Below are 51,380 nucleotides of genomic sequence, written 5' to 3' on the forward strand. Positions count from 1 at the left end.
AATGCTTCTCATGCCAGAGCACGAAGTCCAGTTTGTAGAACCAGTAATGGGAAAATTCCACGCCGTAGTCGCCGGGCAGCACTGCCTCGAATTGAAGCTCGGTAGCGGTACGCCAGGGCTCGTCCATGAATCCCCGCGTGCGCACTACCAAAGGATCGCTCGTCACCTCCCCGAGGAGTTGGTTATCCAAATGGCACAGGAAGTCGTAGTAGCGCTCAACCTCTCCCACGCCGCCACGTAACGTTTGCGCGTGCTTGTGGATGAAATAGAGGAAAGGTGTCACCCAATAATGGGTGGTGATCTCCTGGGAGTGGTAGAGCATGCTCTGCAGTAACGACATGCCTTGTTTCAGATCGTTGTCACGGCTGCGACTGATGTAACGTTTATCATCATTGGCAGAGATCGAGGTGTGGCAAATTTGATGAATTTCGTCATCGCCCTGGTCGACCCATTTGATGACGTATTCATCCCAAAGCACCCGCATACGCCAGAGCAGGTCAATGAACCCTTGCGCCCTTGCGGTACGCTGCGCTGGCTCCGCCGACAGCAGTAAGTGGGCCTCGAACAAGGTAAGTAGGTTCCGATCCAGCACGCGGGGCACATCCGGCTGCCCTTGCTCTTTCAACCAGATACGCAGCACATGCAGAAGGAACAGTGGGAAGCCAATAATACTACGCGCCCATGGCGCTTCGCCTTCATCCACCGCGATGGCCGCTGAACCATTGTCAAACCTGGTAACTGCGCCGTTGACGATTTTCTCCAAAGTCAGTCGTTCAGCGGATTCCGCTTGTGCAGCCTCGGCTCTTCGCGACAGCAGCCCGTGCACAGCTGCCGCGTGCAGCAACTGCCCCTTGCTATAGAGACCACCCAGACGGTGAGCCTCCAGCTGAGTTTCCTGGCAAAGGTTACGTTCGACAAAACCACTCATGTCGGCACAGGCATTCCACAAAGCCGCGTAACGCGAACGGCTTTCTGCAGGGATGTCGCGCAATAGCCTGGCCTTGAGAATTTCGTGATGTTGGAGCTGGATGCCGCGGTTGTTGATGACTTCGAACAACTTGTTCAAGTCCATCCCCTCAGGCACCTGTGTGAGCACGAGCGAGACGTTGCGATAAACGAAGCCAGCCAGCGCCTTGAGATATTCATCATCCACAGGTCCGCCATCCGCACGCTTATAGGTCTGTTTGAAGGAAACCATCAATTGCTGAGCTTCTCTCATGCTTTGGGTATCGAGGATCTCAGGGCTCGCTCCCCCCTTGCCCGGCATCATGCTGGCAAGGAAGGCGTTCACTTGCTCGCGAATCGAGAAGTGCAAACGCGGAATCACACCGTCTTTCAGCACCACCCTGCTGAAATCCCCCATCACCTGGTTCCATATGGCGATCGTGCTGAGCATCCACAGCGTAGTAAAGCGCTGCTGCCCGTCGATCAGGTCGAAGCGGCGCAAGCCCTTAAGGCGGTCTTGCTCAGAGGTTTTTTCGACCAGCAGGGCACCACCCAGAAAGAACTGCTCATCGCGCCGATCGAAGGCATTGGCCATATCGGTCAGTAACGTCTTTATCTGATCGTCACCCCAAACGTACAAGCGCTGATAGATGGGCACGTTGAAGCACCAGGCCGCGTCGTCTTGATTAACCAGCTGTTCCAAGGTGAAGAGACGGGAATCAATACGCATGGCGATCTTCCTGGCAAGCCTTCAAGTACGTTTCGAGCCATTGCGATTTACTCGCAAGGCTCAAGCATTCGGAATCCAACTGCCCTTGATAGAACTCCAGGACTGCCCTCTTGTATCGTCCCTGCACACCCTGCCCTGTTGCTACCGTTTCGTGGGCATACGAAGACGCCACCGCTTGTTGTCGGTGCTGAAGAAAGTCCAGCACCTGCTTCGGGTGGTAACTCTGGGCAATCACATCCAACAGGTTCAGCTCCGCCAGCCTGAAGAAATTGGCCGCGGTTTCCTGCTTGACCTGTTTTTTCTCCAAGCGAATCGCACCCAGCAAAAACTCCAGGCGCAGGGCAAAGGCGGTCAGTTGTTCAACTTCGAACTGATCGACATACATCAGGCTGCACAGCATGAAGATCTCGCGCAGGTACTCTTGGTTATTGCGCAGCAGCTGTTTGTAGATCGTGCGGAACGTGCTCACCTGCAGGCATGGCGCAGGATCATTCATCAGCCGTTGCAGCAACGCTGCGTACTTGTCTGCGTAAAGAAAGAACCCAACACCTTCATGGATGGGCTGACGCAACGCCATGGGCAGGCTTGCAGGATTTTGACCGACTCGCAGCTGGCTGCCCTGCAGCACGTAATCGCCATCTCCCGCCAGAGTCATGCAGGACGCTAGCCGATTGTGCCGAGTCGCATAGAGCGGCACGCTGTCAATGCGGCTACGGCTGTCGGCGACGTGGGGCCAAGTGTCGCGCTGGAATTCTGCCAGGAGCGGTTCGTGCCTCCCCGCAGGCGTGTGCGATCCGCGCCAACGCCGCGCACGCCAGAGAAAACGATTGAATAAGTTAGGGGCAAAGTCCTGACCAGGGCTTAGCACCGCCGGGTGGCGTTGTAGACACTCCCAACGCTCCGCACAGTGCCGCTGCAGTGCTGCCTTGAGTTCGGTCTTCCCTTGCGCATAGTCGATCGCACGCAGGTGGTAGGCCTTGAGCAGGTCAGTGGCCTCCAAGCGCACCCCGCGGTTGTTCTGGGTGTCGAAAAAGGTGAAAGCGAGATCGGTGCTGTCCACTTCGATCACTGTCAGCCGTAGCCTTTCGATGATCTGCGGCGTAATCGCCTCCATTTGCTTCAATGCCTGCAACCCTTCAGCAATATGTCGCGCGGATTGGCCCGAATAGCTGAGTGCCTGCCCCACTGGCAACTTGCCGGTAGAGCGGTGGTACAACAGCGACAGCGCGGTGATGCGCTGCTGACCATCGATGATGAACCGCTTCGACTGGTTTGCGTCGCGATGCAGTAGTACCCCGCCCATGTAGTAAGGCAAGCTGGTATCCGACTGTTCTGCATATGCTGCTAGGTCACTGACCAATTGCGTCAGCTTATCTGGCCCCCAGACGAAACCACGCTGATAGCTGTCCAATGCCAATGGCCAATCGCTTGCATTGAGCAATTCGGCGAAAGGCAGAGTACTGACCCGCACAAGCGAATTCGGCTTGGCGGTCAGGAATTCCCAGCTCAATTTTCGTCCCAACGTCTACGCAGCGTCCTGATCAGTGCGTTCCCCCGCAACGCGCGACCGTCTGGCCCACAGAGCGCGACAGAACCTTCCGGCAACCCAAAGACTTCTTCGATCCTTGCCCGGATGGTGCTCACTTTTGCATCCGAGCGCGCGGCCCGATAGCGAGCCGCCTTCCGGTTGCCGATAACGACCGTCGAGTCTTCTTCCTGGTCATCCGAAGCCTCCAGGTCCTCAGCATCCCAGGCCTCTTCCGTTTCATCCTCCTCGATAGGCTCGGCATCGTCGTCGACCTCTTCAGCCTCGTCAGCTTCAGCGGTCAGGTCAGCCAGTGTCTGGGCGTGGGAGTACCAAGTGCTGGCATCCTCTTGTTCCCACACCAGGCCATCCTGAACATGGAAAGTGCGCAAGGCAGCGGAAGACGGAACGTAATCGCTGAAACGCGACTTCACGGCTGGCAACCGTTCAAAGCCGGCCCCCAAGGCACGCAGCACTTTTTCTGGACCTGCAACCAGCAAAAACTCAGACCAGCACGGCTCGCGGAAATTGACGCTGACAGTACCGTACATATAGAGAGTCGCCCGGAATGATGCGTCCTGCTCGGCTAATTGGGTGAGTACCTGCATCACCGTGCGGTAGATGCTGAAACCTGCGTCCTCGATGGACTGCGAATCGACCTCGACGGTGGGTAGCGGCGATTTACTGTTGACGAACGCGAGCTCCGTCACCGATTTCTTGATCATTGCCTTCATTCCTTGAGCGGGACCTTGGGTGGGCTTCACGACCTAATTTGCCATGATTGCAAACGTTGGGATGAGCGCACACAGCTGCGATAGCCATCCCGCGCGGAAGCCGCATGGTTGAGAAAGCATAATGCCACTATTACATGATAAGACTCTACAAGCCTCCGTCGAACCTGGCTTCAGGCTTGGGGTCACCACCTAGAACAGCAGCGTCAACCGGGATCAACTGCGTGACTGCGCCAACCTGCTAGGAAAGCTGGTACCGTTAATTATTCTGCTCATCCTGAAACACCCAGAAAACTTGTGGGGAGCGTTATCCGGGTGTTGTTCAACTAGATGACTGCGATTGAAGCAAAGGTCGGCTTACAGGCAACACAACTGCTTGCCCACAGACCAGAAATACCCTTAACAGTATTTCAATTGGCATTAAATCTTCGAATACAATCCGATTTTCAGTGATTCAATCGATATGTTACTGGCTTGATTCAGCTACCCCGAGGCTGCCGTAGGTACGGTACGGAGTCCGCAACGAACATTCACTAGGTGGTTAAAATGGTGTCCAATTAAATTAAGTGAACACCATTCCTTTCGGCGGAATGGTCGGGAAGAAGAGTCGATAGGCGCATAGCCTTGATTAGCGAGAGACTCGACAAATCACCACTTTCCCCGCGCCGCTCACCTCAATCGCGCCATAGCGTCTGCAAGCACTTGATCAGCGCTATTGGACTCACGCTCAATGTTGACCGGAGCCGCTTCCGAAGCTCGTAACTCATTACGCGCCCTCTGTGCATTCAGCACGCGACCAACACACTGAAGCGTGTCCTGATAGCCCTGCTCGATCCACGATGGAATTTTCTCGCCATCAAAACCTAACAAGTCGCGAGCCCCCGCCAAAGGCCCATTCGCACGTGCCAAACTCTTGCTCGGGCGAATCTCCAAAATGGTGGCATCAGGGAATCGCTGCCTGCTCCAGACTGATCCATCACTCAGATGCGTGACGATGACCAGGTTGCAACCCGCCTCCAACAAGGGAGTAATCGGCGTATTGCCTTGCATGGTTTGCCAACCACCCTGCCCTCCGTCTGACCAGCTTCGCCCATCATGGCGACGTGATTTGAAAAGCAACGGAAGCGCCGCCGAGGCCAGCAAGATGCGTTTCTGTTCCTCCTCATCTGCAATCGACTGGACATGGAAAAACTTTGAATGTGGCGTGTCACCAAAGCCAAGTTCAGCACAGAGAGCACGCGCTATATCCTCGAGCCCTCCCAAGCTCTCGTACAGAGAAACGTACAATGGCAGGCCGCGCTGCAGATCTTTGCTGACCAAGAACTCATCCATTAGTTGCTGCAACGGCTTGTCGTCTAGAAAACCGTCTTCCCAGCCATTCAGCCACTCGGGGAATTCGACATCAAAGCGCTGGGCTAGCCTCTTGGCGCCATGAGCTGCAGCAAGAATGGCAGGCGCGCCGTTCATGCGTAATCCTGCAGCTACCAGCAATGACACATAGCCTGGCATTTTCAAACTCAAAGGGGAGCTTTTACTCAAACGCCCCCACAATTCTTCCAGACGCTCAATGGCAACATCCAGCGAAGGCGCTGACGCGAGAATGCCCCCATTGAGTGCTCCGATACTTGCACCTGAAACAGCATCAATGCGTGTACCCAGCTCGCGCAACGCTTTCAGCACACCAACTTGGTATGCACCTTTCGCTCCTCCACCCGACAGCACCAAGCCCACTTTCAAGGATGCACTCATGCTGAAGTCTCCAAGAACAATTCATTGACCAACCCTTCAGTCATACGCCGGGCAGAACCCAGCAGAGGCACTTGGAGTGGTAACTCGTCAGGCACCTGCGAAATTGCATAGGACATTGGCGAACGATCAGGACACGACCAATCACCCAGATAAGCAAGCGTCTCTTCGCTTACATTCCACGGTACGCCAGGCGAAGGCCTCGCCAGCCAGCGATTTCGGGTAGCGATGCGCTCCCCTTGCCCCACCTGAGCGTCTCGACTCAGCTGTATGATCGCCCGGTTGGCTAGGTCCTCCAGCAGTTGCTGACGCTCAGTACCAGAAATGGTTAGGCAATGATCGCCGAATGCCCCCCAGCGCAACTCTTCCAGCACCGCATAACAGCGGCCAGTAAGACTAAGACCAGCGAACCGACCCGCGCCCCACTTGCCCATAACACTCTCGAGGTGTAACTGGGCACGTTGCGTACAATCGATTCTCGCAACATTTAGCTCTAAAGCACTGCATCGATCGCCAAGGTGCTGCGAAAGTCGCTCCAACGCATAGCGGGTATCGGCTGAATAGTTAGCGACCGTAGCTAAATCCTGCTTCATTCCACTCACCCGCATCTGCACTTGATAGATCGCGCGGTTACTCTTGGCCAACGATTGAGTCAAGTCGACCAGCCACTCCAGTGCCCCTTCGACGCCATCGGTGAGGCTTGCATTGATTTCCGCCTGGTTCTGGGCTGTTTTGCCAGTAAACCCATCGTAAAGGCGGTCGAACATCCCGGTCCGAGTCGACATATGCCTCTGGCGCTCGCGCACCACATCGATACCGTTGGCGAAGTCCACCACGAATTTTTCCGGCAGGCAGGTAAACAGACGGCTCATTTCGCCAATCAACTCATCGTTTTGCGCTTCGCTCATGCTGGCACCCCAGCCGGGCTCACATCTCGCAGCAGCTCCTCGCTGTCGCGCTTGATGGGCATGACCTCGCGTTTGTAACTAGAAAGCAAACCAGCCAATGCAATTTGCTCGTCCTGGCTGCGTTCCTGATCGCGAATACTCTGTTGCAAGTCGCTTCGAATGCTTTCGATGCTGCCTTTTAGTTGCTCGAAGAAGGTGTGAAGCCCTTCATTGAGCGGCTGAGCGATGGTGTCCGCAGCGGAGGCTTCCAGGTCTTTGAACAGCTGTTCGATCGATGCGTCGATGGCTTTGCGGACCTTGTTGATATCGACTGCGTAATAGCCCTGCTTGACCGTGTACTCTTCCCAGCCCCAGTCAGAGGTACCGAACCAGCTACAAATGGTGCCCCATGCACCTTTGCTGCGGCGAGAGCGCGTGACGTTACGGTGCTTGCTATCCACCGAATCACGCAGAATCTCGCCAGCGGTGTACTTGAGAGTCAGCGGGGTCGTGTCCGGGATTTTCACATCGATGGCAAAACCGCTGCGATTGAGCCGCTCATTCAGGCCTGCGATAAGTTTGTTGGCTTCGGCTTCGATATCAACTGCGAAAGTGATGCGGAAATCCTTGAGGATTTCACCCATACGCCTTACCAGTTCGACTTCACCATCGCTAATGATGCTGTGCACCCCATCTTCGATTTTTTTCAGCAGCGCTTCTGCCTCAGACTGCTTATCGAAATTGATTACTGGGCTTTCTTCGTCGAATTCAAAATCGAAACCGTTGCGCGCGCGACGAGCCTGTTCGCCACCCAACCAAGTGCTAAAGGCTCCCTTGAGGAGCCCTGCCATGGTCGGTGCGAGCTGCTCTTGCATTCTGGCGACGGCTTGTTGCTGCTCTTGCCGCTTTCCCGCTTTGAATCCTTCGCCGACCTCATGCTTGATAGCCTCCGCCAATTCGGTGAAGGTCATGCTCATCTCGCACTTGATTTCCGCCAGCGCGTTCTGCGAAGACTCCTCGCTGTCCTGTTCCAGGCGATCAATCATTGCAATGTCATGGCGCAGCGACCCAATCTGCTCCTGAAGTTCTTCGGCGCTCTTGGCCAGCGCGGTATCACGCACTTCCAGGAAGCGTGCAAGGCGGGTCGCCGTGTCAACCAGTTTCGACGCAGCAGAGGACAACGCCATGACGGCTGCCTGCCGGTGGGCCTTGAAGATCACTTTCTCCAGCGGCTCGGCGAAATTTGATTTTTTCCAAAGGTGACTGGCACCGCGCTGGACAAGTTCGGTGTCTTGCAAGGCGTCTTCCCATTCCATGCCCAGCACCAACTGGCCGAAGTCTTCGACCCAGGCATTTTGGCCTCTCTTGGCCTCAGGAAGCTTGCCGTGGTTGGCAATTTCCTGTTGAGCACGGCTGGCCAAATATCCCCAGCGCGAAGAGACTGGATAGACATCTGCTGCATCGAGCCTGCGATTCATCAACGACTCGGCCACGAAGGTACGTGTTTGGTCAGCACTGTCGCCGTTGCGGTCCCTTTGGTCGAACTTGTTCACCAATGCAAACAGTCGCCCTTCGGCAATATCGGCAATCTCATCCAGCTCCTTTCGCACCTGCTCATCGGCGTCAGACTTGAGCTGTGTGAAGTCCATGACAGCCAGCACAGCCGAAGCCTTCTTCAACTGTTCCTTGAGCATTTTGCGAAGATGCTGCTGGCCCGCCTCATTGGGGCCGGGTGTATCAAGCAATGCCAATTTACCCTGACCCGCCGCCTGGCCGAGATGAGAAAATTCGATGCGGATGACAGGGTAATCGTCGATACTGGAGTAGCTGCCAAAGGGGAAGTCCACCCCCAGAAACGCCGCAAGCCGTACCAAATCGTTCAGGCTTTTGAGGAACCAGAAGATATTTTCCGACCCCTCATATAGCGCTTTGAAACTTCCCCGCTGATCAATCAGCTTCAGCAGGTCAAGCATGTCATCGGTACGCTCCAGATTCTGCAGCGCCGCGTCACCTCGGTCAGATGAGATTACTTTGCCAAGCTGCACAATGAGGTCGTTGATCGGCTTGCAGTTTTTCAGCTCCAACACTGGCTCGACTTGGCCAGGGGTGTGCTCGATCAAAGTCGGCAACGCAGTCATTGGCCGGTTGCGGTTAGGCAGCACTTCATGTCCAACGATGGCATTGATTGTGGTCGATTTACCGGCCTTCATGGTGCCGACCACGGCCAGGACCATCTTCAATTCGCCGACTTTGACCAGCTCGCCTTCGAGGTAACCAATCTCTTGAATGACATTCGCTTTGCTGAAGGTCTGATGCTCATCACCCTGATCATCAGACAGCACACCTTCGCCTTCCTGCACGTGATGCAGCAAGCCTAGCTCCAAGCTTAGAAGCCTACGAGCTTCATCACGTAGCAGATCTATCGATTGTTCCTGCATCAAAAACTCCTTGCGCGAGGCACCATTGGCCTCTAGTCATCCGTAAAACGCCTACCGCAGACAAGCGGCCTATCTTCGTCACGCCGATAATATCAAAATGACAGCAACCTACTGTGAACTCAAATCACGATTGCCAGTGGGCAAACAAAGAGCGGCATAACCCTGACCACGCCACCCCAGACATGGCGACAGCCCGCTATGCAAACGCCCTGAACGGCACGCTACTCAATCCATTGCCGCTGATCACTCCGCAACCGGCACCAACGCCTCCAGCAACTCACACTTGCGCCGCAACTGCACCACATGCTCTCGCTCCGCCCGCAACGCTGACCGCAGCTCACTATTCTCCATCTCCCAAATCTGCAACCAGCGCAGATCCCTCTGGCAGTGCTCCACCGTCTTCCCAAGCTCGCCGAGCTTTAACCCCTGCTGAATCAGCACCAGCAGGATGATCCCCATCGCCACCAATGCACCCGTCGCAACCACTTCCGGCATAGCCATACTCATATCCTTTGCTGCCTTCGAAGTATTCCAAAGACAAGCGAAAGATATGTAATGTTAAACTACACGTCTAGAATGTAGACTTATACAGGTAAAGTAATCGCGCACATGGAGAGGGTATGAAACGCAAGCAATCCATCGAGCGGGTACGCTGGGACCTGGCACTTCGCTATCGCTTGATCGAGACCGTTGCCTGGTGGGAAGGCCGGCTGACCACGGGCCACCTGATGCAGAGCTTTGGCATCAGCCGCCAGCAGGCGTCTAAGGACATCAATACGTACATCACCGAACATGCGCCCAAAAACTTGACATATGACAAGCAGCTCAAGGGCTATGTGCCGAGCAAGCATTTCAAGCCGCTGTTCATCGACAACAGCGCCAGCGCCTACCTGCACCTGCTCTACCAGAACAATGAGCGCGCCCCGCACATCGACGGGCTGGCTCTGGCGTATGCGCACACCCGGGTACTGGAAGTGCCTGACCGCCCCATTCGGCCAGAGGTACTGCGCCCTTTGCTCAAGGCCTGCCGTGAAGGCCTGCGCCTGGAAACCGAATACGTGTCCTTCAACACCCCCAATGTCGAGGTGCGCCTGATCGCCCCCCACACACTGGTCTACACCGGTATGCGCTGGCACGTGCGAGCCTATTGCGAAAAGAACGGCCAATACCGCGACTTCGTCCTTAGCCGCCTGCGTGGGCAGCCAGACTTGCTCGACGTTTCACCGAACACGCGCGAGCAGGATAAAGACTGGAATGTCGAGGTGCCGGTCATCTTCGCGCCTGATGGGCGGTTGAACGAGGCGCAGAAGGCAATCATCGAAACCGACTACGGCATGACGCAGGGGCAATTGGTGGTGCCAAGCCGCAGGGCATTGGTGAAGTATGTGTTGCAGCGGTACCAGATTGACCACCGCAACATGGCGATACTTCCCGAGGCCCAGCAACTGGTGGTGAACAACCTCCAGGAACTGCAGCCGTGGTTGATGAAATACTGACGCTTGGATCTTAGCAGCGTCAACCGAGATCAACTGCGTGACTGCGCCAACCTGCTCGGCAAGCTAGTTCCGGTCATCATTCTGCTGATGCTGGATAACCCGGACACATTGTGGGGTGATGCGTGTTATCTCGTAGTCGTTTAGCTCAGTGACCGCGCTTGGACCAAGGGTCGCCCTACAGCGGGCGACCGAGCTGGTCATCGGCAGGCCAGGAACACTTCTCGCAGTATTCCAATCGGTATTCCAGCTTAAAATACAAACCGGAATTCACCCAATTAATCAACATGTTACTGACCTAATTCAGATTACCCCGGCCCACCACTTCATCATCTAAAGACGTCCCCGGACGTCTTTTTTTGTGCCTGAAATCCAGTAAATACGGGGGTTTCAGGGCTATTGGGCTTCACAGCGCTTCAGGCAGATCCATTTTGAAATGTATTCCAAGGCCTAATCCAAGCCCCCCTGACTGATAGATTTCGGAGTACATATTGACCGGCGGCGACGGCCTTCAGTTACGAGTCCGAACCAACCGTTCGAGGCCCATCGACCCTCAACGACAGAGCCCGCCCAATGCGGGCTTCGTCGCATCTGGTGATTGGTATATTTCCTTCAACAAACACGTCGAGCCCACCGCCCTGCACGATGAATTTTTCTTCACCGCACTCCGTCCCGCGAACCGATAAAATCCCCCCGCTCATTCAAGAAACTACGGTTCGCCCGCGCTCCTAGCGGGCTTTTTTTCGCCTCGGCTTCTCCATATCTTGCCGCTCCCCACCATATGCGCGACTCTGCCAGCAGATCCCTCGCCAAGGAGCGCTCGATGCCGCTGTTATCCCTGCCCTGCCCGCGCCTGACAATGGCGATCCTCTCCCCCGACCAAGCCGAGCTCGAAAGCGCTTTTTACCAGCGCAACCTCCGCCACCTGGCGCCGTGGTCGCCCATCCGCACCACCGATTACTTCTCCACCGCCAACATCCGCCGTCGTCTCGAGATCCAGGCCAGCGCCTTCGAGGCCGAGTTGGTGATGCATTTCGCGCTGCTGTCGCCGGACGGTCAGCAGATGATCGGTGCGTGCAATTTCAGCGGGATTATTCGTGGGGCGTTTCAGGCGTGTTATTTGGGTTATCACATTGATGAGGCGCATCAGGGGCAGGGTTTGATGCAGGAGGGGCTGGAGGCGGGGATTGGTTATATGTTCGATGTGCAGAATCTGCATCGGATCATGGCCAATTACATTCCCGGCAATGAGCGCAGTGCGCGTTTGCTTGAGCGCTTGGGTTTTGAGCGCGAGGGCTATGCGAAGGCGTATCTGAACATTGCCGGGCGTTGGCAGGATCATGTGCTGACGGCGCTGGTCAATCCGGGGTTCGAGGCGCCGGATCAGCGCTGGTCGCGGCGCCTGGGTTGAGTTGCGCTAAATCTGTCAGACAAAAATCCTTTCAGCTCTCGGGTTTGCGGCCGATACAGACCTGCTAACACCCCTGCTGGCTCAAAAGAACAACAATCTTCCAGCTTAACTGACGACCAAGAAACCCAACGTTTCTGGAGGATTTGCATGAATAGCTGGTTCGGTAACATCAGCGTGAACATGAAACTCGGCTTGGGCTTCGGCCTGGTGCTGGCCCTGACCTGCGTTCTGGCGCTGACCGGCTGGACCAGTCTCGGCGGCCTGATCGACCGCAGCAACTGGATGAGCGACATCACCCAGCTCAACGCCGGCCTGACCAAATTGCGCGTGGTGCGCCTGCAATACATGCTGACCAACGGCGACGAAACCGCCGCGCAGAATGTGCAGACAACCCTGGAAAGTTTCGCCGCTCAGCAGCAGGCGTTGATCAGCAAATTCAAGAGTCCAGAGAACGTCAAACTGCTCAAGCAGCAGGCCGCGACCATCGCTGAATACCAGACCTCGCTGAACAAAATGCGCAACGCCTATCGCACCGGCAACAGCGCGCGCGACACCATGAGCGCCAACGCCCAGACCGCTTACAACCTGATCGAATCGATCAGCCAGCGCGTGCAGCAGATGGAGTTGAGCGATCAGCGTTTCGAGCAGTTCCAGGCTGTCACTGCGGCCAAGGAAGCGTTCATCCTCGCGCGCTATGAAGTGCGTGGTTACACCGCAACCAGCAATGCCGAAACCGAGCAGAAAGCCGTCGGCCAGATCGACGCGGCCATCGCCAGCCTCAAACCGCTGAATGCGCAATTTGCCGCGACTCAGCAGGATGCCCTGCGCCAATTGGAAACCGCGCTGAGCAGCTATCGCAGCGCGTTGATGGCGTACAAGAACGCCAACACCGAGGCCGTGCAGGCGCGTAAGGAAATGACCGATCAGGGCACCACCATCGTCGCCCTGAGCGAGCAGCTCTACCAGATTCAACTTGACCGTCGTGACGCTGAAAGCGCCCAGGCGCGCACCTTCCAGTTGATCAGCACGTTGCTGGCGCTGCTGGTTGGCGTGATTGCTGCGGTGATCATCACCCGTCAGATCACTCGTCCGTTGCAGGAAACCCTGGCCGTGGTCGAGCGCATCGCCAGCGGCGACCTGACTCAGAACGTCACCGTCACCCGCCGCGACGAACTCGGCGTGTTGCAGCAAGGCATCGCGCGCATGGGCGTGACCCTGCGTGATTTGATCAGTGGCATCCGCGACGGCGTCACGCAGATTGCCAGCGCCGCCGAAGAGTTGTCGGCTGTAACCGAACAGACCAGCGCCGGTGTGAATAGCCAGAAAGTCGAGACCGATCAGGTCGCCACGGCCATGCACGAAATGACTGCCACCGTGCAGGAAGTTGCGCGCAATGCTGAGGAAGCGTCGCAAGCTGCCGCCGCGGCGGATGGCGAAGCCCGTGAAGGCGACAAGGTGGTGAATGAGGCCATCGCGCAGATCGAGCGTCTGGCCAGCGAAGTGGTGCGTTCGACCGAAGCGATGAGCGTGCTGCAACAGGAAAGCGACAAGATCGGCAGCGTCATGGACGTGATCAAGGCTGTCGCCGAACAGACCAACCTGCTCGCGCTCAACGCCGCGATCGAAGCCGCGCGTGCCGGTGAAGCCGGGCGTGGGTTTGCCGTGGTCGCCGATGAGGTGCGTGGTCTGGCTCAGCGCACGCAGAAATCCACCGAGGAAATCGAAGGTCTGGTCGCCGGTCTGCAGAACGGCACCCAGCAGGTTTCGGCAGTGATGAACAACAGCCGCGCCCTGACCGACAGCAGCGTCGCCCTGACGCGCAAGGCCGGCGCCTCGCTGGAAAACATCACCCGCACAGTGTCGAACATCCAGTCGATGAACCAGCAGATCGCCGCCGCTGCCGAACAGCAAAGCGCCGTGGCTGAAGAGATCAGCCGCAGCATCATCAACGTCCGAGACGTGTCCGAGCAGACCGCAGCGGCGAGTGATGAGACGGCAGCGTCGAGTGTTGAGCTTGCGCGGTTGGGTGGTCAGTTGCAGCAGATGGTCAGCCACTTCCGCGTATGACGTTGGTTTTGCGCTGAGGCAAACCGAATCGCGGGCAAGCCCACAGGTTTTCGTGGTTGAGCACTGTTGATGTGTTCACCTCGATAACTGTGGGAGCGGGCTTGCCCGCGATGGCGGTGGGTCAATCAAATCGACGTTGCCTGACACTCCGTCTTCGCGAGCAGGCTCGCTCCCACCCTTGGATTTGTGTGACTCACCGGATTTTGAGCACACCGCAGATCCCTTGTGGGAGCGGGCTTGCCCGCGATGGCGGGGGGTCAATCAAATCAACAGTGCCTGACACTCCGCCTTCGCGAGCAGGCTCGCTCCCACATTGGATTTGTGTGCCACGCTGGATTTTGAGCACACCGCAAAACCTTGTGGGAGCGGGCTTGCCCGCGATGGCGGTGGGTCAATCAAATCAAAGTTGCCTGACACTGCGCATTCGCGAGCAAGCTCGCTCCCACATTTGGATTTGTGTGACTCACCGGATTTTGAGCACACCGCAGATCCCTTGTGGGAGCGGGCTTGCCCGCGATGGCGGTGGGTCAGTCAAATCAAAGTTGCCTGACACTCCGCCTTCGCGAGCAGGCTCGCTCCCACATTTGGATTTGTGTGACTCACCGGATTTTGAGCACACCGCAATACCCCTGTGGGAGCGAGCCTGCTCGCGAAAGCGGTTTAAATGGCAGAGCACATTTTCAGACCTGCCACGGATTGATCACTTCAATCCCGGAAAACTCGAAATCCCGGACATTACGTGTAGCAATCGCGGCTCCACGATTTCGGCAGATCGCTGCGATTTGCGCATCGGCCATTGCAATCCCCCGCCCTTTCGCCTCTGCATCGGCTACCAGCGTCGCGTACTCGACGGCTGCGTGGGCATCGAATGGCAAAATCCGCCCGGCAAAATCCTCTTCAAACATTGCCAAAGCGTGAGCCTGGAGTTTTTGTTTGCGCTTGCCGGAAGGTAATCGAGCGATGCCGTGCAGTATCTCAGCCACGGTGATTGCACTGATGGCCAGGTCCATGGCCGGTTGCGCATCCACCCAAGCCAACACTTGAGCCTCGGGTTCGATACGCATGAATTCTGATAGAACGTTGGTATCGAGCACTATCATTCAGAAAAATCCACCCCGAGCGGTTTTTCTACACGCGCAGGCAGATCGAGCTCGGCTCCGCCCTCGGCGCTGAAACGCTGGTGGATCCGACTGCCGAGCCCTCCGGCACGATCAACCGTGGTGAGCGCTCGGCCCAGAATCAGCCGAGCCTCTTCTTCCATGGAATGTCCGTTGTGTGCAGCGGTAATGCGCAGCTGCTCCTTGAGCTTCTCGTCAAGGTTTCGAATGGTGATGCTGGCCATGTCGCCCTCCTGCAATCAATGAACTCATTGATTGCAGGCTAGCATATTCAGGTTTGATTGGAGTCATGCCCGCCGAGCGGCATCGTCGGTAACGGCACACTGCAATACCCCCGTGGGAGCGAGCCTGCTCGCGAAAGCGGTGGATCATTCACATCATCATTGACTGACACTCCGCCTTCGCGAGCAGGCTAGCTCCCAAAGGGGTCTAGGGTGTCGGGACTATTCGGGATACCCGGTGATTTTGCGGATGCTTTGATACAGCGGTTTGAGCTGCCGGTACATACGCAAATACACCTCTCTGTACAACTGCTCATAAACCTTCTGCGCCTCAGGCTGCGGTGTGAAAACCGCTCCAACCCGAGTCATCGCCGCAATGGCCGATGGAAAATCCCGATGCAGTCCCAACCCCACCGCACAGCAAATCGCCGCCCCTAACCCGGACGCTTCATACACATGCGGGCGCTCTGCCGGCAGGCCGAAGATGTTGGCGGTCAGTTGCATGGCGGCGTCGCTTTGCGAGCCGCCGCCGGCGACGCGCAGGCGCTGGATCGAGACCTTCGAACGCCGTTCGATGTTTTCCATGCCTTGGCGCAGCGCGTAGGCCAGGCCTTCGAGAATCGCCCGGTAGATGTGCGCGCGGGTGTGTACGTCGCCGAAGCCGATCATCGCGCCCTTGGCTTCCACGCCCGGTTCGCGGATGCCCGGTGACCAGTAGGGTTGCAGCATCAAACCCATCGAACCCGGGGGCACTTCGTTGACTAGTGCATCGAACAGTTGCTCCGGCTCGATGCCCTGCTCTTTTGCCTGCTGCATCTCGCGCAGGCCGAATTGGTTCTTGAACCAGCTGACCATCCAGTAGCCGCGATAGATCATCACTTCGCAGTTGTACTGATCGGGCACGGCCGAGGGGTACGGCGGGATCAGCGGGACGATTTCCAAATAGCGCGAGCGGGTGCTGGTGATGGTCGCGGTGGTGCCGTAAGACAGGCACACGGTGCGCGCATCGACCACGCCGGAGCCGATCACTTCGCAGGCCTTGTCCGCGCCCGCCGCGATCAGCGGCAGCCCTTCGGGAATGCCAGTGTGCCGGGCGGCTTCGGCTGTGATGTAGCCGAGGGTTTCGCCGGGTTTGTGCAGGGTCGGCAACTGCTCCGGGCGCACCGCCAGTGCTTGCCATTTCCAGTCATGCGGTGCCGCCCACTTCAGCCGTTTGAAGTCGAAGGGCAGATAGCCGACGCAGCAGCCGACCGAATCGACGAAGCGCCCGCACAGGCGATGAGTAAGAAAACCCGAGAGCAGCAAAAACTTGTCGGTCGCCGTCCACACCTCGGGTTGATGCCGGGCGATCCAGTTGGCCTCGGCCTGGGCGCGAAAGTAATCCACCGTTGCCTTGGCGCCGACCAGTTTGAACAGCCAGCCCCACGGCCCTTTGATGCCGCCCTCGACCTCAGCCTGACGTTGATCGAGCCAGACAATCGCCGGGCGCAGCGGTTTGCCGCTGGCATCGACATTGATCACGGTGCCGCGCTGAGTGGTCAGGGACACGCCGGCAATCTGCGCACGGTCGATGCCGGTTTGCTGCCAGAGTTGCTGGCAGGCCTCGCCGAGTTTCGCCCAGTAGTACTCCGGATCCTGCTCGGCCCAACCGGGTTGCGTCGAGTAGTACGCCTGCAGATCGACTTTGCCTTTACCGAGCAGATTGCCCTGCTGATCGAAGAGCAATGCGCGCACGCTCTGAGTGCCGTTGTCGATCGCCAACAGGTATTTTTTCTGCGTCATGGCGTGATCTCCGGCAAGCCGTGATCGCGCAGCCACAACAATCGATAACGCTCAATTTCCGCTTGCCAGCGCTCATCGTCCCAGGCCAATCGTGGCTGGCAGAGCGTGCGAATCGCGGGAAGATAGTCCTCGCCACCGCGCGGCAGCAACAGGCCCAAACGGGTGCGGCGCAGCAGCAAATCATCCAAATGCAGAATCATTTCCGCCTCGCAGGCGAACGCCAGCTCTGCCCACAAAGTATCGCTGGCGCCAACCGTTTCCAGACCGAGTTCGCCGAGCAATTGCGCCAACCTCGGCAGGTCTCGACCGTGACGTCCGGCCAAGCGTCGCCACTGACTGCCGCTCAGTCCCGCGATTGTCAGCGGCGGCACAGCGGCGAACACCGGCGCGCCGTCATCGACAAAAGAACGCCCGAGCATCGCCGCACACGCCTTGAGCACTTCGATCGCTTGCGGGCGGAATGTGGTCAGTTTGCCGCCGGCCAACGTCACGCAACCGGGCTCTTGCCACAGCACATGTTCGCGGGTTTCGTTGGACGGTTTGTCCTGCTGCGCTCCCGCCGCGCTGCCGACCACCGGGCGCACGCCTGACCAGGTCGACAGCACGTCGTCGACGCCCACTTCGGCGCCGGGAAATTGCTGCTGGCACGCGGCGAGCAGATAGTCGAGCTCTTCGCTGGAAATGCGTGCGCTGTGGTCGAGGTCCTCGCGGTGATCGAGGTCCGTGGTGCCGACCACCGTCGCGCCTTCCCACGGAAACACGAACACCGGGCGCCGATCACGCTGATGCAGAAAAGTGAACGCCTGCGCCACCGGCAAGCGCCAGCCCGGCAGTAACAGATGACTGCCGCGCAACGGTCGCAATTGCTTCGCAGCGTCAGCGGGACGCAGGCGCTCAGCCCACGCGCCTGTGGCCACGGCCAACACAGCGGAGCGCAATTGCAGCGTCGCCCCGCTCTCGCCATCTTCGATCTGAACCCCGCACACCCGCCCGCCTTCACGCAGCAGTTGCGTGACCCGCACACCATTGAGCACCACCGCGCCATCGGCCCGGGCCTCGCGCAGTACGCGCATCACCAGCCGCGCATCATCGGTCAGTGCATCGACAAAACAGCTGCCGCCGAGCAGGCCGTTTTCCTTCACCCCCGGCGCAAGAAAACGCAGTTGCTGGGCGTCATGAAAAGCATGGTTGCGCCGCCCCGCCAGCGCGTCGTACACCGAGAGCAGGCCGCCCATGACGCGCGGCCCGGGAAAGCCGCCGCGATAGTGCGGCATCATGAAACTCATCGGCTCGACCAGCCCCGGCGCCTCGTCGAGCAGGCGCTGACGCTCGCGCACCGAATCGCGGGTCAGGCGCCACTGGCCCTTGGCGATGTAACGCAAACCGCCGTGGACCATTTTCGATGATCGGCTGGAGGAGCCCCAGGCAAAATCGCGCTGTTCCAGCAGCAGACAGCGCCAGCCCCGGCGCGCGGCTTCGCGGACGATTCCGGCGCCGCTGATGCCGCCGCCGATGACGATCAGGTCCCAGGTTTCATCCGCCAGCGTCGGCAGAATCTGCTCGCGCCACTGCGCGTTCCAGTTCGCCGTCATGGCCGCGACTCTGGCAATAACGTGCCCGGGTTGAGGCGCCCTTCCGGGTCGAAATGTTCGCTCAGCGCCTGCAACGTCTGCATCGCCAGCGGGCCTTTTTCGCGCAGCAGATACGGCGCGTGATCCTTGCCGACGCCATGCTGATGACTGATGGTGCCGTGGTTGTCGACGATGGTCTGGCTGGCCGCGTGTTTGAGCATCCGCCAGCGCGCCAGCGTCGCGGCATAGTCGGCTGCCGGGCGAAACACGTAAGTGGTGTAAATGCTCGAGCCTTCGCCGTAAACGTGCGAGAGATGAGTGAACACATGCACCCGTTCGCCCTCGGCGGCCAGGGCATCGCGCAGGCTGTTTTCGATCAGGCTGAGCAAGTGATCGACGTTGCTCCAGTCGGTGGCCGTTTCGAGGGTGTCGACCACGTAACCGGCGTTCCACAGGTTCTCGCGCAGGTAGGGAAAGCGGAAGCGGTTCTGCGCCCACTTCTTGCCCAGCAGCGTGCCGGTGAATACGCCGCCGAAGGCTTTCAGATGGGCGCGCGCGTGTTTCAGCGACAGTGCGTTTTGCTGGCGATTGCCGGTTACGCCGAAGGTCAGCAGGCATTTGCCGTCGCCGGCGCCACGCAGCTTGAGGTACTTTTCCAGCCAGGCAATCTGCTGCGGATGGCCGGCCAGCGCCAGTTGCGTTTCGGTTTCCACCGCGTTGGACAGACGCAGCATCGACAACGGTACGCGCGCCTGCGCCAGTTGCCGGATCGCTCGCAGCGCCTGAGGCCAATCGGGCAAAAACACGCCGTAGAAGCGCTCGTCCGCCGGCAACGCGCTGACCCGCACTTTGACCTCGGAAATGATCCCGAAACGGCCTTCGCAACCGAGCACCACTTCACGCAGATCCGGGCCGGCGGCCGACGCCGGGAACGTCGGAATCTGCAAAGGCCCGGCGAACGTTTCCAGGGTGCCGCCGGCAAACAATTGCTCGATCCGCCCGTAGCGCAACGACTGCTGGCCGCTGGAACGACTGGCCACCCAACCGCCCAGGGTCGACAGCTCCCACGACTGCGGGAAATGCCCCAGCGTGTAGCCGCGCGCGCGCAATTGGCTTTCGACTTGCGGCCCGCTGGCGCCGGGGCCGAATGTCGCCAGCAGGCTCTGTTCGTCGAGGTCGGTCAGGCGATTCATCCGCGCCAGCGACACCGTCAGCACCGGGCGCGCGGAGTTTGGTGGATTGATGTGCCCGGCCACCGACGTGCCGCCGCCGTAGGGAATCAGGCACAGATCCTGATCATGGGCGAGGGCCAGCAATTGGCGGATCTGCTCAGCGGTTTCGGGAAACGCCACAGCATCGGGATACGTGCCCAGTGCGCCTTCGCGTAGTGCCAACCAATCCGGCAGGCTCTGGCCGCGCGCGTGCAGCAGGCGATCGTGAGCATCGACGCTGTACAAGCGATGCGGCACCAGGCGCGAGGTCGGCACTTGCGCCAACGCCGCTTCCAATGTCGCATCAGGCAATGCGCGGCCAGAGCCCAAGCGTTCGTGGAGAAATGTCGCGCCCTGGGCCGGCAGTTCAACCACCGTGCCTGCCTCTCCCCAGCCGTTCCAGCGTCGCATGCGTGTGTCCTTTTTCTGCCGTTGGATCAAGCTTGCATACTAGTCAGCGCTGGAGATCTGTCACGGTCGCATCCGGCCAGAACCTGTAGCCAATGGCGCCAAACGTCCGGGCATTTACATTCGCCGGGCAATCCACTTACCTTGCGCCATTCATTCGCTCACGCGCCGTCGATCAAAGGACCGCGACCATGCCATCGCTCGGCTTCACTTCCGTTCCGCCGCTGCTCAAATACCTGCGCCATGCCGAACAGTTGGGCATGGCCATCGAGCCTGCGTTGGCGGCGGCCGGGTTGCAGGCGCAGCAGTTGAGCGACAACACCTTGCGCCTGCCGGGTGAGGTTCACGAACGCTTGCTGGATTATTTCTGCGAGCACTCGGGCGATGGGTTGTTCGGGCTGCATGCGGCGAATTTCGTCCTGCCCAATTCGTGGAGCGTACTCGGTTACATCACCATGAATTGCGCGACGCTGGGCGATGCGATGAGCCGGATCATGCCGTTCGAAAAACTCGTCGGCGACATGGGCGTCAGCCGCGCCGAGGTGCAGGGCGAGCACGTGCATCTGGTCTGGACTTGCCGCTACGAGCAGCCACGGATTCGCCGGCATTTGGTGGAAAATGTGCTCGGTTCGTGGCTGCACTACGCGCGCTGGATCGCCGATACGCAGCTGTCGCCGGCCTGCGTATGGCTGGAGCATGCGCGGCCGGATGCGGTGACGCTGGCCGAGTACGAGGCGTTTTTCGGTTGCCCGGTGCGGTTCGATCAGGCGTATTCGGCGCTGGTGGTGCCGCTGGCGTATTTGCAATTGCCGCTGCGCCAGGCCGATGCGCAATTGCTGCGAACCCTGGAAGAACACGCGATGGGTTTGCTGGCGACGCTGGAAGATGCGTCGCTGGCGCAGCAGGTGGAAAACATCCTGCGCGGTTTGCTCAAGGAGGGCTTGCCGCGCAAGGAGCAAGTGGCGGAGCAGCTCAGCGTTTCGGTGCGCACGTTGCAGCGGCAATTGCAGCAGGCGGGGACGTCGTATCAGCAGATTCTTGATGAGCTGCGTCAGGAACTGGCGGAGCACTATTTGCTCAACAGCACGTTGCCGATTCAGGACATTGCGCAGTATCTGGGCTTCACCGAACCGCGCTCATTTCATCGCACGTTCAAGAGCTGGCGCGGGATGCCGCCGGGGGAGTTTCGGTTGCGGAATCGGCGGTGATGCTGATGGCCCCTTCGCGAGCAGGCTCGCTCCCACAGTAGTTCTCGGTTGCCTGCATTTCCGAGTTCACCGCAGATCCCCTGTGGGAGCGAGCCTGCTCGCGAAGGCGTCATTCGCCACACCGATTAAACACGTCTTGGCACAACTGTTTAAAGCGACACGGCATTCCGCGAAACCACCCACAATTCCTTGCGCCGCTGCCTACGCCTGCGCCAGAATCCGCCGGCTTGTGCGCCCCAGACCTCATCGCTACTGTAATTGCGTCACTGCCTATCAGTGATCGGGTTTAGTAGCCCGGAGTATTTGGGGTGCATCGTTCATCAGACAGTCAGGTCTCGCCTGAGCTTTATGGTGGCTGTGCGCAGGGCGCTCTCGGGCGCGCCGGTTTCCCAGATCCCCGGTCTACTAACCTGCGCACAGCTGCCTCCACTTTCTTTAGTAGGAAAGCGGTGGCCAGCCAAAATGAGGATCTGGATATGTTCAAAGTAACCCCAAACCCGCCACCCACCGACCCGGCATCTCCCTACGAATCCGCCGACTCGAAGAAATTCCACGAAGCCACCGACCGCGCCCTCGATCATTACCTCGGGCCGTCCAGCGCTGAATTCATGGCCCCGCCCTACAAGTCCAACACGCTGTACATGGCCAATCCCGAGGCCGACAACGAATCGCTATTGGCCGACGCCTGCGAAACCCTGGGGTCGGCGACGGTAATGCTCAACGATCAGGCGGGGCTGGTGAACGGCTCGCAGCGCAAGACGTTGCAGGGCATTGCGCAGATTGTGATGGTTGCGGAGATGGCGGTGAACCGGGTCCTGGATCGGTTGGTGCCGACTGATTGAGGGTTTTTGAGGAATTTGGTGTGGGCTGGTTTTGTGGGGTGTCAGGGGTTGCCCTCACCCCAGCCCTCTCCCAGAGGGAGAGGGGGCCGACCCAGCTGTCTTGCGCTGTCCGTCGACCTGAAAGACCGAGTCGATTATGGATTCGACGCCATGCATTCAATTCGATTATGGATTCAGCACAGCACATTCAGGTCGGCGTAACTCCCGAGCATCCCCCAATCGGTCCCCTCTCCCCCCGGGAGAGGGTTAGGGTGAGGGGCTTTTGATCTTGGGCGCTAAGCTCAAAGACTGATCGCATTGGTAAACACCAACCGATTGCCAAACGGATCGGCAATCGTCATGTCCTGACTGCCCCAAGGCATCGCCTGAATCTGCGGATGCGAGAACTTGTAATCCTTGGCCATCAACTGCTGCTGAAATGCCTCCAGCTCATCAGTCTCGATACGCAGCGCCGAACCCGGACAGGCATCGCCGTGATGCTCGGACAGATGCAGCACACACTCGCCCCGTGACACCTGCAGATACAGCGGAAAATTCGCTTCGAAGCGATGCTGCCAGTCGATCTTGAAACCGAGAAAATCGACGTAGAACTCGACAGCCTTGGCCTCATCGAAGATCCGCAGGATCGGGGTGGTTTTGCCGAAGCTCATGGGGTGCTCCCTGACTGATTGGCCCCACAGTGTAGACGGGGAGGATGTCAGCAAATCGGCTTGTGGATGGCTTTCTTTAATCGCAATGTGCCATCACTGTGACGCAAACCACGAATCCTTAACGAAAGTTGTCGCGCAGGTCGCCCTGTCGCGCAAGAAACCGCCCTGCCCTCGCCCCATTCGCCTGTCCGTCGCAATAACTCAAAACGCCGTTGACCCACACCCCGTCAATTCCCTGCGCCGCCCGCTGCGGATCGTTGAAATCGGCCACATCGCGCACGGTCGCCGGATCAAATAACACCAGATCCGCCCAATGCCCTTCACGAATCTCGCCGCGTTCCTGCAAGCCAAAACGCGCCGCCGACAGACCGGTTATCTTGTGCACGGCGGTGTGCAGCGGAAACAGGCCAACGTCGCGACTGAAATGGCCGAGCACCCGTGGGAAAGCGCCCCACAGGCGCGGATGCGGGAACGGGTCTTCGGGAAGTCCGTCAGAGCCGACCATCGAAAGCGGATGAGCGAGGATTCTTCTGACGTCGGCCTCGTCCATGCCGTAGTACACCGCGCCCGCCGGTTGCAGACGTTTCGCGGTTTCTTCCAGCGACAGTTTCCATTCGCCAGCAATGTCGATCAGGTCGCGACCGCTGACTTCCGGGTGCGGCGTCGACCAGGTAATAGTGATGCGGTGCGCATCGGTGACTTGCTTCAAATCCAGGGTCGAGGAACTCGCCGCGTACGGGTAGCAATCGCAGCCGACCGGATGGGTTTTCGCTGCCTCTTCCAGCGCTGCGAGCAATTGCGGACTGCGTCCCCAGTTACCGACGCCGGCGCATTTGAGGTGGGAAATGATCACCGGTGATTGCGCGTGTCGGCCGATTTGAAATGCTTCGTCCATCGCCTCCAGCACCGGAGCGAATTCGCTGCGCAAATGGGTGGTGTACACCGCGCCGAACGCCGTCAGTTCTTCGGTCAGTTGCATGACTTCATCGGTGGACGCGTTGAAGGCGCTGGCGTAGGCCAGGCCTGTGGATAAACCCAACGCGCCGGCCTCGAGGCTGTCGCGCAACTGCGCGCGCATGGCGGTGATTTCGTCGGGAGTCGCGGTGCGGAACAAGTCGTCGAGGTGATTGCTGCGCAGCGCCGTGTGGCCAACCAGCGCGGCGACATTCAGCGTGGTATTGGCCGCTTCGACGGCGGCGCGGTAGTCGCTGAAGCGCGGATAGACGAACGCCGCTGCGCTGCCGAGCAGGTTCATCGGATCGGGTGGGTTGCCCTTCAAAGTGACCGGCGAAGCGCTGATGCCGCAGTTGCCGACAATCACCGTGGTCACGCCCTGGCTGAGCTTGGGCAGCATCTGGGGTTGGCGGATGACCACGGTGTCGTCGTGGGTGTGCACGTCGATGAAACCCGGCGCCAGCACCCGGCCGGCGGCGTCGATTTCTTCGCTGGCGCGGGCGTGAGGCAAATCGCCGATGCGCTCGATGCGGCCATTGAGAATTGCCACGTCGGCCTTATAGCCGGGCGTGTTGCTGCCGTCGATAACCAGCGCGTTGCGGATCAGGGTGTCGTACTGCATGTCAGTCTCCCAGCGGCAGGTGATCGTCGCCGCCACGGTATTCGTCGAGGGCGAGTTTGATTCGCCGCAGACGTTCTTGATTGTCTTCAGGGCTGGCCAGCGCCAGTTCGGTGGCGAGCACGTCGATGGCCAACAGCATGCCGTAGCGCGCCGCCGTCGGTTTGTAGATGAACGAGGTTTCTGCGCCTTGCAGCGGCAGCACGACGTCGGCCAGTTCGGCCAGTGGTGAATCGCCGCGAGTGATGGCGAGAATGCGCGCGCCGTAGTTGCGCGCCAGCTCCACGGTTTCCAAAAGCTCCGGGGTGATGCCGGTCAGCGAGCAGGCGATCAGCACTTGCTCGGCGTTCAAACTGGCGGCGGTGACGCGCATCATCACCGCGTCGTGGCACACCGCAATCGGGTAACCGAGGCGCACTAGGCGCACCTGCAATTCATCGCTGCACAGGGTTGAGCAACCGCCCATGCCGAACGCGTGAATCATCCGCGCCTGACCGAGTAATTTCACTGCGTCGGCGAAGCGCGATTCGTCGAAACCGGCCAGATGCTGGCGCAGGGTGGTTTCGATGTCGCCGACGATCTGCCCGTAGAACGCCGACTGCTCAGGCGTGCCCGCCGGGTCGAGAAACCGGCTGCCAACGCCGCTGGCCTGGGCCAGTTGCAGACGCAGATCACGCAGGTCACGGCAGCCGACCGTGCGGGCAAAGCGCGACAGCGTGGCGGTGCTGACCTCGGCGCGTTGCGCGAGGTCTTCGAGGCTGGCGCTGGCGGCAAAGCCGACATCGTCGAGCATCAACCGCGCAATGCGCCCCTCGCCGGCACTGAAGGAATCCTGGCGGGCGCGGATCTGGTAGAGGATGTCCATGGGCGGCGGGCTCCGGTTACAGCAGGTAGGAAAGGCCGACGGTCAGCGCGAAAGCGACCAGCGAGATCAGCGTCTCGAGCACGGTCCAGGTCTTGAACGTCTGCGCGACCGTCATGTTGAAGTATTCCTTGATCAACCAGAAGCCGCCGTCGTTGACGTGGGAAAAGATAACCGAGCCCGCGCCGGTCGCCAGCACTAAAAGCTCAGGGTGCGGATAACCCAGACCGATGGCCACCGGCGCGACAACGCCTGATGCAGTGGTCATCGCCACCGTCGCCGAACCGGTGGCGACACGCATCAGCGCGGCGAACAACCAGCCCATGATCAGTGGCGACAAATGAAATTCATGGGCGAGGCCGACGATCTGATCGGTGACGCCGGCATCCACCAGAATCCGGTTCAAGCCGCCACCCGCGCCGACCAGCAAGGTGATGCTGGCGGTGGGCGCGAGGCATTCGTTGGTGAACTTGAGGATCGATTCGCGGTTGAAACCTTGGGCAATCCCTAGCGTCCAGAAGCTCAGCAAAGTCGCCAGCAACAGCGCGATCACCGAGTTGCCAATGAACAGCAGGAACTGGTTGAACGCGCTGCCGGGGGTGGAAATCAGGTTGGCCCAGCCGCCGATCAACATCAGCACCACCGGCAGCAAAATGGTCGCCATCGTAATGCCGAAACCCGGCAGTTTGTCGCGCGGTTCGCGGTCGAGAAATTGCTTTTCCAGCGGGTTGTCCGCCGGCAATTGAATGCGCGGCACGATGAATTTCGCGTACAGCGGGCCGGCGATGATTGCGGTCGGAATGCCGATCGCAATCGCGTACAGCAAGGTCTGCCCGACCGAGGCCTGATAGGCCTGCACCGCGAGCATCGCCGCCGGGTGCGGTGGCACCAGCGCATGCACCACCGAAAGGCCGGCAACCATCGGCAGACCGACCATCAAAATCGACACACCAACGCGGCGCTCCACGGTGAAAGCGATCGGCACCAGCAAGACGAAACCGACTTCAAAGAACAGCGGCAAGCCGACCAGAAACGCGATGCAGACCATCGCCCAATGCGCGTTCTTCTCACCGAATTTCTCGATCAGCGTGCGCGCCATCTGCTCGGCCCCACCGGACTCGGCCATCATCTTGCCGAGCATCGTTCCCAACGCCACCACCAGCGCAATATGCCCCAGCGTTTTGCCGACACCCGCCTCATACGCACCGACCACCGCCGACGGCGGCATCCCGGCCACCAGCGCCAGGCCCAGGGAAATCAGGGTGATGACAATGAACGGATTGAGCCGGTAACGGGCGATCAACACGATCAGCGCAATGATGGCCACGGCGGCGTAGACCAGCAGCCAATAGCCGAAGGAAGGCGTCATGCGGTACTCCTCGGAAGGGTCACGTTCGAATGGGTTGTGAAACTCATAAATCATTTCGAGATAGAGATTTCAAACCGCATGAAAGTAATTTTCGGGGAGAGACAAGAGGTGTCGCTGGTGGGTATGGGGTGTCGTGATTAATGAAAATCAGAGGCCGGGATTTACATGGCTTTCCAGATCACCACGCAACTCTGTGGGAGCGAGCCTGCTCGCGAAGACCGCTTCACATTCACCATCTTCATTGACTGACCCACCGCTTTCGCGAGCAGGCTCGCTCCCACAGTTTTTGATCGCATTCCTCCAGTCAGAACGCGGTCAAGTTGTAGGAGTGAGCCCGCTCGCGATTGCGGTGTGTCAAAACATGATTCTCTGACTGACCCAACGCAATCGCGAGCAAGCTCGCTCCTACAGTTTTAATCACATTCCTCCAGCTACATCGCAATCAACCTGTGGGAGCGAGCCTGCTCGCGAAGACCGCTTCACATTCACCATCTTCATTGACTGACCCACCGCTTTCGCGAGCAGGCTCGCTCCCACAGTTTTTGATCGCATTCCTCCAGTCAGAACGCGGTCAAGTTGTAGGAGTGAGCCGCTCGCGATTGCGGTGGGTCAAAACATGATTCTCTGACTGACCCAACGCAATCGCGAGCAGGCTCGCTCCCACAGTTTTTGATCACATTTCTCCAGTCAGAACGCGGTCAATCTGTAGGAGTGAGCCTGCTCGCGATCGCGGTGGGTCAAAACAAGATCATTTGACTGACACGACGCTATCGCGAGCAGGCTCGCTCCTACAGTTTTTGATCGCATTCCTTCAGGCAGAACGCGGTCAACCTGTGGGAGCGAGCCTGCTCGCGAATGGCTTCACTCGGTGCGCGCTGGATTCACACCATTTCGTTACGAATCCATTCCACCACCGACGTGCGCTTCGGCGTCCAGCCCAGCAGGTCGCGGGCGTGTTTGCCGCGTACGCGGCTGTTGGAACCGAGGCCGTAGTTGGCCATTTCATAGCCCCATTCGGCTTCGGCGTCTTGCAATGGCCAGTCTTGCGGTTCGCCCAGATTGAGGGCTTCGGCCATGGCGGTGGTCATGTCGATGAACGAGGCTTCACCGCTCTCGACGAAGTAGAAAGTGCCGGGCACGTTTTTGGTCAGCGCCAGCTGATACAGGGCGACGACGTCTTCGATGTGCACGTTGGACCAGATGTTCTGCCCTGTTCCGACGTGGCGAACGACGCCGCTTTTGCGCGCCTGCTTGAGCAGTCGCGGCAGTTGCACGCTGTCGCGGTTGACGCCCAGGCTGTGGCCGTAGATCAGGGTGTTGCAGATCACAGCCGAGTTCACGCCATCCTGCGCCGCCGCGAGCACGAGGTTGTCGATGGCCACGCGCGCCGCCTTATCGACGGTCGGTTCCGGCAGATTGTCTTCGTAATAGATGACATCGCTGGATTTGCCGCCGGAGGCATCGCCGACAATGCTCGAACCGCTGGTGTGCAGAAAGACTTTATCCGAGCCGCGCAAAGCATCGAGCAACGCTTCCACCGCACCGCGATGATCGCTGCTGGCAGCGTTGATCACCGCGTCGGCAGCACGCGCCTGTTGCGCCAGCAACTGGCTGTCATCAAGGGTGCCGATTACCGCATGCATGCCCAACGCTTTGATTTCGTCAGCCTGCTCGGCGCTGCGCACCAGACCAGTAACCTTGTGCCCGGCCTGCAACAGACCGGTGGCAATGGAACCGCCGATAAAACCGGCAGCGCCGGTGACGAAAACATTCATGGAGAAACTCCCTGCGTGAATAAGTGATGCAGCGAGTATCGGCCGATGAACCCCAGCGAAAAACCCGCCCCCGACCAATTCACTCTTGCGCAGGGATCACGAATCAGCCTTGAATTCGGCGCTGGCGTAGGCGGCGAGTTTGCCCTGGATAAAGTCGAGGAAGCACTGAATGCGCAACGCCAGTTGCGAGTTGCGGTAGTACACGGCGTTGATCGGCTGACGGTAGCCGCTGTTGAATTCACCGAGCAGGACTTTCAGGCGTCCGGCGCGGATGTCGTCGATGGTCATGAAGTGCGACAGGCAGGCGATGCCCTGCCCCTCCAGCGCCAAATGGCGCACGGTCTCACCACTGGAAGCGCTGATCGCCGGGCTGATCGGCCAGCGGTCGCCATGCACATAGCGCAGCGGCCACTGGTTGAGGCCTTCGTTGTGGGTGAAGCCGAGCAGCGTGTGTTCGCTCAAATCCGCCACTTGGCGTGGCGCGCCGTGTTTTTTCAAATAGGCGGGGCTGGCGACGATCATCAACGGACTGCAACCGAGCGAACGCGCATGCAGCGTCGAATCGGCGAGGGTGCCGATGCGGATGGCGACGTCGGTGCTTTGTTCCAGCAGGTCAATGATCAGGTCGTTGCTGTTGAGTTCGAGCTGAATGTCCGGATACAGCTGCCGGAATTCGTCGATGTAGGGGACGATGGCGTGGAGCATGAACGGCGAGGCGGCATTGATGCGCAGGCGTCCGGACGGGGTTTGCTGGCGCGAAGACAGACGCTCTTCGAGTTGATCCATCTGATCGAGAATCAGCTTGGCCTGTTCGAAGAAATACTTGCCCTCCTCGGTCAGGTCCATGCGCCGCGTGGTGCGGTTGATCAGCGTGGTGTCGAGCTTGGCTTCGAGCTTCGACAGCGTGCGACTGACGGCCGACGGCGTCTGGCCGACCTGCTCGGCGGCGGCGGAAATCGAACCGCACTCGATCACGCAGACGAAAATCTGCAACTCATCGGATCTGGCTTTCACGGGTTCCCTCTTTGAAATCGCCAAGATCGCAGCCTGCGGCAGCTCCTACATTGGAATGCATTCCCCCTGTAGGAGCTGCCGAAGGCTGCGATCTTTTGCTGTGACCCCGATATTAGCCTGAAAGCCTCAAGCCTTGAGGCCAAACACCTCAGTCAGATGCTGCTCATAGCGCACTACATCATTGTCGATGTTCGGACGCTTCATTACGTCAACGCAGAGGAAGGTCGGCAGCGCAGTCATGCCGAGGAATTCGTTGGCCTTGTGGAACGGGAAGTACACCGCGTCCACGCCTTTGGCTTCGAAGAAATCCGTCGGGTCATCGAAGGCTTGCTGCGGTGCGTTCCAGGTCAGCGACAGCATGTATTGCTTGCCCTGAATCAGACCGCCACTGCCGTACTTCTGCGAAGCATCGGAACGGGTGCGGCCGTCGCTGGCGTAGAGGCTGCCGTGGCCTTCGGTGAAAACTTCGTCGATGTACTTTTTCACCGTCCACGGCGCGCCCATCCACCAGCCCGGCATCTGATAAATGATCACGTCGGCCCAGAGGAACTTGGCCACTTCTTCGGCAACGTCGTAGCCCTCATCAATGAAGGTGGTCTTGACGTCGACACCGCCGCGATCGAGCACGCTCAGCGCGGTTTCGTGCAGGGTGGTGTTGTAGCGGCCATCGGAATGGGCGAATTTTTTACCGCCATTGAGCAGCAGGACTTTTTTCATCGAAAAACCTCGGCGCAGCCTTCAAGGCTGGATTGAAACAGGAATTGGAATGGCGGCAGATTAACCATCGATCTCGCGCGGAAACAGCCACGTCGGCGCAAAATACATTTGATCAAAACGCACGAATCGATCGCCAATTGTTGCCGTAGCATTCAGCGCTTTCTGCATTCGAGGAAGTTGTGATGAGTGAACGCCAGGGTTTCATCCTGCACGCCAAGACCCGCCCGGAAAAAGCCGGCGAATTCGAAGCGCTGTTCCGTGCTTACGTGGAGCCGAGCCGCGCCGAACCGGGCTGCATCGAGTACCACATGCTGCGCGACCAGCAGGATCCGACGCTGTTTATCTTCTACGAGATCTGGGCCAGCCAGGCGCATCTGGATGAGCACTCGGCATTGCCGCACATGAAAGCGTTCTTCGCCAAACGCATGGACTATCTAGAGCGTGATTTCGATATCCGCGCGATCGACATGCTCAGCGAATCCTCAGCTAGCCGCTGATCAGCAAATGGGCGCCGAGCGCGCCCAGTCCGATAAGGAACACCCGCTTGAACAGCACCGCACTGATGCGCTGACGCAGCCACTGACCGAGCCACAAGCCAAGCATGGCCGGGATCAGCGCCAGCAGCGAGGCGCTCAATTCGCCACCGCCGAGTGCGCCGTGCCAGAACAGCCCGAGCGCCAGCGCCAGGGTCGAGACGGTGAAGGACAGGCCGAGTGCCTGCACCAGTTCATCGCGGCTCAGCCCCAACGCTTGCAAGTACGGCACCGCCGGAATCACGAAGACGCCGGTGGCTGAGGTGATGACGCCGGTGATCAGCCCACACAGCGGGCCGAGCCAGCGCTCATGACGCGGGTTGACGTGCAAAGTCGGCAGAAACAGTCCGCTCAATGCGTACAGCAGCAGCGCCGCGCCAAGTTCGCGCACCACCCAATGGCCGCCGGACATGCCGATCCACAGGGTGCCGATGCCGGTGCCGAGGAAGATCATCAGTAGCATGGGCCAGAGGCGTTTGATCAATCCTTGCAGATGACCACCGAAGGCCAGTTGCCAGAAATTGGTGAGGGTCGCCGGAATGATCAACAGCGCGGCTGCCTGCGCCGGCGCCATAGCCAGACCGAGCAGGCCCATGGCGACGGTGGGCAGGCCGAGGCCGATCACGCCTTTGACCGTACCGGCGAGGAGGAAGGTGGCGATGACCAGTAGAGACAGGGTCAGGCCGAGGGTTTGGTAGAAGTCGGTTAGTGTGTGCATTGGGGTAATGTGCACTGATCCGGGCTGGGGGAAAATCTGCCATATACTGAGGCAGCCTCTTCCTGTGCAAGAGGCTGACATCGGCGTTGAGGCATCTGGCCTCTTCGCGAGCAGGCTCGCTCCCACACGGGATCTGCGCTGTACATGAGTCCCTGTGGAAGCGAGCCTGCTCGCGAAAGGGCCAGCCCAGCCACCGCGAAACCACAGGCAAACCCATGCACTTCGACCTCACCGACCTGCGCCTCTACCTGCATATCCTCGACACCGGCAACATCACCGCCGGCGCCGCCCGCAGCCACTTGTCCCTCGCCGCCGCCAGCGCCCGAATCCGCGCGATGGAAGCCTCGCTGGGCGCCGAATTCCTCGACCGCGGACGCCGTGGCGTCACCCCGACGCCTGCCGGCAAAGCCCTCGCCCGCCACGCGCGCATCCTTTTGCAACAGGCCGAACGTATGCAGCAGGACCTTGCCGATTATGCGCAAGGCGTCAAAGGCCAGGTGCGGCTGTTGTGCAACACCACGGCGATCACCGAGTACCTGCCGGAAGTGCTCGCGGATTTCCTGCGCATCCATCCCAATCTCGACATCGATCTACAGGAACTGCCCAGCGCGCGGATCACCCATGCCTTGCGCGAAGGCGCAGCGGACTTGGGCATCGTCTCCGACGCGGTCGACACCAACGGCTTACAGACTCAAGCGTTTCGTGATGATCCGCTGGTGCTGATTCTGCCGCTCGATCACCCGTTGTCCGACGCCACCGAGGTCAGTTTCAGCGACGCGTTGCAGCACGACTTTGTCGGACTCAGCGCCGACAGCGCATTGGCGATCTATCTGGAAGAACAGGCGCTGCACAGCGGCGCACGAATGCAGGTGCGCATTCGCGCCGATGGCTTTGATGGAGCAATGCGCATGGTCGCCCGAGGTGCCGGCCTGACCATCGTGCCGTTGGCCGCTGTCGAACGCGCGAAGGTCGAATGCTTCAAATGTGTGGCGCTCAATGAACCGTGGGCGCGTCGCAGGTTATTGCTCTGCGCGAGAGACTTCGCCGCGCTGCCGGGTTATGCCCAGGCATTGTTACAAGCGCTCATCGCTGCGCGTTTCTGAGCACTCCGATGTCGACCCCAGACAACTGAGCGACAACCGGGCGCTATAGGGTGCGACTTCAATTCTCAAGTCCACTTGCCCGGAGTCCCCATGACCGCGACCGCCCCTATCACCGTTCTGCGCGACACTCACCCGCTGCCGGTACTCGACGCCTGCAAGTGGGAAAAACTCGAAGGCGACCCGCACACCGTCAACCTCAACGCCTACACCAGCGAAGACGGCAGCAAGATCATGGGCACCTGGATCTGCACACCGGGCAAGTGGCGCGTCGATTATGTGAAGTGGGAGTACTGCCATTTCCAGGAAGGCTACTGCGTGATCACCCCGGACGGCATGGCGCCGATCCACCTGCGCGCCGGCGATATCTTCGTGGTTGAGCCGGGCATGAAGGGCACGTGGGAAGTGGTCGAGACCGTGCGCAAATATTTCGTCTTCGCCTGATGCAAAAAAGCCGGGAAATCACCCGACGTGATTTCCCGGCAAATGTCCCGGCGTTGCTAAAACCTGTGGCGAGGGGATTTATCCCCGCTCGACTGCCCAGCAGTCGCAACCCCTGAGCACGCGGTTCACCTGACACAATCCAGGGGGCTGCTGCGCAACCCAGCGGGGATAAATCCCCTCACCACAAGGGCTGATCGCGATTACTGCGGCTTGCGATAGCTGTTGATGATCGCCGAGAAATCCTTCCCGCCGTCACCGCGCTGGCTCATCGCCTGATACAACTGCTGCGCCACCGCGCCGAGCACCACCGGTTGATGCGCCTGCCGCGCCGCTTCCGTCGCCAGCCCGAGATCCTTGAGCATCAATTCTGCACCGAACCCGCCGGTATAACCGCGCGAGGCCGGCGCCGTTTCGACGATGCCCGGCCACGGGTTGTACATCTCCGAACTCCAGCAGCGGCCGGTCGAGCTGTTGATGATTCCGGCCAGCACACCGGTGTCGATCCCCAGCGCATCGCCCAACGCCATCGCCTCACTGACGCCGACCATCGAAATCGCCAGCAGCAGGTTGTTGCAGATCTTGGCGATCTGGCCGGTGCCGACTTCACCGCAATGGACGATGTTGCGGCCCATCTGCGCCAGCACCGGTTGCAGGGTGGCGAACAGTTCCGGGGTGGCGCCGACCATGAAGGTCAGCGTGCCGGCGGTCGCGCCGCCAGTGCCGCCGGAGACCGGCGCATCGGCCATGGCCACGCCGTGTTTGGCGGCGGCCGCAGCAACGTCGCGGGCGGTCTGCGGATCGATAGTGCTGCAATCCACCGCCGGCACGCCTTGGCGAATGCCGGCGAGCACGCCCTCTTCACCCAGCCAGACACTGCGCACGTGCACAGCCGCCGGGAGCATGGTGATCACCAGTTCGGCATCTTCCGCCGCCTCGCGGGCCGAAGCGCGGATGGTGCCGCCCAGTTGCTCGAGTTCCGCCAGCACGGTTTTGTTCAGGTCGACCAGGTTCAGGGAGTGGCCGGCCTTGATCAGGTTACGCGCCATCGGCGCGCCCATGTTGCCCAGCCCGATAAATGCGATTTTCATGATCGAATCCTCAGCGCAGGTTGATGGTGGTGTTCACGCCGTCGTTGACGCTGTCGTCGTCGAACCAGCGCGCCGTGACCGTTTTGGTCTGCGTGTAGAACTGCACCACTTGCTTGCCGTACGGGCCGAGGTCGCCGAGTTTCGAACCGCGCGAACCGGTGAAGCTGAAGAACGGCACCGGCACTGGAATCGGGATGTTGATGCCGACCTGCCCGACGTCGATTTCCGTCTGGAATTTGCGCGCCGCCGCGCCGCTCTGGGTGAACAGGCCAGTGCCGTTGCCGAACGGATTGGCGTTGACCAGCGCGATCGCCTGATCGAGGGTGTCGACTTCCAGCACCACCAGCACCGGGCCGAAGATTTCCTGGGTGTAGATCTGCATGTCGGTGGTCACCCCGGAGAACAGGGTCGGGCCGACAAAGTTGCCTTGCTCGTAGCCCGGCACGCTGATGTCGCGACCATCGAGTTCAAGCTTGGCGCCTTCCTTGATGCCGCTTTCGATTAGTTCAAGGATCCGCGCCTTGGCCTTTTTCGAAATCACCGGACCGACATCGGTGCCCGGCTCGCTGCCGGCGTTGACCTTGAGTTTCTGCGCCAGCGCTTTGAGGTCTGGCAGCCACTGTTTTGCGGCACCGACCAGCACCACCACCGACGTGGCCATGCAACGTTGCCCGGCGGCACCGAAACCGGCACCGACCAAGGCATTCAGCGCTTGCTCGCGATTGGCGTCCGGCAGTACCACGGCGTGGTTTTTTGCGCCCATCATCGACTGCACGCGTTTGCCGTGTTTGCCGGCCAGGTCATAAACGTGGGTGCCGACAGCGGTAGAACCGACGAACGACACGGCTTTGATGTCCTTGTGCGTGCACAGGCCGTCGACCACATCCTTGCCGCCGTGAACCACATTGAGCACGCCAGCAGGGACGCCCGCTTCGATCGCCAGCTCCACCAGCAACATGGTCGACAGCGGATCCTGTTCCGAAGGCTTGAGCACGAAGGTGTTACCGCAGGCGATCGCCATAGGGAACATCCATAGCGGAATCATCGCCGGGAAGTTGAACGGCGTGATGCCTGCGCAGACGCCGATCGGCTGGCGCAGGGTGTAAGTGTCGACGCCGCCGGCGACGTTCTCGGCGAACTCGCCCATTTGCAGGGTGCCGATCGAGCACGCGTGCTCGACCACTTCCAGGCCACGGAAAATATCGCCTTCGGCATCAGCAATGGTCTTGCCCTGCTCGGCGCTGAGGACCACGGCGATGCGCTTGGAGTGCTCGCGGATCAGCGCTTGCAGCTTGAGCATGATGCGCATCCGCGCGCCGATCGGGGTCAGTTTCCAGGTCTGGAACGCGCGCTGGGCGGCGCTGACAGCGGCATCGACCTCTGCCGCGGTGGCGAACGGAACCTTGGCCAGCACTTGCTGGGTGGCCGGGTTGACGATGTCGTGCCACTCGGTGGTCTGCGACTCGACCCATTCGCCGTCGATCAGCAGCTTGACCTTTTGCAGCGTGGTGTCGTTGGGCGTAAGCGATGCGTTCATGCTGGTCTCCAGAACTTGTTTTTATCGTAGGAGCCAAGGCGAAAGGTTCGCCCTGAGATGAGGCGTGTGTCACGAATTGGTTGTCGGACTGTTTTTGGAGTATAGATGTGCAAACTTCTAATAAGAACGCACATATAAGCCCGACCATCATGCAAAAAAACATCACCTCGCTAGGCTCGCTGAACTGGGACGACCTGAAGTTTTTCCTTGAAGTCGCCCGCACCCGCAAGGCCAGCACCGCCGCCAAACGCCTGGCTGTCGACTACACCACGGTGTCGCGACGGATCAGCTCGCTGGAAGCGGCGCTGGGCACATTGCTGTTCGAAAAATCCCGCACCAGCGGCTTCGTCCTGACCACCGAAGGCCAGCGCTTGCTCGGTTATGCCGAGTCGATCGAAAGCACGTTGCACATGGCTTGCGAGCAGGTTTCGGGCTCGGGCGTGGCCCTGTCCGGCCATGTGCGCATGGGCTGCACCGAAGGCTTCGGCAGTTTTTTCATCACCCCGCAACTGAGCCATTTCGTCGACGCCTACCCGGCGATCTCGGTGGACATCCTGCCGCTGCCGCACTTCATCAGCCTGTCCAAGCGCGAGGCCGACATCGTCATCGCCCTCGAGCGGCCGGAGCACGGGCCGTACGTCTGCTGCAAACTCTGCGACTACCGCTTGCAGCTGTATGCAACCCAGAACTACCTCGACAAACACCCACCGATCCGCCGCCCGGCCGATTTGAGCAAGCATCAATTCATCAGTTATGTGGATGACCTGGCGTTCAGCTCGGAGCTGCTCTACCTGGCCAACGTGCTGCCCGGCGCCAGCGCAAACTTGCGCAGCACCAGCGTGATCGCGCAATACGTCGCCGCACAGCAGGGGCGCTCGCTGGCGATCCTGCCGTGCTTCCTCGCCGCACAAGACCCGCGATTGCTGCCGGTGTTGCCGGAGGAAGTCGACATCACCCGGCAGTTCTGGATGTACTGCAGGGAGGATCTGCGCAAGTTGAAGCGGATTACGTTGTTGTGGGATTACATCAGAGAAGTGACCGAGCGCAATCAGGCGTTGTTGATGGGTGAAACGCGGGAGATGCGCTTTGCCGATTAGTCGGCGCTGACCACAATCGACACCCGGCGGTTTTCCGTGCGCCCTGCCGCTGTGTCGTTGGAGGCTACCGGCTCGCTGCTGCCGAGGCCTTGCAGCTGGATGTTCTCCGGTTTCATGCCGACCGTGCCGAGGACGTTGGCGACGCTCTTGGCCCGACGCAGCGACAGTTGCTGATTGTGGGTTTCCTTGCCCGACGCATCGGTGTGGCCATCTACCCGAACGCGCTCGATCCCCACGCCGAGCAGCGCCTTGCCGATGCGTTCGACGATTTCCGTGCTGGCTGCGTTCAGGCTTTCGACGTCGCTGCCAAAAAGCACTTTGCCCGACAGGCCGAATTCCCAACCGTCGTCGGTCAACTCGAAACCCTGCTGTTTGAGCACGGCGACCTGCGCCGGTGTGAGGCCTTTCTGTGGGGCGGTCTGGCAACCGCTCAGGGTCAGCGCGGCGATCATCAGCAATGCGGAAAAAAGTCGAACGGGAAGAGTGAACACGGGCATCAGCTCCTGGTGTGAACGGAATCGACCGGGCGCTCCGACCCGGCGGTGAATTGCGCGCCGCGCGACAGGCGCTTGGCCTGATACATCGCCGCGTCGGCTGCGTTGAGCAAGGCTCCCGGCGTGGCGCCATGATCGGGATAGACGGCGATGCCGATACTGAGCGAGGTCACCACACTGCTGTCGCCGGGCAGGGTGATCGGCATGTCCATGCTGGCGAGAATCTTGTCAGCGATGTGCTCAGCGTCTTCGACCGTGTGCAGGGGCGCGAGCAGCACGGCGAACTCGTCGCCGCCCAGCCGCGCGACCAGATCATCCTCGCGCAATTGCGCTCGCACGCGATTGGCGATCGCCACCAGCACGGCGTCGCCCGAGGCGTGGCCGAAGTTATCGTTGATGCCTTTGAAGCGGTCGCTGTCGAGAAACAGCACGGCGACCCGCTCATCGTGTTTTTTGCCGTTGCGCAAGGCGCGCATCAAGCGGCCTTCAAAAAACGCGCGGTTGGGCAACCCGGTGAGGCTGTCGTGGGTCGCTTGATGGGCGAGGGTTTCGTTTTCGTTCTGCAGGTGGGTTTGCCAGGACTCGAGTTCGCCGAGCAAGGCATTGAAGTCGTTGCCCAGGTTATCCAGTTCGGCGATTTGCGCCGGCGGCACGCGCCGATCCAGCGCTCGTTCGCTACGGGCGGCGTGGGCGACGGCGGCGAGGCTGTGCAACGGGCCGATGATCGCGCGCAACTGCCGCCGCGCCAGATAGAGCGCGACCCAGGCGCTGATCGCGGTGCACAGCACAATCCCGGCCAGGCCGCTGAGCAGGAAGCGCATCAGGCTGCCGCCGTGGCCGATGAGCAGGACCCGACCGATTTCGCGGTCCTGATGTTCGATCGGCAGGCTGACCGGTTTTTCCAGAATGGCGCGGGTGACCTGCATTTCCAGCTCGGAGAACAAACCGGTCTCAGCGCGCTGCCATTGCGCGATCAATTGGCCCTGCGCGTCGAGCACTCGGGCATCTGCCACTTCCTCGGTCGCGGCAATGATCGCCAGCGCCTCGGTTGCCGCCGCTTTGTCATTGAACACGACGGCCGCTTCGACGGTGTAGCTGATCGACCGGGCGATCAAATGCAGGTTGTGGTCGGCATACACCCGCAGCGCCAGCACGCCCAGCAAGGTCAGCGAAACACTGGCCATTGCCACCGCTACCAGCGCGACAATCAAATGCCCACGGCCGATGACCGAGCCCAGGGTCGGGCGAGCCTTCCAACTGAACAGCTTCATGGCGCTGCCGCTTTGCGACGGGACAACTGCAACACGCTGGGGTGTATGCGCACACCACTGCGAGCCACGGAGTCGAGATTGACCTCGAACGACACTTGTTCATCGCCAACGCGCAGGCAGAACAGACTGCCGACGGTGCATTGATCGTCTGCTTCGCTGATGCTCAGCACCGGGTGCCCGATCAACGATGCGAACAGGCGACTGCGTTCATCGGCGGTGAGCTTGCCGATGTACACCGCATCGCATTCGCTGACGATGCCCGGGTTGTCTGCCAGCAGACGCCGCACAGCCACCGGCCGGCCCGTGGCTTGGGTGGTGCCTTTGACCAGGTCATCGGTGTATTCGGTGGGGCCGACGATGCACAGGCGCAATTGCGCCGGTTCCACCGGCCAGCGTGCATAACTGAGGATGCCAAGCACCACTTGCGTGACCGCTTTGGCCCGTTGCTCGGCCGGCCCGGTTTGCGCTTGGGCGATGGCGCTGCCCGTGAACAACCAGAGCAAAACGATCAGCAATGCGTGCTGGCAGGCCCCCACACGCTGTGTCGCCCAGACGGCCACCTTCATGGAGGGATTCTCTTGGAGCGTAACGAAATGATGCCGCAACGATAGCACAGCGCCAGAACACCAGCGAGGCGCCGGCCTCTGACCGGTTGGTCAGTATTCGTTGTCGGTCATTCAGCACGTTATCCCTGAGGCTCGGTGCCCTCCTCCAGTTCCAGCATCAGCCCGCTCAGACGCTTGACCTTGCGCTGCACCGCTTCCTCAAACACGCCGGCACGTGGCTCGATCAAGGTGAACCAGTGTCGGGCGCGAGTGATTCCGGTGTAGATCAGTTCTTTGGTCAGCACGGGGTTCAACGCATCCGGCAGGATCAGCGCCGTGTGGGCGAACTCCGAGCCCTGGGATTTGTGTACCGTCATGGCGTACACGGTTTCGACATCATTGAGCCGACTCGGCAACACGAAGCGCACGCCGCCCTGTCCATCGTTACGCGGAAAGGCCACGCGCAGAACGGTTTTGCCGATCTCTGCGCCTTCACGCTCGGGCAGTTTCAGGGCGATGCCGATGTCGCCGTTCATCAGGCCCAGACCATAGTCGTTACGAGTCATCAGCACCGGCCGACCTTCATACCACTGCTGATCGCTCTCGATCAGACGCGCCTTGAGCAACGCAGCGGTGATGCGCTGGTTCAGACCTTCAACGCCCCACGGCCCTTTGCGCACCGCGCACAGCAACTGGAACGTATCGAACGCCTGCAAGACTTCCCGCGCCCAATCGGTCCAGTCCGCATGCTCAAGAGGCCGCGTCGACGGTGGACGCTGATCGCGCAGTACGCTCAAGTAATGGCGATAACCTTGCGGGCCGTTGTCGTGACCTTCGAGCAACAGGCGTTCGAGCTTCTGATCGTGCTCGCCTTTGAGCGGCAGGGAATACACGTCGTCGTAGCTGCCGGCCGCGAGCAACTGTCGCGCTTCATCGGCCAATTGCTGATTGACCCGGCGCGCAAGCTGACCGATGCCGCTGCCCTCGCCGAAACGGCGCGAGTGACGCAGCATCACCACTTGCTGCGCCAGCGGGTGGGTGCCGTCGCGGTCCTCATGCAAACCGCTGCCCTGCAACGACTCGCCACTGACTGACTCCAGCCATTGCCGCGTCTGCGGGCTGTACCAACCGCCCTCGGCGTCACGGCACAGATCGCCCAGTACCGCGCCGGCTTCGACCGAGGCCAGTTGATCCTTGTCGCCCAGCAATACCAACCGCGCATGGGCCGGCATGGCGTCGAGAAGGTTGGCCATCATTTCCAGGTCGATCATCGACGCTTCGTCGACCACCAGCACATCCAGCGGCAGGCGGTTGCCGGCATGGTGACGGAAATGCCGGGTGCCCGGTCGACTGCCGAGCAAACGGTGCACGGTGGTCACATCGCTGGGGATCGCCGCGCGCACCGCTTCGGCGACTTGCAGTGATTGCACTTGCTGACTGATCGACTCGGTCAAACGTGCAGCGGCCTTGCCGGTCGGGGCGGCCAGACGAATGCGCAGCGGATGGCCAGCCTCGACGGCCGGTGCCTGCAGCAACGCGAGCAAGCGCACCACCGTAGTGGTTTTCCCGGTGCCCGGGCCGCCAGTGATTATGCTGAAGGAGCTGCGCGTAGCGAGAGCACAGGCGAGTTTCTGCCAGTCGATGACAGCTGCGGATTCCGCGCCGCCGAACAATCGATTGAGGCGCTGCGGCAGGTCATCTGGCGTCGGCTCCTGTTGCATCAAGCGTTGGCGCAACGCTGCATCGATGCGGCGTTCGTAGGTCCAGTAGCGGCGCAGGTACAGGCGTTTGGAGGACAGCACCAACGGACGTGTCTGCGCTGGTTCACTGGCATCGGCGGCAAGGGCGACCAGCGAGCTGCTTGCCAGCACTTTGCACCAATGGGCTCCATCGAGCGTTTCGAGCAATTGCGAAGGCAGCAACAACACACCGCCCTGCACATCGCCTTCGGGCGGCAATGACAGGGCAAAATCCGGCGCCTTGAGGGTTTCGAACAAATCCAGACACACATGACCATGGCCGAGTTGGTGACTGGTCAACGCCGCCGCCAGCAGCACCAGCGGATCGGTCTCGGGCTCGAGTTCATGCAGGAAAGCGACAAAGGCGCGGTCCAGCGCACGTAGCCAACCGCGCTCGACCCAACGGCTCAGCAACAACAGCAAATCATCGGCGCGGGTCAGCGGCGAGAGTTTCGACAGGCTGTCCGCTTCCAGCGGCGTCGGCAGTAGATCGGCGAATGTGCGGCTCATAGCAGGACTCCCTGTTCCCAGGCGGGTTCGGACTTGGGTTCGGGTTTGCCCTGGAACATCCGGTCGAGGCGTTCGATCAATTCCCGTGGTGGACGCACGAAGTACACGCCACGACTTTCGGCACGCGTACCGCGCAGAAACAGATACAGCGCCCCGCCGATGTGACGATCGTAATCGTAATCCGCCAGCCGTGCCTTCAACTGGCGATGCAATGCCAGCAGATACAGCACGTATTGCAGGTCATAACGGTTGTCGAGGATCGACTGCTCCATCGCCTGCACGGTGTAGGCCTGATCATCCACGCCGAGCCAATTGGATTTGTAATCGGCGACGTAATAGCGGCCAGCGTGCTCGAAGGTCAGGTCGATAAAGCCCTTGAACATGCCGTTGAGTTGCACCGGCTCCGCCGCCACCCGGGCGACGCCATTGTGGGTGTGCTGGCGCACCTGTTCATCGAGCTTGAGCACGTCGACTTTGTGGCTGGCGAACCAGAACTCCATCTCGACGCGGTATTGCTTCAGTTGCTCAAGAACCACCGGCGGTTGCCCGCCAGCGATCGGCAACGGCGACTTGAGCAAATGCTGCAGCCAGTCAGTCAGCGTGGTGATCCAGCCTTGCCAGCCACGCAGGTTGCAACGCCGGGCAATTGCATCTTCCAGCGCTTCGCGGGTAACCGAAAAACCTTCAGCGCCCGCCCATTCGAGCAAGCCATGCAAAAACGTGCCGGGATTCGGTCCGCGAGGAAAACGGTGGATATCGGCGCCACCGCTGATGATTTCGCGAGGTGCGTCGGGGTCGAGGCGCTCGTCGTCGAAGAGCTTTTGCGCCTGCGGACTGTCCGGTGCTTCATCGCTGCCGACGCTCAATACGTCGCTGATGCGCAAAGCGCTATAGGAAGCGATCCACCAGTTTTCACTGGCTTTGCGCTTGGGCCGTAGCGTCGCTCGTAGCACTGCTTCATTGCGCGGCGGCTGGTAATGCTCATCAGTGGGCTGAGGCATTTCGCCGATGCCAATCGCCGCGCAGTCTTGCTGCAGATCGCGCAGCCAGCGATTCAATTCGCTGGACTCGCCCAAAGCGGCACCGCCACCGAGTAAGTAACCCAGCGCAGACAGGTGCAACACCGAGCTGTTGTTATTGCCGCGCTTGAGATCGGTGACGCCCAGCCAACAGGCATGTTGTGCACGGGTCAACGCGACATACAGCAGCCGCAGATCTTCGGCCAGACGCTCATCGTCAGCCAGAGCGATCAACTCGGGAGTCGGCTTGAGGCTGATCTGCGCCTTGCCCGCAGCGTCGTGGTAATGCAGCGGCAAGCGGCTGCCATCCACCGGTTTCGCCGAGCAAATAAATGGCAGGAATACCAGCGGATATTCCAGACCCTTGGATTTGTGGATGGTCACCACTTTAACCAGTTGCTCGTCGCTTTCCAGACGCAAAATCTGCTCTTCACCAGCCTGACCGGACAGTGCCAGCAGCTCGGCCAGATGGCGGATCAATGCTTGCTCGCCGTCCAGTTCAGCAGCGGCTTGCTGCATCAGCTCCGACAGGTGCAAAAGGTTGGTCAGCACGCGCTCGCCGTCACTACGCTGCATCAGGGTTTGCGGCAGGTGGAAGTCGTGAAGCAGGCGCCGCAACATCGGCAACACACCCTGCTTGCGCCAGAGCTCTCGATAGCCGCGGAACTGCATGACCCGGGCTTCCCAGACCATTTCATCCTGGTTCAGGCGCTCCAGCTCGATCAGCGGCAGGTTCAGGGTGGTGCAGGCCAGCGCAGCCTTGAGCGAGCGCTCGACATCGGGTTCGGCGCAGGCCTTCAGCCACGCCAGCAGGTCGTGCGCCTCTTGCGCGGCGAATACGGAATCCTTGTCCGAGAGATAAACGCTGCGCACCCCTCTGGCGGCGAGTTCGGCGCGTACGGCCTGGGCTTCTTTACCGTCGCGGACGAGGATCGCGATGTCCGAAGGACGCAGACCTATGAAGCCATCTGCCTGAACAAAACCAGCGCTACCGTTTTGCCCGCCATTGAGCAGTGCGGTGATTTCACTGGCGCAGGCGGCGGCCATTTGCTGGCGATAGAACGCGCCGGACAGCGGCTGATCGCCAGACAATAGCCAGACATTCAGTGCCGCGACGTCTTGCCCGGCAATCCGCAGCGTTTCCTTGCGTCCCTGAGACTCAACCGGGAGGAACGGTACCGGGTTCTCGCCATTTCTTTCGCGAAACAAAAACGCGCCGCGTCCCTGCTCTCGGGACTCGGCGCGTTCGAATACGTGATTGACCGCTGTCACCATGCCGTGGCTGGAGCGGAAGTTGGTGCCTAGTGTATGCAAACGGCCGGTAGTGGCCTGACGTGCGCGAAGATAGGTGTAGATGTCGGCACCACGGAAGGCATAGATCGCCTGCTTGGGGTCGCCGATCAGGAACAGGCCGGTGTCAGGGTGATTGTCCTCGATACGGTAAATGCTCTCAAAGATGCGGTACTGAACCGGATCGGTGTCCTGGAATTCGTCGATCAGCGCGACCGGGAACTGCTCGCGGATCAGCGTTGCCAGACGCTCGCCGCCCTCCGATTGCAGCGCGGCATCCAGACGCAACAGCATGTCGTCGAATCCCATTTCTGCGCGGCGACGCTTCTCTTCTTCGAAGCGTGCACCGACCCACTTGGCAGCGTGTTGCAGAACAGCGGCATCGGGCGTCGGCAATGCGTCGAGGCTCGATTTGAGTGCGGACATGGCGTCCAGCCCCGGATGACTCGGGGCCTGGCCTTTCCAGGCCTCGGCCATGCCTTCGGGTGTCAGACGGGTGAAGCCGGTGCCAATGTCCAGTTGCTCAAGCGATTCGTCTGCGGCCCAGGTCTTGAGTTTCTCGAACCAGGGTTCGAAATAACGCGCCTGCATCTTGCGGCCATCGACGGTTTTGCTGGCCACGCCTTCATGGCAGAGAGCAAGCAGCTCGTCTGCCCAGTCACGCCAAGGCGCTTTCAGTTCGACCAACGCCGCTCGCCGCTCCAGCAAACATTCGGCGATCAGCTCCGCAGGCACCTTGCCTTCACCGGTGTCACGCTCGCTGGCGAACAAGCCGCGTACTCGAGGCAGCAACGCTGCGGGGCCACCCCAATTGCTGCGCACCCAGTTCAGCGCATCGCCCTGCATCGGGTAGCAGAAGAGCCGCCAATAATCGCGCAGTACCTCGCCGAGCAAATCGCTGTGATCGGTTTCCAGCGACTGCGTGAACAGGCTGCCGCTGTCGAACGCATGCTCGCGCAGCATGCGCTGACACCAGCTGTGAATGGTCGAGACGGCGGCTTCGTCCATCCACTGCGCGGCGATATCGAGGCGGTTGGCACAGCCTGGCCATTGTTGCGGATCGAACTGATCGCGCAACTCGGCAATCAGTCCGTCGGGGGCAGTGATTTCATCGCGGAAGAATCGCGCGGCCTCAGCCAAGCGTGTCCGAATTCGTTCACGCAGCTCTTTGGTGGCAGCGTCGGTAAACGTCACTACGAGGATTTGCGGCGGCAGCAATTCGCGCGCGAAACCGCTTGTCTCGCCGCCATGACCGAGTATCAGCCGCAGATAAAGTGCCGAGATCGTGAAGGTTTTGCCGGTGCCGGCGCTTGCTTCGATCAACTGGCTGCCGCGCAGCGGGAAGGCCAGAGCCAACGGTGTTTTGGTACTCATGCGCGCGCACCTTCGCTGGACAAGGAACGCCAGGGCGCTTCGAATAATGGGCGGTACAAGGCGTCGCACCAGCCGGTGAAGGTTTCGTCTGCCAACAATGCATCGAAGTCGGGATATTGCCGGAGCAGTGCCGGGCTTTCACGCCGCTCGCCCTCGCTGGTCTGGCCGTCACCTTCATAGGCTTTTCGTGCAGCGGCTTCGGCTTTGACCGAGTCAGTTTGAGACAACCAGGCGAACGCGGTTTTTATCGCAATCGGCAAGGGTTGGCGCATGCCGGATTGCCAGGCAAGAAGCAGGTCACCGAGCAAACGCAGCGCTCGGTCCCGCTCCATTGGCTCAAGCAACAGTGTGTCGTCACTGGCGACCAGCGCTGTGGTTAACGCATGTCCGCTGGCGCAGGCGACCAGATGGGTGATCCACGGTTTGGTCAGGCGATGCCACTTGCGCGTTTTGATCGAGCCGATGCTGTTGGGAATGGTCGTAACGGACAGCAGGCCGCCATCGGCGCGCTGGTGCAGACTTGCGAGCCAGCCTTCCAGCCGCAAACCCTGCAAATCGAGACTGACCGGGGTCGCGCTGGTCAACGGCGTCGGCCATAACGTCAGCAACTGCTGATAACGTTGCAGAAGATCCGGCAGCGGTTCGATCAGTTCACGCTGCAGGCATTCGCCGAAACCCGCCATCGGCAACAAGCCACTGTTTTGCAGGCGCAGCGCCCGGGCTTGCAGTGCCTGATCGACATCCTGCGGCTGGCTGAGCGCAGCTTCCAGCAAACTGTCGCTGAGCGTGTAGCGCTGCAACGCGTCCAGTACAAAAGGTTCTTCATCGGCCAACGGCGCTTGCGCGGCCTCGAAATACACTTTGAGACGCTGGGTGAAAAACTGCCGAACCGGATTACGCAGAAAGTCCTGCAGTAAAGCCAGTGTCAGCGGTTCCTCTTGAACATACGGTGCGAGTAACTCCGCCTCGCTTTGATGCGTTTGCTCTTGATGCACAACTTGCCATTCGCTGGCATAGCTGAACAGTTGCTCGCCTTCGTGGAAATAGCGGGCGCTGAAAGGTTGCAGAGGATGTTCTTCGGTCAGCACGTCCAACAGATCCTGGCTTGGGTCGATTGAACGCCAGCCGCTGGCGAGGTGATCGCGCAACTGGCCGATCAGTACCGAGGCAGGTCGTTCGCTGTTGTCACGGATGCTGCGACCGACCCAACTGATATAGAGCTGAGAGCGTGCGGACAACAGCGCTTCGAGTAACAGGTAGCGGTCGTCTTCACGTCGTGAGCGATCCCCAGGTCGGTAATCGCTGCCCATCAGATCGAAGTCCAGCGGTGGTTGCGCGCGGGGATAATCGCCGTCGTTCATGCCCAGCAGACAAACCAGTTTGAAAGGAATGGCACGCATCGGCATCAAGGTGCAGAAATTCACCGCACCGGCGAGGAATCGTTGCGACAAACGGCCCTGATCCAGCCCGGCGAGCCAGGCTTCGCGCACGACAGTCAGCGGCAGTTCGTCAGTCAGCCCGACCGCCTCGCAGGTCTCCAGCCAGGTTTCGCGAAGCTCTTCCAGTTGGGTCAGCAGGTAGTCGTCGTGCTCGTTGCTCGCCTGAAAGAACACCTGCATCAGCGCCTGCAAGCGCAGCCCCCACTCTTTCGGTTGAGCCGGTTGCGTGAGTTGCTGATGAGCGATTTCCAAGGCATCCAGCAGCGCCACCAATGGCCCGATCAGGGCAGCATCAAGCCCACCGATTTCGTCGTAAGGCTCGATACCTGCACATGCGTCGGCACTGCCGACAGCGTACCCCAGCAGCATTCGGCGCAGGCCGAAATGCCAGCTGTTCTGCTCCAGTTCCTCCGGCAATCCGAGACCGGCCCGTTGCTCCGCGCTCATGCCCCAACGCACGCCGGCGCCTTCGATCCAGCGATGCAAGGTTGGCAGGTCGCGCTCCTCTACGCCAAAGCGAGCACGCAGAGCTGGAACATCGAGCAGGTCAAGAATCTCGCTGACCGGGAAACGGCTGTCCGGGAGTTTGAGCAGGTGCTCGACTGCGATTAGTAACGGATCGCGGCCACGCTGGCCCTGATCCGCCAAAGTGAACGGAATGAAGCGCGTGTCGAATCGATCGAGCTGACCGAAAACCGCGCGGATATGCGGCGCATAGCTGTCGATATCCGGGACCATGACGATTACGTCGCGGGGGCGCAAGTCCGGGTCGGCACTGAAACGCGCCAGCAGTTGATCGTGCAGGATCTCGACTTCACGCTGGGCGCTGTGGGCGATGTGAAAACGTATTGAATGGTCTTGGGTTGAATCGACCGCAGGCCAGAGTTCGCGTGTCTCGTTAAGTGGACGTAACTCCAGAATGTCATCCTGCAGCTGGTTAAGCATGTTGCGGGGCTGGGCTTCGCTGAACAGGTCGATGCGGCCGTCACGAAAGGCTGCGCGGTAGCTGTTGGGGTCGTCGTAGCTGTCGAGCAGGTTGATATAGTCGCGACCTTGCTTGCCCCAAGCGGCCAGCAACGGATGTGCGTGCTGATGCAGGGTCTCGGCATCAAGTACAACTGGCATCCCGCTTTTGCGTTGTTGCCGCTTGTATTGATGCCGCAGCAGATCCTTGTCGGCGACGATATCGGCCCAGTGATGGCGACAGGGGTTGTGTACGCAAAGCAGAACCTGACTGAAGCGCGCCAGACCGGCGAGCGCTTCAAGTACCTGCGCGGGTAGCGAAGAAATACCAAAAACGATCACACGCGGTGGCAGTGAAGCCGGAGCCTCATCAAGAGTGTTGATGCGCTCCATGAAACGTTGATGGACGCCGGCACGACTCTGCGCCATGCCTTGTTCGCCGACGTCATCCAGCAGCGCTCGCCACAACTCGGCCTGCCAGCAACTGGTCGCTGGCAGAGGTTTGATTTCACCTCGCACATTGCGCAGTTGATGACGCCCTTCCGCCCAATCTTCCAGCCAGTCGGCCCGGTAGACCTGATATTGGTCAAACAGGTCGGCCAGACGCTCTGACAATTGATAGCGCTTGCGCAGATCGCTGTCGTGGGTGAGGAAGCGTTGCAGCGGCTCGAAATGGGCGCGGTCGATTACCTGTGGCAAGAGGCGCATCAGGCGCCAGGTCAGCGGGGCTTTGTCGAGCAGGGATTTAGCCGGAATTTCTTCTCGTCCCAATACCATGCGATAGAGCTGCCACATGAAACTGCCGGGTAGTTGAACGTCAATCGCCGCAGCGATTCCGCAACCGCCAAGGTCGTCGTCTTCGGGATCCTCGGCCAATGCCAGTTTGAGCCATTGGGCGATGCCGTTGCTTTGTACCAAAGCGATTTCGTTCTCCAAGGGTGCGAGTGGATAGCGCCGCATGATGCTGACCACAAGGCTGCGCAGCTCATCAAGACTGTTACTCTGAACCACCATGAATGCAGCGTTGAGGGACTGGGCGTCCGACATATGGATTCCTTGGAAAATCGCTAAAGCCGAGGCAGAACCTTAGCATTGTCGGCCGGCTGTGACAGCCGGACGAGGTCTGCGAAGGCTGTAAGAACTTTCTCGCAGGCAAAACAAAACCCCAACTGCTTTCGCAATTGGGGTTTCGGAATTTAATCTTGACGATGACCTACTCTCACATGGGGAAACCCCACACTACCATCGGCGATGCATCGTTTCACTGCTGAGTTCGGGATGGGATCAGGTGGTTCCAACGCTCTATGGTCGTCAAGAAATTCGGGTACTGACTCGTGACCGGATGGCCTCGCTTCAGCAAATTGGGTATGTGACAGCTTTCGGTGTTTGTGCGCTTCGAACTTTCGGTTCGTTTCGTCTTCACACACCGCAATCTGGCTTTTAAGCGCAAATTGCTTGGGTGTTATATGGTCAAGCCTCACGGGCAATTAGTATTGGTTAGCTCAACGCCTCACAGCGCTTACACACCCAACCTATCAACGTCGTAGTCTTCGACGGCCCTTCAGGGAACTCAAGGTTCCAGTGAGATCTCATCTTGAGGCAAGTTTCCCGCTTAGATGCTTTCAGCGGTTATCTTTCCCGAACATAGCTACCCGGCAATGCCACTGGCGTGACAACCGGAACACCAGAGGTTCGTCCACTCCGGTCCTCTCGTACTAGGAGCAGCCCCTCTCAAATCTCAAACGTCCACGGCAGATAGGGACCGAACTGTCTCACGACGTTCTAAACCCAGCTCGCGTACCACTTTAAATGGCGAACAGCCATACCCTTGGGACCGGCTTCAGCCCCAGGATGTGATGAGCCGACATCGAGGTGCCAAACACCGCCGTCGATATGAACTCTTGGGCGGTATCAGCCTGTTATCCCCGGAGTACCTTTTATCCGTTGAGCGATGGCCCTTCCATACAGAACCACCGGATCACTAAGACCTACTTTCGTACCTGCTCGACGTGTCTGTCTCGCAGTCAAGCGCGCTTTTGCCTTTATACTCTACGACCGATTTCCGACCGGTCTGAGCGCACCTTCGTACTCCTCCGTTACTCTTTAGGAGGAGACCGCCCCAGTCAAACTACCCACCATACACTGTCCTCGATCCGGATAACGGACCTGAGTTAGAACCTCAAAGTTGCCAGGGTGGTATTTCAAGGATGGCTCCACGCGAACTGGCGTCCACGCTTCAAAGCCTCCCACCTATCCTACACAAGCAAATTCAAAGTCCAGTGCAAAGCTATAGTAAAGGTTCACGGGGTCTTTCCGTCTAGCCGCGGATACACTGCATCTTCACAGCGATTTCAATTTCACTGAGTCTCGGGTGGAGACAGCGCCGCCATCGTTACGCCATTCGTGCAGGTCGGAACTTACCCGACAAGGAATTTCGCTACCTTAGGACCGTTATAGTTACGGCCGCCGTTTACCGGGGCTTCGATCAAGAGCTTCGCGTTAGCTAACCCCATCAATTAACCTTCCGGCACCGGGCAGGCGTCACACCCTATACGTCCACTTTCGTGTTTGCAGAGTGCTGTGTTTTTAATAAACAGTCGCAGCGGCCTGGTATCTTCGACCGGCATGAGCTTACGGAGCAAGTCCTTCACCCTCACCGGCGCACCTTCTCCCGAAGTTACGGTGCCATTTTGCCTAGTTCCTTCACCCGAGTTCTCTCAAGCGCCTTGGTATTCTCTACCCAACCACCTGTGTCGGTTTGGGGTACGGTTCCTGGTTACCTGAAGCTTAGAAGCTTTTCTTGGAAGCATGGCATCAACCACTTCGTCACCCAAAGGGTAACTCGTCATCAGCTCTCGGCCTTAAGATCCCGGATTTACCTAAGATCTCAGCCTACCACCTTAAACTTGGACAACCAACGCCAAGCTGGCCTAGCCTTCTCCGTCCCTCCATCGCAATAACCAGAAGTACAGGAATATTAACCTGTTTTCCATCGACTACGCTTTTCAGCCTCGCCTTAGGGACCGACTAACCCTGCGTCGATTAACGTTGCGCAGGAAACCTTGGTCTTTCGGCGTGGGTGTTTTTCACACCCATTGTCGTTACTCATGTCAGCATTCGCACTTCTGATACCTCCAGCAAGCTTCTCAACTCACCTTCACAGGCTTACAGAACGCTCCTCTACCGCATCACCCGAAGGTGATACCCGTAGCTTCGGTGTATGGTTTGAGCCCCGTTACATCTTCCGCGCAGGCCGACTCGACTAGTGAGCTATTACGCTTTCTTTAAAGGGTGGCTGCTTCTAAGCCAACCTCCTAGCTGTCTAAGCCTTCCCACATCGTTTCCCACTTAACCATAACTTTGGGACCTTAGCTGACGGTCTGGGTTGTTTCCCTTTTCACGACGGACGTTAGCACCCGCCGTGTGTCTCCCATGCTCGGCACTTGTAGGTATTCGGAGTTTGCATCGGTTTGGTAAGTCGGGATGACCCCCTAGCCGAAACAGTGCTCTACCCCCTACAGTGATACATGAGGCGCTACCTAAATAGCTTTCGAGGAGAACCAGCTATCTCCGAGCTTGATTAGCCTTTCACTCCGATCCACAGGTCATCCGCTAACTTTTCAACGGTAGTCGGTTCGGTCCTCCAGTCAGTGTTACCTAACCTTCAACCTGCCCATGGATAGATCGCCCGGTTTCGGGTCTATTCCCAGCGACTAGACGCCCTATTAAGACTCGCTTTCGCTACGCCTCCCCTATTCGGTTAAGCTCGCCACTGAAAATAAGTCGCTGACCCATTATACAAAAGGTACGCAGTCACAGAACAAAGTCTGCTCCCACTGCTTGTACGCATACGGTTTCAGGATCTATTTCACTCCCCTCTCCGGGGTTCTTTTCGCCTTTCCCTCACGGTACTAGTTCACTATCG

At 59.6% G+C, this 51,380-nt stretch carries 36 protein-coding genes, 2 rRNA genes and 3 pseudogenes (2 of these 41 running past the window's edge); 11 read left to right on the forward strand and 30 right to left on the reverse strand.

Annotated elements, in window-relative coordinates:
* The 7 genes from KVG85_RS16700 to KVG85_RS16730 all read right to left on the reverse strand — a co-directional run.
* On the reverse strand, positions 1 to 1,675 hold the 5' portion of the coding sequence (locus KVG85_RS16700) for a DUF262 domain-containing protein (protein WP_217864400.1). 356 nt of this gene lie to the left of the window's left edge; 1,675 of the gene's 2,031 nt are visible here — the first part of the coding sequence; the start codon lies at positions 1,673 to 1,675; the stop codon falls past the left edge of the window.
* Entirely contained in the window at positions 1,665 to 3,185 is a 1,521-nt protein-coding gene (locus tag KVG85_RS16705) for a DUF262 domain-containing protein (RefSeq protein WP_217864401.1), read from the reverse strand. Before KVG85_RS16705 ends, KVG85_RS16700 begins: the two co-directional genes overlap by 11 nt.
* Positions 3,182 to 3,925 carry a hypothetical protein gene (locus KVG85_RS16710; RefSeq protein ID WP_217864402.1) on the reverse strand — a complete coding sequence of 248 codons (744 nt, stop codon included), beginning with the start codon at positions 3,923 to 3,925 and terminating at the stop codon, positions 3,182 to 3,184. Before KVG85_RS16710 ends, KVG85_RS16705 begins: the two co-directional genes overlap by 4 nt.
* 675 nt (positions 3,926 to 4,600) lie before the next feature.
* Positions 4,601 to 5,680: a patatin-like phospholipase family protein gene (locus tag KVG85_RS16715; RefSeq protein WP_217864403.1), complete on the reverse strand. Its 1,080-nt coding sequence runs from the start codon at positions 5,678 to 5,680 to the stop codon at positions 4,601 to 4,603.
* Complete coding sequence (locus tag KVG85_RS16720; protein ID WP_064053102.1) at positions 5,677 to 6,585, reverse strand: diguanylate cyclase regulator RdcB family protein; 909 nt, start codon at positions 6,583 to 6,585, stop codon at positions 5,677 to 5,679. The genes KVG85_RS16715 and KVG85_RS16720 overlap by 4 nt, the downstream gene beginning before the upstream one ends.
* Entirely contained in the window at positions 6,582 to 9,002 is a 2,421-nt protein-coding gene (locus tag KVG85_RS16725; RefSeq protein WP_217864404.1) for a dynamin family protein, read from the reverse strand. The genes KVG85_RS16720 and KVG85_RS16725 overlap by 4 nt, the downstream gene beginning before the upstream one ends.
* Positions 9,003 to 9,245: 243 nt before the next feature.
* A complete protein-coding gene (locus KVG85_RS16730) occupies positions 9,246 to 9,503 on the reverse strand; it encodes a hypothetical protein (protein ID WP_064053100.1) in 258 nt (85 codons plus the stop codon).
* 119 nt (positions 9,504 to 9,622) lie between these two features.
* Here KVG85_RS16730 and KVG85_RS16735 point away from each other — a divergent pair, with 119 nt between their 5' ends.
* From KVG85_RS16735 to KVG85_RS26330, 5 genes and pseudogenes are all read left to right on the forward strand, one after another.
* Complete coding sequence (locus KVG85_RS16735; protein ID WP_064053099.1) at positions 9,623 to 10,498, forward strand: BrxR family helix-turn-helix transcriptional regulator; 876 nt, start codon at positions 9,623 to 9,625, stop codon at positions 10,496 to 10,498.
* 820 nt (positions 10,499 to 11,318) lie between these two features.
* Positions 11,319 to 11,906, forward strand: coding sequence for a GNAT family N-acetyltransferase (locus KVG85_RS16740; protein ID WP_217864405.1), 588 nt, complete (start codon positions 11,319 to 11,321; stop codon positions 11,904 to 11,906).
* A 180-nt stretch (positions 11,907 to 12,086) separates the two neighbouring features.
* A pseudogene (locus tag KVG85_RS26320) lies at positions 12,087 to 12,851 on the forward strand (methyl-accepting chemotaxis protein); the annotation flags it as partial.
* Between the two features lie 117 nt (positions 12,852 to 12,968).
* Positions 12,969 to 13,115 (forward strand): annotated as a pseudogene (locus tag KVG85_RS26325) (HAMP domain-containing protein); the annotation flags it as partial.
* Positions 13,116 to 13,376: 261 nt separating this feature from the next.
* Positions 13,377 to 13,973, forward strand: a pseudogene (locus KVG85_RS26330) (methyl-accepting chemotaxis protein); the annotation flags it as partial.
* 680 nt (positions 13,974 to 14,653) lie between these two features.
* Here the strand turns inward: KVG85_RS26330 and KVG85_RS16750 are convergent.
* The 5 genes from KVG85_RS16750 to KVG85_RS16770 all read right to left on the reverse strand — a co-directional run bounded on the left by KVG85_RS16750 (position 14,654) and on the right by KVG85_RS16770 (position 20,287).
* The gene (locus KVG85_RS16750) at positions 14,654 to 15,073 is read right to left on the reverse strand and encodes a type II toxin-antitoxin system VapC family toxin (RefSeq protein ID WP_150743418.1); all 420 of its coding nucleotides are present in this window, start codon (positions 15,071 to 15,073) and stop codon (positions 14,654 to 14,656) included.
* Positions 15,070 to 15,315 (reverse strand): FitA-like ribbon-helix-helix domain-containing protein, encoded by a 246-nt coding sequence (locus KVG85_RS16755; RefSeq protein ID WP_041477893.1) that lies wholly within the window; start codon positions 15,313 to 15,315, stop codon positions 15,070 to 15,072. The genes KVG85_RS16750 and KVG85_RS16755 overlap by 4 nt, the downstream gene beginning before the upstream one ends.
* A gap of 219 nt (positions 15,316 to 15,534) precedes the next feature.
* The gene (locus KVG85_RS16760) at positions 15,535 to 17,094 is read right to left on the reverse strand and encodes an FGGY-family carbohydrate kinase (RefSeq protein ID WP_217864407.1); all 1,560 of its coding nucleotides are present in this window, start codon (positions 17,092 to 17,094) and stop codon (positions 15,535 to 15,537) included.
* A complete protein-coding gene (locus tag KVG85_RS16765; RefSeq protein ID WP_217864408.1) occupies positions 17,091 to 18,686 on the reverse strand; it encodes a glycerol-3-phosphate dehydrogenase/oxidase in 1,596 nt (531 codons plus the stop codon). The genes KVG85_RS16760 and KVG85_RS16765 overlap by 4 nt, the downstream gene beginning before the upstream one ends.
* On the reverse strand, positions 18,683 to 20,287 hold the full coding sequence (locus KVG85_RS16770) for an FAD-binding oxidoreductase (protein WP_217864409.1): 1,605 nt from the start codon (positions 20,285 to 20,287) through the stop codon (positions 18,683 to 18,685). Before KVG85_RS16770 ends, KVG85_RS16765 begins: the two co-directional genes overlap by 4 nt.
* Positions 20,288 to 20,475: 188 nt before the next feature.
* On the opposite strand from KVG85_RS16770, the gene gliR reads away from it, so the two are divergent.
* Both gliR and KVG85_RS16780 read left to right on the forward strand, forming a co-directional pair.
* Positions 20,476 to 21,492, forward strand: a complete 1,017-nt coding sequence (gene gliR, locus KVG85_RS16775) for an AraC family transcriptional regulator GliR (protein WP_217864410.1) — start codon at positions 20,476 to 20,478, stop codon at positions 21,490 to 21,492.
* 476 nt (positions 21,493 to 21,968) lie between these two features.
* Positions 21,969 to 22,334: a DUF6124 family protein gene (locus tag KVG85_RS16780; RefSeq protein ID WP_217864411.1), complete on the forward strand. Its 366-nt coding sequence runs from the start codon at positions 21,969 to 21,971 to the stop codon at positions 22,332 to 22,334.
* 281 nt (positions 22,335 to 22,615) lie between these two features.
* Here KVG85_RS16780 and KVG85_RS16785 read toward each other — a convergent pair whose 3' ends face one another.
* The 7 genes from KVG85_RS16785 to mdaB all read right to left on the reverse strand — a co-directional run bounded on the left by KVG85_RS16785 (position 22,616) and on the right by mdaB (position 30,294).
* Positions 22,616 to 22,984 carry a glyoxalase superfamily protein gene (locus tag KVG85_RS16785; RefSeq protein ID WP_016771789.1) on the reverse strand — a complete coding sequence of 123 codons (369 nt, stop codon included), beginning with the start codon at positions 22,982 to 22,984 and terminating at the stop codon, positions 22,616 to 22,618.
* Positions 22,985 to 23,102: 118 nt separating this feature from the next.
* A complete protein-coding gene (locus tag KVG85_RS16790) occupies positions 23,103 to 24,560 on the reverse strand; it encodes an N-acyl-D-amino-acid deacylase family protein (RefSeq protein ID WP_217864412.1) in 1,458 nt (485 codons plus the stop codon).
* A gap of 1 nt (position 24,561) precedes the next feature.
* On the reverse strand, positions 24,562 to 25,422 hold the full coding sequence (locus KVG85_RS16795) for a MurR/RpiR family transcriptional regulator (RefSeq protein ID WP_122508182.1): 861 nt from the start codon (positions 25,420 to 25,422) through the stop codon (positions 24,562 to 24,564).
* Positions 25,423 to 25,438: 16 nt separating this feature from the next.
* Positions 25,439 to 26,788: a GntP family permease gene (locus KVG85_RS16800; protein ID WP_217864413.1), complete on the reverse strand. Its 1,350-nt coding sequence runs from the start codon at positions 26,786 to 26,788 to the stop codon at positions 25,439 to 25,441.
* Positions 26,789 to 27,669: 881 nt separating this feature from the next.
* Positions 27,670 to 28,563, reverse strand: a complete 894-nt coding sequence (locus KVG85_RS16805; RefSeq protein ID WP_217864414.1) for an NAD-dependent epimerase/dehydratase family protein — start codon at positions 28,561 to 28,563, stop codon at positions 27,670 to 27,672.
* A 96-nt stretch (positions 28,564 to 28,659) separates the two neighbouring features.
* Positions 28,660 to 29,577, reverse strand: a complete 918-nt coding sequence (locus tag KVG85_RS16810) for a LysR substrate-binding domain-containing protein (RefSeq protein WP_217864415.1) — start codon at positions 29,575 to 29,577, stop codon at positions 28,660 to 28,662.
* A 126-nt stretch (positions 29,578 to 29,703) separates the two neighbouring features.
* Complete coding sequence (gene mdaB, locus KVG85_RS16815; protein WP_016771795.1) at positions 29,704 to 30,294, reverse strand: NADPH:quinone oxidoreductase MdaB; 591 nt, start codon at positions 30,292 to 30,294, stop codon at positions 29,704 to 29,706.
* Between the two features lie 182 nt (positions 30,295 to 30,476).
* Here mdaB and KVG85_RS16820 point away from each other — a divergent pair, with 182 nt between their 5' ends.
* The gene (locus KVG85_RS16820) at positions 30,477 to 30,791 is read left to right on the forward strand and encodes a putative quinol monooxygenase (RefSeq protein ID WP_217864416.1); all 315 of its coding nucleotides are present in this window, start codon (positions 30,477 to 30,479) and stop codon (positions 30,789 to 30,791) included.
* Here the strand turns inward: KVG85_RS16820 and KVG85_RS16825 are convergent.
* Positions 30,781 to 31,545 carry a sulfite exporter TauE/SafE family protein gene (locus KVG85_RS16825; RefSeq protein ID WP_217864417.1) on the reverse strand — a complete coding sequence of 255 codons (765 nt, stop codon included), beginning with the start codon at positions 31,543 to 31,545 and terminating at the stop codon, positions 30,781 to 30,783. The two genes, KVG85_RS16820 and KVG85_RS16825, sit on opposite strands and share 11 nt — an antisense overlap.
* A 215-nt stretch (positions 31,546 to 31,760) precedes the next feature.
* On the opposite strand from KVG85_RS16825, the gene KVG85_RS16830 reads away from it, so the two are divergent.
* Together KVG85_RS16830 and KVG85_RS16835 are read left to right on the forward strand one after the other, a co-directional pair.
* Complete coding sequence (locus tag KVG85_RS16830; protein WP_217864418.1) at positions 31,761 to 32,648, forward strand: LysR substrate-binding domain-containing protein; 888 nt, start codon at positions 31,761 to 31,763, stop codon at positions 32,646 to 32,648.
* Between the two features lie 90 nt (positions 32,649 to 32,738).
* Complete coding sequence (locus tag KVG85_RS16835; RefSeq protein ID WP_016770579.1) at positions 32,739 to 33,089, forward strand: cupin domain-containing protein; 351 nt, start codon at positions 32,739 to 32,741, stop codon at positions 33,087 to 33,089.
* A 200-nt stretch (positions 33,090 to 33,289) separates the two neighbouring features.
* Here the strand turns inward: KVG85_RS16835 and mmsB are convergent, their stop codons facing one another.
* Together mmsB and KVG85_RS16845 are read right to left on the reverse strand one after the other, a co-directional pair.
* The gene (gene mmsB / locus KVG85_RS16840) at positions 33,290 to 34,177 is read right to left on the reverse strand and encodes a 3-hydroxyisobutyrate dehydrogenase (protein ID WP_016770578.1); all 888 of its coding nucleotides are present in this window, start codon (positions 34,175 to 34,177) and stop codon (positions 33,290 to 33,292) included.
* Between the two features lie 10 nt (positions 34,178 to 34,187).
* Positions 34,188 to 35,714, reverse strand: coding sequence for a CoA-acylating methylmalonate-semialdehyde dehydrogenase (locus KVG85_RS16845; protein WP_024011486.1), 1,527 nt, complete (start codon positions 35,712 to 35,714; stop codon positions 34,188 to 34,190).
* A 149-nt stretch (positions 35,715 to 35,863) separates the two neighbouring features.
* On the opposite strand from KVG85_RS16845, the gene KVG85_RS16850 reads away from it, so the two are divergent.
* A complete protein-coding gene (locus tag KVG85_RS16850) occupies positions 35,864 to 36,811 on the forward strand; it encodes a LysR family transcriptional regulator (RefSeq protein ID WP_217864991.1) in 948 nt (315 codons plus the stop codon).
* Here KVG85_RS16850 and yfiB read toward each other — a convergent pair.
* The 8 genes from yfiB to KVG85_RS16890 form a co-directional block, all read right to left on the reverse strand.
* Positions 36,808 to 37,308 carry an outer membrane lipoprotein YfiB gene (yfiB, locus tag KVG85_RS16855; RefSeq protein WP_217864419.1) on the reverse strand — a complete coding sequence of 167 codons (501 nt, stop codon included), beginning with the start codon at positions 37,306 to 37,308 and terminating at the stop codon, positions 36,808 to 36,810. The genes KVG85_RS16850 and yfiB overlap by 4 nt on opposite strands.
* Positions 37,308 to 38,576, reverse strand: coding sequence for a diguanylate cyclase DgcN/YfiN (dgcN, locus tag KVG85_RS16860; protein WP_217864420.1), 1,269 nt, complete (start codon positions 38,574 to 38,576; stop codon positions 37,308 to 37,310). Before dgcN ends, yfiB begins: the two co-directional genes overlap by 1 nt.
* Entirely contained in the window at positions 38,573 to 39,142 is a 570-nt protein-coding gene (gene yfiR, locus KVG85_RS16865) for a regulatory sequestration protein YfiR (protein WP_217864421.1), read from the reverse strand. The genes dgcN and yfiR overlap by 4 nt, the downstream gene beginning before the upstream one ends.
* Positions 39,143 to 39,261: 119 nt before the next feature.
* Positions 39,262 to 41,370 (reverse strand): exodeoxyribonuclease V subunit alpha, encoded by a 2,109-nt coding sequence (gene recD / locus KVG85_RS16870; RefSeq protein ID WP_217864422.1) that lies wholly within the window; start codon positions 41,368 to 41,370, stop codon positions 39,262 to 39,264.
* Complete coding sequence (recB, locus tag KVG85_RS16875) at positions 41,367 to 45,053, reverse strand: exodeoxyribonuclease V subunit beta (RefSeq protein WP_217864423.1); 3,687 nt, start codon at positions 45,051 to 45,053, stop codon at positions 41,367 to 41,369. Before recB ends, recD begins: the two co-directional genes overlap by 4 nt.
* The gene (recC, locus tag KVG85_RS16880; RefSeq protein ID WP_217864424.1) at positions 45,050 to 48,502 is read right to left on the reverse strand and encodes an exodeoxyribonuclease V subunit gamma; all 3,453 of its coding nucleotides are present in this window, start codon (positions 48,500 to 48,502) and stop codon (positions 45,050 to 45,052) included. Before recC ends, recB begins: the two co-directional genes overlap by 4 nt.
* A gap of 153 nt (positions 48,503 to 48,655) precedes the next feature.
* A 5S ribosomal RNA gene (gene rrf, locus KVG85_RS16885) occupies positions 48,656 to 48,771 on the reverse strand.
* A gap of 150 nt (positions 48,772 to 48,921) precedes the next feature.
* Positions 48,922 to 51,380: ribosomal RNA gene (locus tag KVG85_RS16890) — 23S ribosomal RNA — on the reverse strand; it runs 435 nt beyond the window's last position.

The organism is Pseudomonas triticicola (genome assembly GCF_019145375.1).
GTDB classification, from domain to species: Bacteria; Pseudomonadota; Gammaproteobacteria; order Pseudomonadales; family Pseudomonadaceae; genus Aquipseudomonas; species Aquipseudomonas triticicola.

Excerpts from the sequence above, each read along its gene's own strand:
- KVG85_RS16820 (WP_217864416.1), top strand. The coding sequence starts at position 30,477 with ATGAGTGAACGCCAGGGTTTCATCCTGCACGCCAAGACCCGCCCGGAA.
- yfiR (WP_217864421.1), bottom strand. The coding sequence starts at position 39,142 with ATGAAGGTGGCCGTCTGGGCGACACAGCGTGTGGGGGCCTGCCAGCAC.
- KVG85_RS16730 (WP_064053100.1), bottom strand. The coding sequence starts at position 9,503 with ATGGCTATGCCGGAAGTGGTTGCGACGGGTGCATTGGTGGCGATGGGG.
- mdaB (WP_016771795.1), bottom strand. The coding sequence starts at position 30,294 with ATGAAAAAAGTCCTGCTGCTCAATGGCGGTAAAAAATTCGCCCATTCC.
- KVG85_RS16785 (WP_016771789.1), bottom strand. The coding sequence starts at position 22,984 with ATGAGCTTCGGCAAAACCACCCCGATCCTGCGGATCTTCGATGAGGCC.
- yfiB (WP_217864419.1), bottom strand. The coding sequence starts at position 37,308 with ATGCCCGTGTTCACTCTTCCCGTTCGACTTTTTTCCGCATTGCTGATG.
- KVG85_RS16740 (WP_217864405.1), top strand. The coding sequence starts at position 11,319 with ATGCCGCTGTTATCCCTGCCCTGCCCGCGCCTGACAATGGCGATCCTC.
- KVG85_RS16710 (WP_217864402.1), bottom strand. The coding sequence starts at position 3,925 with ATGATCAAGAAATCGGTGACGGAGCTCGCGTTCGTCAACAGTAAATCG.
- KVG85_RS16760 (WP_217864407.1), bottom strand. The coding sequence starts at position 17,094 with ATGACGCAGAAAAAATACCTGTTGGCGATCGACAACGGCACTCAGAGC.
- KVG85_RS16735 (WP_064053099.1), top strand. The coding sequence starts at position 9,623 with ATGAAACGCAAGCAATCCATCGAGCGGGTACGCTGGGACCTGGCACTT.
- KVG85_RS16755 (WP_041477893.1), bottom strand. The coding sequence starts at position 15,315 with ATGGCCAGCATCACCATTCGAAACCTTGACGAGAAGCTCAAGGAGCAG.
- recC (WP_217864424.1), bottom strand. The coding sequence starts at position 48,502 with ATGTCGGACGCCCAGTCCCTCAACGCTGCATTCATGGTGGTTCAGAGT.
- KVG85_RS16800 (WP_217864413.1), bottom strand. The coding sequence starts at position 26,788 with ATGACGCCTTCCTTCGGCTATTGGCTGCTGGTCTACGCCGCCGTGGCC.
- KVG85_RS16795 (WP_122508182.1), bottom strand. The coding sequence starts at position 25,422 with ATGGACATCCTCTACCAGATCCGCGCCCGCCAGGATTCCTTCAGTGCC.
- KVG85_RS16805 (WP_217864414.1), bottom strand. The coding sequence starts at position 28,563 with ATGAATGTTTTCGTCACCGGCGCTGCCGGTTTTATCGGCGGTTCCATT.
- recB (WP_217864423.1), bottom strand. The coding sequence starts at position 45,053 with ATGAGTACCAAAACACCGTTGGCTCTGGCCTTCCCGCTGCGCGGCAGC.
- KVG85_RS16790 (WP_217864412.1), bottom strand. The coding sequence starts at position 24,560 with ATGCAGTACGACACCCTGATCCGCAACGCGCTGGTTATCGACGGCAGC.
- KVG85_RS16765 (WP_217864408.1), bottom strand. The coding sequence starts at position 18,686 with ATGACGGCGAACTGGAACGCGCAGTGGCGCGAGCAGATTCTGCCGACG.
- KVG85_RS16715 (WP_217864403.1), bottom strand. The coding sequence starts at position 5,680 with ATGAGTGCATCCTTGAAAGTGGGCTTGGTGCTGTCGGGTGGAGGAGCG.
- recD (WP_217864422.1), bottom strand. The coding sequence starts at position 41,370 with ATGAGCCGCACATTCGCCGATCTACTGCCGACGCCGCTGGAAGCGGAC.
- KVG85_RS16750 (WP_150743418.1), bottom strand. The coding sequence starts at position 15,073 with ATGATAGTGCTCGATACCAACGTTCTATCAGAATTCATGCGTATCGAA.
- KVG85_RS16780 (WP_217864411.1), top strand. The coding sequence starts at position 21,969 with ATGTTCAAAGTAACCCCAAACCCGCCACCCACCGACCCGGCATCTCCC.
- KVG85_RS16720 (WP_064053102.1), bottom strand. The coding sequence starts at position 6,585 with ATGAGCGAAGCGCAAAACGATGAGTTGATTGGCGAAATGAGCCGTCTG.
- dgcN (WP_217864420.1), bottom strand. The coding sequence starts at position 38,576 with ATGAAGCTGTTCAGTTGGAAGGCTCGCCCGACCCTGGGCTCGGTCATC.
- KVG85_RS16835 (WP_016770579.1), top strand. The coding sequence starts at position 32,739 with ATGACCGCGACCGCCCCTATCACCGTTCTGCGCGACACTCACCCGCTG.
- KVG85_RS16825 (WP_217864417.1), bottom strand. The coding sequence starts at position 31,545 with ATGCACACACTAACCGACTTCTACCAAACCCTCGGCCTGACCCTGTCT.
- KVG85_RS16845 (WP_024011486.1), bottom strand. The coding sequence starts at position 35,714 with ATGAACGCATCGCTTACGCCCAACGACACCACGCTGCAAAAGGTCAAG.
- KVG85_RS16850 (WP_217864991.1), top strand. The coding sequence starts at position 35,864 with ATGCAAAAAAACATCACCTCGCTAGGCTCGCTGAACTGGGACGACCTG.
- KVG85_RS16725 (WP_217864404.1), bottom strand. The coding sequence starts at position 9,002 with ATGCAGGAACAATCGATAGATCTGCTACGTGATGAAGCTCGTAGGCTT.
- gliR (WP_217864410.1), top strand. The coding sequence starts at position 20,476 with ATGCCATCGCTCGGCTTCACTTCCGTTCCGCCGCTGCTCAAATACCTG.
- KVG85_RS16830 (WP_217864418.1), top strand. The coding sequence starts at position 31,761 with ATGCACTTCGACCTCACCGACCTGCGCCTCTACCTGCATATCCTCGAC.
- KVG85_RS16770 (WP_217864409.1), bottom strand. The coding sequence starts at position 20,287 with ATGCGACGCTGGAACGGCTGGGGAGAGGCAGGCACGGTGGTTGAACTG.
- mmsB (WP_016770578.1), bottom strand. The coding sequence starts at position 34,177 with ATGAAAATCGCATTTATCGGGCTGGGCAACATGGGCGCGCCGATGGCG.